Below are 53,217 nucleotides of genomic sequence, written 5' to 3' on the forward strand. Positions count from 1 at the left end.
GGCCACAGCGGCGAGGTACCTCCCGTACCCATCCCGAACACGGAAGATAAGCTCGCCAGCGTTTCGGGGAGTACTGGAGTGGGAGACCCTCTGGGAAATCCGATTCGCCGCCACCACTCATATCGGCGACCGACAGTGGTTTAACGACGGTTCGATTCCGTCGGTCGGCATTACAGCGGCCACAGCGGCGAGGTACCTCCCGTACCCATCCCGAACACGGAAGATAAGCTCGCCTGCGTTTCGGGGAGTACTGGAGTGGGAGACCCTCTGGGAAATCCGATTCGCCGCTCCCTTTCATACACTTCAGTTACCGAGAGTCGAAACGCCGACCACGGTAGCTGTTATCCTTCCCACCGAGAGCGGTCAGCAGACTCGCTGTCGGTCGAAACAGACGTTGCCTACGATCGACCACGTACGATATCGCCAAGAGTCGAGTGTCCGCAGAGCAATCGCTTCGCTCCGACTGGACACCAGCGAGACCGGTGCTACTCGCCCTCGAGCGGCTCCCCTCGCCGGTCGATTCGCGTCGCCGGGAGGCCCGCTCGCTCGGCGTGTTCGCGAACGGCGTCCGTGCCTTCGGCTCGATAGTGACAGAAGGTGCCCGTGATCTTTCCGTTCTCGTTCGTCAGTACTTCGGAGTCGACCCACCGGATTCCGACCCCCTCGTCGCGGAGTTCCTCGAGAGTCTCTCCCGACTGCTCGCCGGCGGCCTCGAGTTCGGATTCCGTGATTGGGTCGTCGAGCGCGCGGAGGATCAGGAAGTCCTCTAAGTCGCTGTCTGTCATGTTCCATGTTATCTCTCAACGTCATCTCTGATAAGCATTCGTTCGATCCGGACGGTCGTGTTTAGTTAAGGCTAAAGGATGAGGCGGGGTGATTTTCAGCTGGTTCATGGCGAAAATCGCCCGCCTCAGTGGTTGTAGCGACTGGATCGAATTAGGGTTTGTGGAGCGAGAGCGGACACCGCGTCGTCTGATGGAACTGGGTATTCGACTCCATCTTGCGGGGTTATCGCTTTCGAATACCATCTCTGAACTTGAGAAGTTCGGTGTCGAACGGTCGCGGAAAGCTGTCCACGACTGGGTGCAGAAAGCCGATCTACAGCCCGCCAGCGACGCGAGTCCGGATCACGTTGCGGTCGACGAGACAGTGATCCGAATCAACGGTCAACAGTTCTGGCTGTACGCTGCTGTCGATCCCGAGACGAACGATTTCTTGCATATGTAGCTCTTTACAACGACTACAACGGCATTGACTCAACGGTTTCTGCGAGAGCTTCGTGAGAAACATGACGTCGCTGACGCCGTGTTTCTCGTCGATCAAGCACACCATCTAGCGGCTGCATTGCAACGAGCCGGGCTCCGATTTCAAACCGAACGTCACGGAAGTCGGAACGCTGTCGAACGTGTCTTTAGGGAGATAAAACGACGCACATCCTCATTCAGCAATAGCTTTAGCCACGTCGATCCAGCCACCGCTGAAACATGGCTGCAAGCCTTCGCAGTCTGGTGGAATTCGCTTAATTAAACACGATGATCCGGACGGACCGACTATGCGACCGTTCGGACCTCGACCCCGCAATCGATCCAAACGTTCTTGCCTTCGAGCGTGACACGTTACCAAAGGACGACTCTATCGATGAAACTCACCGTCAAACCGCTCGCCTCGAACCAGCGGGAACGCTCCGTCGCCGTCCTCGAGCGAGACGTGATGGCCTCGCTCAGTGTCGAATCCGGAGAGTACGTCGCCCTCGAGGGGCCAACAGGGGAATCGACCATTGTCGAGGTGCTGTCGCGGCCGTCCGAGGAGCGGGCGGAGCGAACGATCCGTCTCGATCGGGAGGTCTCGGAGCGACTCGACGTCGATACTGGAGAACGTGTCCGTGTCGAACCGGCCGAGGTCAGGTCGGCCGAACGGGTCTCGATAGCGTTACCCGACGACGTTTCCTCCGCCGAGGCGCTCGAGTTCGCTCAGCGAGATGCCCTCGTCGGCCGCGTCGTTTCGGACGGGGAGACGGTACGAATTGACGCCGAAGCCTCCCGATCCGTTCCGATCGAAGTCGTCGACGTCGATCCGGCCGATCCCGCCGTCGTCGAGGAGTGGACGTCGATCGTCATCGCTCCCGAACCGGCGGCGGTCGACGAGGAGGACTGCGATGCGACGGATCCCGTGGTGACCTACGACGACGTCGGCGGCCTCGCGGACGAACTCGAGCAGGTGCGGGAGGTCGTCGAGTTGCCGATGCGGTATCCCGGCGTGTTCGATCGACTCGGCATCGACCCGCCGAAGGGAGTCCTTCTGTACGGACCGCCGGGGACCGGGAAGACGCTCATCGCCCGCGCGATGGCCAACGAGGTCGGCGCCCACTTTCAGACGCTTCGGGGTCCGGAGATCGTCTCGAAGTACCACGGCGAGAGCGAGGAACGGCTCCGAGAGGTGTTCGAGGAGGCCGAGGAGAACGCCCCGGCGATCGTCTTCATCGACGAGATCGACGCCATCGCGCCGAAACGGGAGGACGTGGGCGACGTCGAGCGCCGGATCGTCGCCCAGTTGCTCTCCCTGCTCGACGGCGGTGACGACAGAGGCCAGGTCGTCGTCGTCGGGACGACGAACCGCGTCGACTCCGTCGATCCCGCCCTCCGCCGCCCGGGCCGGTTCGACCGCGAGGTCGAGATCGGCGTGCCGGACGCCGACGAGCGAGCCGAAATCCTCGGGATCCACGCGGCCGACGTCTCCATCAATGACTCGATCGATCTCGAGCGCTACGCCGAGCGCACCCACGGCTTCGTTGGGGCGGATCTTGAGAACTTGATCAGGGAGAGCGCAATGTGTGCGCTGCGTCGGCTGCGAGCCGACTCCTCGAGCGATTCCATCGAACTGCCGACCGACCGACTGGACGCCGTCGAGATCGATGAGTCGGATCTCGAAGCGGCGGTACGCGAGATCGAACCGTCGGCGATGCGAGAGGTGTTCGTCGAGGTGCCGGACGCGACCTGGGAGGACGTCGGCGGGCTCGAAGAGGTAACCCGAACCCTCCGGGAGACGGTCCAGTGGCCCCTCGAGTACGCCGACGCTTTCGACCGCGTCTCGCTACGCCCGGCGACCGGCGTCCTGCTGTACGGCCCGCCAGGGACCGGGAAAACGCTGCTCGCACGGGCCGTCGCGAACGAGGCTCAGTCGAACTTCATCTCGATCAAGGGGCCCGAACTCGTCGACAAGTACGTCGGCGAGTCGGAACGCGGGATTCGGAATGTTTTCAGTAAGGCCCGCGAGAACGCGCCGACGGTGCTCGTGTTCGACGAGATCGACGCCATCGCCGGCACCCGAAGCGATTCCAGCGAGACGGCGGTCGGCGAACGCGTCGTCAGCCAGCTCCTGACCGAACTCGACGGGCTCGAAGAACTCGAGGACGTCGTCGTCCTCGCGACGACGAACCGACCGGATCGGATCGACGACGCGCTCTTGCGGGCGGGGCGGTTCGAACAACACGTTCGCGTCGGAGAGCCCGACGAGGCGGCCAGGCGGGAGATCTTCGAGATCCACCTTCGGGATCGCCCGCTCGCGGCGGACGTCGACCTCGGGACACTCGCCGAGCGGACCGAGGGTGCTGTCGGCTCCGATATCGAGGGTATCTGCCGGACTGCGGCGATGAACGCCGTTCGCGACTACGTCGAGACGTCCGCCAACGGTGAGCGCGATGACCCGATCGACAGGAAAGTCGGAGCGACGCCCTCCCTCGAGAGCCTCGAGCTAACGGCCGATCACTTCGAACGAGCCCTCCAGACGGCCGACGAGGAGACGCCCGAGGCGTTCGCTCGAGGGGTGGACGGGTTCGACGCGTTCGTCAACGACGGTTGAGCGGGTCTGAACCGAGCGCCGGAGGCGACCACCGATGCTAAGTGTGTGCACGGCTAGTGGTTGTGTATGTCACACAACCTCCCTCACGTCAGGCTCGGCGAGGACGCCGCGGAGCGCGGTGACGGCGACGGCGACGAGGGACCCGTCCGCACCGTCGAGTACCTCAACTACGAGATCCTGAGCGAACAGGGATGGGATATGGACGACGAGAACCTCTTCGAGAAGGCAGCGGAGGCCGATCTGGGGGATGACGACTACGGACGGGTCGAGATCACCGGCCGACGGTACATCCTCGACGCCGCTGAAGATCAGGGGTTCGAGTGGCCCTACGAGTGTCGCGCCGCCTCGTGTGCGAACTGCGCCGGCATCGTCTACGAGGGCGACGTCGAGATGGACATGGATCTCATCCTCACCGACGAGGAGGTCGAAGAGCGAGGGATCGTTCTCACCTGCCAGGCGCTTCCGGCCAGCGACGAGGTAAAACTCGTCTACAACGCGATGTATCTCGACTACCTACAGGATCGAGTTATTGGGGTCCGAGAAGTTTGACGTTCTCCGACGCCGAAGGCCGGAACGATCGCCGACGGGTCAGGATTCGAGTTTCTCGATGGCCTCCTCGAGCCGCTTCGTGGGCGACTGCTCGGTGACGATCTGGTCCTGGCGGTAGGCGTCTATCGGGTCGGTGTCGACGTCGACGTCGGCCTCGGCAAGCGCGTCGAGTGCCGTCGCGAGCACGACCGTCTGGTACTCGAGTTGCGACTCGAGTTCGTTGACCTGTTCGAGCGTTCGCTCGGAGAGGTCGGTGAGCGACGCCGAGTACTCCGAGAGGTTCGCTTCGGCCTGATCGAGCCGTCGCTCGCCGAGGCTGATCGTCGCGAAGTTCTCGAGTTCGTCGACATCCTCGGACATCTGCGTGAGTTCGGACTCGACCGTCTCGAGTCGGTTGTCGACGACGCGCTCGATATACTGATCCATCGTCGTCGCCTCGGATTCCGCCTCCGAGCTCGAGTCGGACGACTCGGACGCGGTCTCTTCGACCGGTTCGTCCGCGGCGACCGCCCCGTTCTCGTTCGTACACGTGAGTACGTGACTCTTGTACGGACCTGGTGCCGGGTACTCCTCTCCACAGTGTGCACACTCTGGCATACGGGCACAATCAACATGGTAATGTAAATAGCTTTAGCTACCGCTTCGAACTCGAGGCGAAGCGACGAACGTCGACCGGAAACGGGGTCCCCTCGTTACGCTGACTCGTCGGACTGCTCCCTGGTCTGAAGGATGAACGTCCGTTCTGGCGGCGGCGCAGCGTACAGTTCCACGTCGCTGACGAGGCGGTAGTACTTGCGATTCCCGCGTCGGTAGTGGTCGACGAGTCCCGCCTCCTCGAGCACCCCGAGGTGGTGGACGGCCGACTTCCCGTTCATTCCGACGGATTCGGCGAGTTCGGAGACGTACTTCGGCTCCCGAGAGAGTTCTCGAATGATCTTTAGTCGTCGAGCGTTTCCCAGCGCCTCGAGCAGCGTCATGAACTACCGTACACGCAGCCGATAGTTGAGTGTTCCGTCACCTCCCGGACGCCGTCACGCACATTTATGTATTGACGGCGTGGTACACGTCACCATGACGAACAACGTCGAGTTCCCCGACGACGACGATCCCGAGCGGAGGGTCATCACGGACGGCTTCTTCGAACAGGAGATCTACCTCTCGCGAACCGAGACGGCGAGCTTTCTCCGCGAGATCGCCGACGCGCTCGAGAACGACGCGTCGCTGACGATCTCGGGCAGCAGCTGGGAGATCCCCTTCGAGTACCGAGAGCCGATCGAGGTCGAGATCGAGTTCTCCGGCCAGCGAACCTCGGAGCTCGAGATCGAACTCGAGTTCGAGGAAGCCCACGGCGGGAGCGATCTCAGCGTCGAGTGAGTGTGCTCGGACCCCGGTACTACTTCGGCGTCTACCACTGGCGGCGACGGTTCCGATCGCTCGCGCTCGCGGCGGTCGCGATCGCAGTTGCGGCCGTCGTCGGGAGCCGAACGCGGTCCCGAAGCCGGCGGGCGGCTGCGTCGCTCGTCGCCTCAGTTGCGGCCGTTCGCGGGTTCCGGACGCTGCGTCAGCTGGTGGGTCCGACGCCGTGGTCGCTCGAGCGAGCGAAGTACGATGCCCTCGCGAGCCGACTCCCGCTCGACCGAGCGGATCGGGTTCTCGACGTCGGCTGCGGCACGGGCCGGTCCCTTGTGGGGATCGCACCGCACGTTCCGGACGGAACGGACGTCGTCGGTCTCGACGTCTTCGACGACCGCGTCATCCTCGGGAACGGACCGCGACTGGCGCGGCGCAACGCCGACCGCGCCGGGATCGACGTCGAGCCGGTGGCCGGCGACGCGGCGACGCTCCCGCTTCGAGACAGCTCGGTCGATGTCGCGACCGCCTGCCGGGTGTTGCACGATCTTCCGGCCTCGAGTGCCGAGGACGCACTCTCGGAGCTCCGACGGGTCTGTACGGCCGACGCGACGGTCGGCGTTCTCGAACTTCCGCTCGTACCCGACGACGTCGCGGGCGATCCCGACCCGGAGGCGTACTGGGTCGATCGTGTCCTCGAGGCCGGGTTCGAGATCGAGACCCTCGAGCGTCTCGAGCTGGCGGGTCGGACGGAGCCGTACATCGTTATCGTGGCTCGGCCGAACACCGGTCGCTGATCGGTCGGCGGGCCAAAAAAGAACGTCGTCGGTCGCTCACTCCGACAGCGAGAAGACGGCCAGTCGAGTGTCGCGGCCGCCGGCACCGCGACGGAGCCAACCGCTGCCGCCGACCTGGATCGCGACGTACTGCTTTCCGGCGTCGGAATCGTACCAGCTCATCGGACTGCCGGCGATCGACGCCTCGCCGAGGTCGTACTCCCAGAGGCGGTCGCCGCTCTCGCCGTCGTAGGCGATGAAGTCGCCGTTCTGGGTGCCGGTGAAGACGACACCGGTCTCGGTCGTCACCATGCCGCCCCAGATGTAGGCGTCGCTCTCGATCCAGTCGCGCCAGACGCGTTCGCCGGTTTCGGGGTTGATCGCGACGATGGCGCTGATCTTCTCGTTGTACTCCTCGGGAACGGCTTCAGTCTGGTCTTCCAGGATTCCGCCCCAGTACTTCTTGCCCTCCTCGTACTCCTCGAAGCGCCACCAGGCCTCCTGGGGCGAGTTGTTCATCTTCATGTACGCGAGCCCGGTCTCGGGGTTGTAGGCTGGCGGTTGCCAGTCGTTGCCCCCCATCGCGCCGGGCATGAACGGCATCCGGCGACCCTCGTCGATGTGCGGGATCATCCGGTACATGTTCAGCTGCTGGACGCCGGGTTCGCTGCGCTCGATGAGCTCGCCCGTCCCGGTGTCCATCGTGTAGACCCAGCCCGTCTTACCCGCGGAGACGACGACGTCTTTGGTCGTGTTGCGGTGTTCGATTTCCATATCCCGGATGAGGATCCGGGGCGCCGCGGAGTCGTAGTCCCAGACGTCGTGGGCAACCTCCTGATGGGTCCACAGCCGTTCACCGGTGTCCATGTCGAGCGCGAGCGTCCCGCAGCTGTTTCGGTTCGGTCCTGGACGGACGGAGCCGTCGAAGTCCGGCCCGGGGTTGCCGATCGGCAGGTAGAGTCGTCGCTCCTCGACGTCGATCGTCGCGTTCATCCAGTTCGTCGCACAGGACTGGTTGATGCTGTCGCCAACCCACTCGGTCTCGGGGGAGGTCCAGGTGTGCCAGACCTCCTCGCCGGTTTCGGCGTCGAGTGCCGTGTGGAACCCGCGAACGCCGTACTCGCCGCCGGCGCTGCCGGTGAAGATCATCCCGTCGAACGCGACCGGCGCCCAGGTTGCGGAGTACCCCTCCTCGTGGTCGGCGGTCGAGGTGTACCACTCCTCCTCGCCGGTGTAGCGATCGAGGGCGACGACGCCCGAGTCGAGCGTCGTCATGAACACCTTGTCGCCGTAGGCGGCGACGCCGCGGTTGTTGTCGTCACAGCAGAGCACGACGTCCGAGGGGACGGCGTACGTATAGCTCCAGAGGATGTCACCCTCCCGAGCGTCGATGGCCTTGACGTGGTTCGGGCCGTTCGACTGATACATGATCGGCGGATCGCCCGGTACGATCAGCGGCGTCCCCTCCATGCTCGAGCCGGCGCCGACGTCGAGCATGTACTCGACCTCGAGGTCGGCGACGTTGTCGGGCGTGATGACGTCGGCCGTCGTGCGACGGTGTTGTTCGTAGTTCCCGCCGTAGGTGAGCCAGGCCTCCGGGTTATCGCCGGACTCCTGAATCATCTCGTTGGTGACGTCGAACTCCTCGATCCGATCGACGTCGTGCTGGTGTGTTACCGATTTTTCGGGGGATCCGAGCACGCGGAACCCCTGGTCAGTCTCCCTAACAACCGTATCCTTTGCGGCCTGTACGGCCCTGTCTTCTTCGAGTGACATTGATGATTACCTCGCTTCGGATGGCGCACGCATCTCTTCCGTGATCCAGAACATGTTCTTGCAGATCTCCTCCTGATTGACGATCATGATCGCCGCACCGGCGGTGATCGCGGCGGTCAGCTGCGAGTCGGTCAGCCCCTCCTCGCGGGTGATATCGAGCGCCGCCTGCGCCAGCAGGTGGAACCCGCCGAGCAGCGCTTTGATATCCCAGTAGCCGTCGTCGAGAATCTCCTCGGTGACGAGAACTCGGTTCTGCCAGAGGTGGACGTCGAGCGCATTGATCCACAGCAACGTCCCGCCGGCCGCCCGCTGGTGAAGCGGCGGGACGTGTTCGACGCCGAACTCTACCTCGGCGGGGATCTCCTTCGTCGGTACCCACCGGGCGAGCCGATCGTTGTTGTTCGTGACGTCCATGACGAGCGCGATCCGCTCTTGCTCGTCGAACCCGAGCGCCTCGAGTTCGGCCGTCAGCTCGTCGGTGGCGATCAGCTCGTGGGCCGTCCCCTCGATGTGTTCCGGCGTGAACCGCGGCAGGTTCGCCTCGAGACTCTCGAAGAAGTCGACGTCGACGAGATGTTCGTAGATCTCCCAGCCGGGTTCGGCGAGCTCGCGATAGAGCACCTCCGCTTCGGTTTCACCCTCCGGGATTCCCTGTTCCCGGACCTCCGGCAGGCGCTCGAGCTGTCTCGAGAGCTCCTCGAGTTGCGTCTCGAGCAACTCGGCGTCCAGCTTCCCCGAGAGATCGCTCCGAATCGATTCGCCCATCGAGGCGAACTCGGGATCGTCCGTCCGCTCTACCTCGTCGCGCAGCCGCTCGATCGTCAGCTGATCGCCGTCGCGGACCTCATCGACGTCGAGCGTCCGGGCTAGCTGTCGTTGTGCTTCGTCCGTAATCTGTGCCGTCGTCATGTGTCACGCTCCCCGTCGTCCGTTATGCGTCCCGTGGTTTCATTCACCATGCGTTGTGTGTGGCCAACGTACACGATCTTAGACCTTATTATAATAAATCTATAATTAAAACTCGAAATTATGCGCTCTGGAGCGTCTCTGTCGGCTCTCCGATAACAACGAGGCTATCGATTCGCATAGCGTCGGGTCCTGTCGCGGGAGAGTCGTCGGCACCATGATAGAAATCAGTTATTACTACGTCTCGAATCGTGTCAACGGACTGCCTACTACAGCGAAACGGAGTACAATGTCGGCCGGTCGGTAGCGGTTCGGTACTCGAGTACTTAAACCTTAATCCAAATGATTTATACAGTCTTTCGTTGACAACCACTACTGGTGAGAGTGTGAATTACACACAAAGTACACGACGTGGGGTCCTCGCCCTCGGTGGCGCGGTCGCCCTCTCGGGGTGTGCCGGTCGACTCGGCGGGAGCGGAGACGGCGATCCGTCCGCGGAGGACGGGGTCGCGGTAGAGTCCGTCTCGCTACTGCTCAACTGGAACATGGGCGGACTTCACACGCCCTACGTTGCCGCCCGCGAGAACGGGTTCTACGAGGAGGAGGGGTTTACCGACGTCGAGTTCAAGAGCGGCGATGGCTCCGACTTCGCAGCGAACCAGGCCGGACTCGGCAACACCGAGTTCGCGATCTCGAGCGGCGACCAGATACTGGCGGTCAACAGCAACGAGCTGTCGCCGCGGGCGGTCGGCATCGTCATGCAGCGAAACCCGAACGTCGTCTTCGCCGACCGCGAGGGGTTCGGGGAGCTCACCGATCCGGAACAGCTCGAGGGCGTCACGGTCGGCAGCGGTCCGGGAATGGTCCGGACGATGACCGAGGCATACCTCGCTCATCACGACCTCCTCGACACCGTCGAGTACGTCGACGCCGGCTTCGACACCGTCCAGCAACTGCTGGCCGGCGAGATCGACGTCGCGGGCGGCGTCTTCAGCGACGTCGTCGACGCCAGACACCAGGACCGGGAGATCGACGTCCTCGAGATCGAAGACGCCGTCCCCTCCTACGGCCACCTGATCACGACCGACGACTCCTTCGCCGAGGAGAACCCCGACACGGTCGAGGCGTTCCTCCGGGCGACCGCGCGGGGCGCCGTCTGGGCGGCTCAGAATCCGGACGAGGCGATCGACCACCTCGTCGACGTCCAGCCCGAACTCGAGGAGACCCGGGAGAATCAGGCCGACAAGTGGGAGGAGATGTACACCGGGTACATGCTCTCGGAGACGGTCGAGACGGAGGGCTGGGGAGCGAGTGCTCCGGAGCCGTGGGAGGAAACCTACGACGTGCTCGCCGACGGCGACGCCCTCGAGAACGAGGTCGACCCGGCCGACGTCTGGACGAACGACTACCTCGACAGCGAGGACGAGTACGTCGCGGAGTTCGCCGACCGGATCGATGAGTAACCGGCCCGCAGCACTCGAGAGTCGAGACCGACGCCCCGCATGATCGACGAGCAGGCCGACCGACGCGGCGGGCGACGGCTCGAGCGGGTCCCGAGCAGTCGCGACGTCCTCGAGGGCTCCCGAACGGTCGTCCACGGGCTCGTGACGCGGCTGCTCCCGCCGACGATCGTGTTCGTCCTGTTGCTCTTAGCGTGGCACGGCGCCGTCGTCTACTACGACGTGCCGACGATCGTGTTGCCGTCGCCGGCCGAGGTCGGGGCGACGCTCGGCGAGACGTATCCGACGCTGCTCGGCGACGCCGCCGTCACGGCGGCAACGGCTGGAATCGGACTCGTCGCCGGCACCGTCGTCGGTGCTGGCCTCGCCTTCGCGATGATCGGCTCCCGTCGAGCGGCGAGCACGATCCTCCCGTACGTCGTCGCGCTCCGCATCGCGCCGGTGATCGCGATCGCCCCGCTACTCTTTCTGTGGTTCGGCCGCGGCGTTCCCGCTCGAGCGCTGGTCGTCACCACGCTGACGGTGTTCCCAATCACGATCGCGACCCTCGACGGACTTCGCGGCACCCCGGAGTCGTACCTCGAGCTGCTGCGGACGGTCGATGCGTCGCCGACGGCAGTGTTCGTCCACATCCGGATCCCGGCGGCCGCGCCGAGCGTCTTCGCCGGGCTCAAGATCGCCGCGACGCTGTCGGTCATCGGCGCGGTCGTCGCCGAGTTCGTCACGCTCAACGCCGGGCTCGGCTACCGGGTGTTCGAGACGGCGGCGTACCTCCGGACGGCGGAGACCTACGCCGCGCTGGTCGTCCTCTCCGTGGTCGGGATCGGCTTCTATCTCGTTCCCGTCGTCCTCGAGCGCGCGTTCTGGCACTGATCGCGACACCATCTCCCGGTTCTCGACGGGCGTCAGTCGAGGGTCTCGAGCCCGAGCCGTTCGTGGACGCGTCGCTGGACGAGGACGACGATCCCGTACAGCGCCAGTCCCACGAGCAACAGGACGACAAGCGCCGCGAGCATGACGTCGGGACGGACGTTCTCCGAACCCATCAGGATCAGAAAGCCCAGCCCGTTGTCGGCGACGACCCACTCGGCGACGACCGCGCCGACGACCGCGAGGGTCACCGACTGTTTCAGGCCGGCGAAGATGTCGGGGATCGCGTAGGGAACGTCGACGTACAGGATCCGCTCGATCGGCCCGGCGTCGACCGACCGCAGCAGGTCGTGGTGGGCCGTCGGGGTGCGATCGAGCCCCGCCGCGGTGTTCAACACCAGCGGGAAGAAGGTGATGAGCGCGACGAAGACGATCGCCGTCGTCATCCCCGTGCCGAGGTAGATGAGCAACAGCGGGGCGATCGCGAGCTTCGGCAACACCCGGACCGTCACGAGGTAGGGATAGACCGCCCGGCGAAACCACGGGACGTACGCGACGAAGGCGGCGAGGGCGATTCCCGCCCCGATCCCGATCGCGCCGCCGTAGACGACCTTCTCGAGGGTGAACAGCGCGTTCACGAGGTACAGCTCCGGATTGCCGGCCAGTCGCGCGACGACGGCGTCGGGAGCGGGAAGGAGAAACGGCGGGATGTCGCCGAGTGCCGTCAGCGCCCACCAGAGCGCGACGCCCGCACAAAGTGCGCTCACGGGGTAGACGGCACCGCTACCGGCGACGCTGATCCGTTCAGTCATAGCTCTCGTGCAGCGTCCGGCGGACGGCCGCGACCTGTTCCTGGAACGCCCCCGAGCCGAGCGACTCCGTATCCCGAGGACCGGGCAGGTCGATGTCGAACGTCGCCTCGATTCGCCCCGGCCGGTCGCACATTACGACGCACCGATCCCCGAGAAACACCGCCTCGGGGACGCTGTGAGTGACGAAGACGATCGTCTTCCGCTCGCGACGCCAGAGCGACCGGATCTCGACGCCGAGCTCGTCGCGGGTGATCTCGTCGAGTTCGCCGAACGGCTCGTCCATCAACAGCACGTCCGCCCCGAGGTGGATCGCTCGAGCGATGGCGACGCGCTGTTTCATCCCGCCCGAGAGCGCGGCTGGCCGGGCGTCCTCGAACCCGTCGAGCCCCATCGTCTCGAGCAACGCCCGCGCGCCCTCGCGATCCGGTGGTTTGTCGGCCATCTTTCGGAGAAAGACGACGTTCTCGAGGGCGCTCTTCCAGGGGAGCAGCGTGTGTTGCTGGAAGACGAACCCGACGTCGCCCGCCTCCTGTGCGACCGACGGCGATCGGCCGTCGATGGTCACGCGTCCCGTCGTCGGCTCCTGGAGTCCGCCGATCGCGCGCAGCACCGTCGTCTTTCCGCAGCCCGAGGGGCCGACGACGGTGACGAACTCCCCGTCGTCGATCCCGAGGTCGACGTCGGCAACCGCGGTGAACTCGTCGAACGCGACGCCGACGCTCTCGAGGTCGATCACGTTCCCTCCGCAAGCAGCTCCCCCTGCTCGAGCGCCGTTCGGAGTCGATCCCAGGTTCGCTCGCGCTGCCAGCCCCAGCCGCGTTCACGTGTGTCGTCGCTGTGCCCGAACTCCCGGACCGCTCGCTCGAACGTCTCTCGGACGCGCTCGGGCTCGTCGTCGCCGCGGTCGGCGATTCGCGCCGCCGCCGGGTCGGGATCGCGGGTTGCCTCCCGCCAGCCGCCGGCCGTCCCCGCGAGGAGGGCCTCGAGCGACGACCGACGCCGCTCCAGCGCCTGTTCTCGGGCGACGATCGTCGGCCCGTAGACCGGGAAGTGGTCGGTGAGCAACAGCGTGTCGACGGTCTCGCCGCGTTCCTCGAGCTCCCGCGGGTCGGTGATGGAGCCGGTGACGACGTCCGCCTCCCCCGTCAGCAGCGCCGTCCGTTCCTCGCCGGTCGTCTCCTCGATCTCGAGATCTCCCTCGAGGGCCGTCTGGGAGACGAACAGACGACCGAGCACTCCCGTCTCGGAACGGGCGGGCATGCCGATCCGTTGTCCTCGAAGCTGGTCGACGCCGCGAAGCTCCGTGCCGAAGACGTCACGGGTGGAGTACAGCACCGTCATTGCGCGCTGGTAGAGAACCGCGATCGGCACGATCGGCACGCCGGCCGCCCTGGCCCGGAGGACGGTCGCGGCGCCGGCGACCGCGACGTCCGCCTCGCCGGCGTCGATCCGATCGACCGCGCGTCGGGATCCCTCGTGGTGTTCGAACCCGACGTCGACCCCGTACTCGTCGTACCAGCCCGACTCGGCGGCCGCGTACAGCGGAACGTGAAGCCCGTTCGGCCGCCAGTTCAGTGCGACGGTCAGCTTCGGCTCGTCGACCGCCTTCGGCTCCCGGTTCGTCGCGTCCTCCCGAAAGATCTCGTCCGCCCGCTCGAGCAGCGTCGCCGCGTGTCGCTCGTACACCCGACGGCGGCTCGAGGCGAGGTCGTTGGCCGGTTGCCAGGCCGACGGCGGCCGTCCCTGGTTGACGCTTGCGACCGTGGAGCGCTCGATCAGCCCGTCAGTCTCGAGCCGGGTGACCGCGTCGCTGATCGGCGATCGGCTCAGCTCGGTCCCGACCCGAAGCTGGATCGTCGTCGCGGGGTCGTCCTCGCGGTCGGCCCGCAACAGCAGGTACGCCAGGACCCGTGCGGGCGTCCGTCCGAGCCCGATGGCGAGGTCGTCGACGATCGGCCGATCCTCGTCGTCGAGCACCCAGAACGTTCGCGAACGCATTCGTCATAACGGATTATGTGAGACCGCATAAGGGTACCCCCCGCCGTTCGCTCGATACCAGAGACAGTCCTCGAAAAAGCTGGGCGTCGCTACCGGTGGTTCGCCGCGCGGTGGTCGACTCGCGTCGGCTTGACCTTGCCGTGTTGCTCGAGCTCGTGGGCGTTGAGTCGCCGCTGGAGGTCGGCGCTCGAGGTGACGGCGAAGTACGTTTCACACACTGAACACTTATCGACGAGTAGATCGTTCGAACTCATAGTAGTAGTCTTCGGAGTCGAGTACGCAGTTTTCGGAACGTTCGACAGTCGTGCAAGGGACTCAGGAAGAATGACGGCCCTCATTGCGTGGGCCGGTCCCTTTTGACCGGTCTCGAGTGCATCCGGTACCGCGGTATGTGGCACCCTGAGGGCTGAGAACGGTCGAACCGGTGGCTGCTAGCGAACCGCTTTCGCCACCGGCCACGGCTACTGGGCCGTCCGAGGATTCATTACTGTGGTAGACAATAGCTACCTATGGATCCGTACACCGATGACCTCCGACTGCCGCGGGCGCGCCTCGAGCCGGACACGCGGGCGACCGTTCGCTGTCGGAACTGCCAGGCAACGTTTTCCCGGCGGGACGTTGACCTCCCGACGAAGGGAACGCTTCGGTGCCCCGAGTGTCACTCCGGCCCGATCGACGACCTCGACTGAGGTGGAACGCCGTCCATCGGTGCCGACGACGCTACTGGCTGCCCGTGGATAAGCCACGCGAGGTCGGTAGCCCGCCTGACAACGCTATCGAGTCCGTCACTGGGCAGTACCTCGAGAATTCTGGGTACGGTCTCGTCGAGGGCAGATAGTTCGAATCCGTCGCGAACGTTTTTGCCGTACAGCGTGGTACCCTCTCACAGTACTCAATGCGCCTCTCTCCCATAGATATCGGATCCGTTCGACAGCCGGAGTACACGGGCGAGAACCGCTGTCTGCCGTGTACGGCCGTCAACGTGGTGATCGCGCTCGTCCTGGCGGCGACGCTGGGGATCGTTACGACCGGCCTACTTGGGGTGGTCGCGCTCGGTGGCTTCCTCGCGGCGATCTACCTCCGTGGCTATCTCGTCCCGGGAACGCCGGCACTCACCGAGCGCTACCTCCCGGCGTCGATCCTTCGGCTGTTCGGGAAGGAACCGATCGCGACCCGCTCGCTCGAGGGAACCTCGCCGGAGGAACCCTGGACGCAACTCGCTGCTGCCGGGGTCGCCGACCCATCGCCCGACGGGACGCTCTCGCTGACCGATCGGTTCCGAGAGGCGTTCCGCGTCGAAGTCGGTCGCCGCGAGTCGGCGCCGGGAGCCGACGACGTCGAGGCCCTCGCAGCGGTCTCCGAGGCCGTCGAACGCGGGCCGCGGGCGTACTCGATCGACGGCAACCGGCTCCTCCGCTGGGAGTCCGACGCCGCGCTCGTCGCCGATACCGCGTCCGCGTCGGTCCTCCGTGAGACGGTCGAGGGCTGGTCGGATCTCGAGTGCGACGACCGCCTGGCGCTTCTCGAGCGGATTCGACTCCTGCTCGAGCGCTGTCCGAGCTGTGACGGTCCAATCGATCGAAACGACGAGCGGATCGACCCGTGCTGCCAACCCCCACACGTCGCCGTCTGGACAGTCTGTCGGGACTGTGACGCCGTCCTCGCGGACGTGACCGCACCCGAAGCGGACGCCGAGGCGTGGGCGGGACTGCTCGGAGTCGACACGAACGAACCGACTCGAACCGACGCGCCGGAGGCGGTCGAAGGCTAGTCGAGATCTCGACGATTCGGTCGGCATACCAGCCCGACGCTCGGGTCTTCTCCATGGGTTCAGTTTCTGCATAGGTTCATTCAACCCACGCCACTTGTATTTTGTAGAGACTGTTAAATTAAACAGAAAGTATATACTGAATTACTTCATGGTGAACGTGTATGGATCGGCGCACGTTCCTCACGGGGGTCGGGACCGCTGCGGGAGGGGCAGTCGCGTTCGACCGTGGTGTGCGCCGCGTTCGCGCGCCGGAGACGATAACCGTCGCCGTCTACCAGACCGACGGGCTCACGGCGGGATTCGAGGAGAGCGGCCAGCGACGGGACACAGGCCAGCGTCTCGCCGAAGCGGGGGTGCGGGACATTCTCGAACCGCAGTTTGCGAACTCGTTCGAACTGATCGACGAGGAACTGACCGTTCCGGAGGAGGTGACGACGCTGCCGTCGACGCTGTCGACGTTCGGCGACGAGATGCCGGCCGCGAGGCGGTCGCTCGTGAACTGGGCCAAGTACAGCCGAGCGCGATCGTCCGTCGACAGCCACATCCTCCTCTCGCACCACCCGGAGATCAGTTCGGGCAACGGTATCGCGTCCCCCGCGATTCTTCCGACGTGCTGTGAACCGATCGACCGCTACGGGATCACCTGGATGGCTGCCGAGGGAACGAACCGCGTCGAGGCGGCCGTCGCGGAGACGATCGCCCACGAGATCGGCCACACGATCGGACTGCAACACTCCCACGGCGCGAACATCGGTGACGCCATCTCGGTCATGCTGACGAGCTCGTACGCACGACGCGTCGGTCGAAACCTCTTCGGAGACCGCGTTCAGCCGGCTGATCGCCGGGTTTCCGAACTGAACGACGATATCACCGATCGCCATCTGCGAGTGTAATCGGGTTCGGTCGACGACTCCCCGCTCAGAAATCGACGTCGAGCGCAGAGATACTCGAGCGGTTGCTCGAGTACGACGACTTCATCGAACCCGTCGGCCGAGATGCGTGCTGCACAGAACCCGGCCCTACTTCCGCCGAGCACTACGGCTCGGTCACCGATCGCGGTGGGGGGATCGGAGCTGTATCGTTCTACGTTCTGTAGTGTCAGCCTGTTCGGTCACTTTACTACCGCTGATCGCGTCCCTGATAGCTATCGCTGGTAGACGAGTTACGCGGTCGAATCCCGATACATACTCTCACAACCGTGCACAGAGATAGATGCGGTCTCTTCGTACCTACTCGGCGGCAGGCAGTTCGAACATCACTGATCCGATCACGGAAAGACACATCCAAGCAACCGCCCCGCCGACGGTCGCAATCAGTGCAAGCATCCCGGCTAGAATGGCAACTGCCGGACCGATAGCCGAGATGACGAAATGGTAGCTGTTGAACAACCCTTTCCCTCCAAGCTATCGGTTAACAGAAGCTCGAAAACGATGTCGGTGACTGAAGCGGGACCTCCCTCGGACCGCTCGAGCGCGTCGATCGGGTTCGAAAAGCGGTTTTCAGACACGGACGGAAGTCGCCGCAGAGCGATCCGGTCTCCCCTCGGGCTAGCAACAATCGATGTCGATCGGTACGTCGACCTCGATCACCCGCGACGAGTGGCAACCGCGAGCAGTTCTCCGAGTTGCTCGAGCGTGGGATTCATTACGGCCGAACCGGCTTCCGCTCGATTGACGACGACGAGACGCTCGTTCCTAGGGTACAGTACGACGTTGCTGTTCGGATCTTACAACTCCGGGACGGTGGTCACTCCTCTCAGGCGATCGCCGGCCGAGTCGATCCGGGTGGGTCAAACGCTCATGAATAACTCAGTACAGCGGAAGAAGCGGCTGGGATACCATTAAGCGATCTCACGGTGAATGTTGTCATATGTCGTACCAGCTACGGTGTGATCGATGTACACTCGATCAAGAATTTGTCGATTGGGCCGACGCGAACCGGGCTGCCAGCACCCACGAGGCCGACAATCCAACCCACTGGGTGACCATCCTAGAAGGCCAGCCCGCGTGACCAGCGGGGCGATGACTCATCCGGCAGCCCATTGGATAGGCGACGTCGACACGGCGCTCGAAGCCTCCGCAGTCTGGCCGCCTACGCTATCGCTACCGTCCACGGAATCTCGCTCGTGAGCCGTTTCGAAGCGGTACGGTGCCCGGCACTGGCTCGAGTGCTCTGCGAAGAGGAGACCGAGTTGCCGTCGGCGAGCTAGAGCCCGCGCTACATTGACTGGACATAACCAAAGCGGTACAACAAGCCGGAATCAGTTGCCGAGTGCGAGGACACCCTTTTCTCTGGCAGTCGCATCGTTCTAGCCTCGATTACTTCGGCGATCATCCGACGTTAGCGACTCGGGCTCGACTCGTTTTCCGTCGGTGGCGATGCAAATGCTGCCATCCAGGCCGCTCCGATATTGAGACCGATAGCTCCCGAAGTGATCGTCGCTCGCACCAGGGCTCCCGATGCGTCGATCCCATCCGTCAGTGGCCGGTGAACGGCGAGCGGCTCGTACGTAGCCAATCGGTCCGTCTCGGCCGCGTCGTTATTCGATTCGTCGCCGAGGTCAGCGAATAGATTTTCGATCCTGTCGCCAGGATTCTCGTCGGGGAGACTTTCGCCCTCGATGTAGACCTTCACCTCTTTTGCCCCGTCCGACACTGTAACGTGGATTCCATCCCCCTCCTCTGAGGCCGACTCAGCCGTTTCGGATCCGTCGCTGAGATGTGAATACCGGTCTTCCTTGCTCATTCTACGGACACCTGCCGTGTGGCGGATTCGGTTTCCATGCGTTCGATCACGCTATCCGCGAGTGCTCGATAAACCTCTGGCAGTTGCTCTTGATACGGACGGAGGCCGTGCTCGTCGTGGTCTGCGAATCGGAAAATATCGAGCTGCGCGTTCCACGCTTGCTCCAGTACGTTATAATCCGGCACCGTCACGGGTAATAGCTCGATGTCCGACTCCTGGAGCGAGGTGCGCACCTCTCGATTCAGCGTCGACCCGGATACCTTGTTCGGGAGTACGCCTACTACGTTCAACGTGAACTCCGGTTGCGCACGCTGAAGCTGCCTTTCGAGTGCCTCGACCGTCTCGATAACGCCCTCGGCCGATCGCTCGCCCTTCCGGGTCATCTCCACCGGAATCAGCACGTTCCCGCTCGCGATAAGCGCGTTATCAACCAGTAGATTCAGCGTCGCAGGTGGGTCAATAAGAATAAAGTCGTACTCGCTTTCGACCGGCTCGAGCGCGGATCGGAGCAGAAATTCTGCCATCGAAATCTGTTCGGCCCGCACCGTACTTTCCAACGATGCGAGCGACTCGTGTGCCGGAACGAGGTCGAATAGCTCGTCTTCGATACGGACATCTGTGACGCTGATCTCCTCGTCGAGAAGCGCGTCCACGATGGTCGCCTCGCGGTCCGCTTTTTTCCGTTTCGTATACCCTGCGTGGTCGGTGAGGCTCGCCGGTTGTGGGTCAAAGTCGACTACTAATACTTCGTACTCGTCCCGACCGAGTGCCGCGGCGAGATTCAAGGCTGTCGTCGTTTTACCGACGCCGCCGCTTTCAGACCAGATGGTTAGCGTTGCCATAGTGATTCTGACTCTGCTATTTAAAGCGAGAGAAATGGCCTTGAGTATTTTTATGAAGATCTGATATGCTTCTCGGGAGGTAACACCCGCACGAAACCGACCTTCACAACTCAATCGGGGACTGGATACGTTGGCTACCTGAAGGTTCTTTGGACCCGCCAACGTCCATGAGAGCTCCGCTCTCGTGCGCCGTCCTCAGAACGCTTCGCGTTCTGATGGGGCACAGCTGTCGCGGGTCGCGGTTGATGAAACCGCTGTCAGGATCGACAGTGGCCGACCTTGGATGTACGCTGCAGTAAACCTCGACGCGAAACTCATTCTCGATGTCGTACTATTTGGACGGTGAGACACCGATCCAGCAGCTGCGTTTCTACAGGGATTCACCGAGAAACACGATCTCTCCGACGCAGAGTTTCTCGTCGATGGTGCTGGCTATCTGACTGCCCTCTCGCGGTTAGGATTGAGTGGCCATCTCGACTACGCTGATCGAAACCACATCGAAAACTGGTTTCATACCCTCAAAATCCGAGTCGACCGCTTCCATACCTCGTGGATAATTGCCCGTCGATTTCGCCGATCGCCAGACGGCGGTCGATCTACCCCCTCGAGTTTCGTTGGCCTCGATGAGATCGAAATCGCCAGACGGTGTCGGGTTCGATGCGTCCGGTGAGTCGAATTGCCCACGACCATACGGTTTACCTCACGCTAGTTCACGGTGAAAATCAGCAGAAGGCGTCGGGGTGGGAGTGCTCCGACAGGGATTCGAACCCTGGTCATTGCCGTGAGAGGGCAATATGATTGGCCGGACTACACTATCGGAGCGTCCGTCGGCTTTCGCCTGCACTCTTTCGTAACGCCGTGTACCGTTTAAGGGTTCCGTTTCGATCCGCCTCTGTCGAACCCTGACACGGGGTTCGGTGGCGGTTGCGACCCTTACTCGTCGAACGGCGATTTCGCCGCCTCGGGCTCGAACCCCTCGAGACTGATGATGTTCTCGCGGCCGACGCGGAGCTTGCTAATGTCGCCCTCGCGTTCCATCTCGGAGAGGAGCATGCTGACCTTGGACTTCGACCAGCCGGTTTCCTCGACGATGTTGACCTGTTTCATCCGACCGCCGTTCTCTCTGATGAGTTTGACCACCCGATCCTCGTCGGTCAGGAGTTCCTCCTCGGTGAGCGGTCCCGGCTCGGTCTGCTCCTCCGGCTCCGCGGCCGCCGCGCCGGCCCCCGACGGCTCCGCTCGAGGGCCGGTCGGCCCGTCGACTTCGCCAGGGGAGTCGTCCGGTGGTGTTTCGTCCTGCCTGGTTCGATACCACGCGCCGGCGATAACGGCACCGAGGACGACCACGGTGGTGCCGAGCATCACCGGCCACGAGAGCAGGGTTCCGTCGCCCGAGCCGCCGGTCGTCCCCGCGGTGCCGTCGCTCCCGATGTCGTCGGCGTCCTGGAGCACGATGTAGGGGTGACCGTCGAGGAACTCCTGCTCGCCGGTCCAGGTCATCGAACTGGCGTTCTCCATCGTGGTGGCGGTGTACTCGCCCTCGGGATCGGCGTCGGTGAGCACGAGGTCGTCGCCGGGTTCGACCACGAGCGACTGATCGGAGCCCAGATACATGTTCTGGAACACGTCGCCGACGACGATGCGGTCGTCCTCGACGTCGGCGAACCCCTCCCAGACGAACGACATCTCGATGACGCCCATCGCGCCGGGTCGGTACTCGGTCGACGCCGAGCGGTTGAACGCGGTCGCCTCCATCTCGCGGTCGGTCGTCTCCTCGCCGGTGTCGGTCAGCGCCTCGGCCTGATCCGTGAACCGCTCGTAGAGCCCGGTCTCGTCCTCCTCGAACTCCTCGGCGAACGCGCCGAAGGTCGCCTCCTCGTCGTCGTCTCCGAGGCGCTGCTCGTGGCGGAACGTCCAGGTCGCGCTCCCGTTCTCGTGGACGGTGATCTCGAACGTCGTGCTGTCGAAGTTCTGGGAGTCGAAGTCGTCGACCGCGTGTTGGGCCGGAACCGCGCTCTCACGGTCCGCGAGCGATTGCTGGCTGCCGTCGACGGCGCCGGCCATCGCTATCGGGAGGGTGAAGCCAGCGAGCACGACAGTAATGACGAGGATACCGACCCCGACGGGGACCGACCGAGTCATTCGTCACCTACTACGTGCCGGAGCTAAAAATGCTTGTGAATATCGCGTTCGGTCGCTGATCGCCGCTCGAGCACCCACACTGAGGTCGACACGCACAAGCCCCCCGCTCCTGTACGGCCCGTATGGTCACGAACCTCGCGCAGGGCGTCCAGGCTTTCACCAGCAATGTCTACCTCGTCACCGGCGAGCGAACGGTGCTCGTCGATCCCGGCGCGAACTTCGACGTCGTCGACCGCCTCGAGTCGCAGGTCGACGACCTCGACGCAGTCGTGCTCACCCACACCCACCCCGACCACGTCGGCAACCTCGAGGCGGTCAAATCGGCGTTCGACGTCGAGGTATGGGGGTACGATCCGTCGATCGACGGGGTCGATCACGGGATCGCCGACGAGGAGACGGTCCAGTTGGGCGACCACGAGTACGTTGCGCTCCACACACCCGGCCACAAGGACGACCACCTCTGTTTCTACTCGGCCGACGCGGGGATCCTCATTGCGGGCGACCTCGTCTTCCAGAACGGCAGCTTCGGGCGCACCGACCTCGAGGAGGGCGACCGGGAGACGCTGATCGAGAGCATCGATCGTGTCCTCGATCGGATCTCCCCGGAGCTCGTGGAGCTCCACACGGGCCACGGCCCGAGCGTGACGACGAACCCCTACGATCACGTCGAACTCTCCTCGCAGATGGCTCGCCAGGCCTAACCCTGGGCGGCGGCCTCGAGTAGCGCGTCGTAGGCGTCGGCGTAGGCTGCGGCGACCCGTTCCGGGTTCTCGCGCTCCTCGCCCGCAAGCGGCGGCAGCCGAACCCGCTCGAGGGGATCGAGGTAGTCGAGAACCGTCGGCACTCGCTTCTCGAGGCTGCCGTCTTTCGGGCTCGTGCTGGCGACCTCGCAGGCCCGGCAGTACCGATCGCCGGGGTAGATCCGGGCCCGCCCCGGCTCGACGACCGCGACCGCGGCGATCGCCGCGGGATCGAGATCGTTCAGCGGCCGGGCGATGTCGCCGTAGGATTCGACGACGGCGACGTCAGTCGCCTCGAGTTCCGCCGCCAGCGACTCGAAGGCGGGCACGTATCGGTCGGCCGTGACGTCGTTGAGTTTCTCGACCGATTCGACGGGGATCGCCTCCTCGAGGGGCAGCGCCGAGGCGACCCGTTCGGGGACGTCGACGGTGGCGTTTCGGACGTACGTCGGCTCGTCGGCTTCGCTCGGAGCGCCGATCCGGTCGACGACGAACTCCCGGTCGGTCTGCCCGAGCAGCCCGGTGCCGGGACCGGGGCTCGGACGCCACAGCCGGTGGACGGGGTTGAGCCGTTCCGGTTCGCGGCCGCGGGCCTCCGCGGTTGCGAGTCGCGCGGCGTCCTTGCCGTACAGCCGACCGTTGGCGAGCGCGCGCCGACAGTCGTCGTGGTCGAACCAGTAGTCGTTGCCGGCGCGGGGTTTGGCGCCGACCGCGCCGGTGCGCTCGAGCAGGCCCGTCGAGAACGTCGTCTTGCCGGCGTCGACGCGGTCGCTGCCGACCACGAGGAGGATCATTCCTCTTTCAGGCCGTAGAACCCGGGCTCCTCCTCGTCGCGCGGCTCGGCGACGACGAGCTCGTCGGCGTTGGTCATCACCCACGGGATCGCCCAGTCCAGCAGGATGTCCTCGGTCTCGCGGTCGATGTTCGCGTCGGGCTCGAGCCCCTGGAGCAGGCGCGCGATCTCGTAGACGGTGTACATCTGATCCTCCTCGAACAGCTCTGCGGGCGTGTAGAAGTCACAGGGCGGGAGCTCGTCGAACTCGTCTTTCGGAACTGGCATGGGCGTTGCTATCGGCGCGGCGCCACAAGACCGCACCGGTCTCGACGTCGGCAACGGCTCGAGCGCGCTCGCTTCCTCGACGGTCGTCTCGCGGCCCGCGGCGCTATCGCCGTCGCTGAGCGGACGAGTGCGATAAAAATACGTGGGTTGCCAGGTCGTCGCTTACTCGAAGTGGTCGAGGCACTTCTCGTACTCTTCTGCGGCCTTGTCCCAGTTGACGACGTCGAAGAAGCCGTCGATGAACTCGCCGCGGTCCGGGCCGTAGTCGTAGTAGTACGAGTGCTCCCAGACGTCGCAGGCGAGAATGGGGTGGGCGCCCCACAGCGCGTGGAGGTCGTGGCGGTCGACCTTCAGGTTGCGAAGCTGCTTGGCGACCGGGTCGTAGACGAGCAGTGCCCAGCCACCGGCGCCGCTCGCGGCGGCCTCGAACTCGCCCTTCCAGGCGTCGTAGGAGCCGAAGTCCTCCTCGATGCGGTCGGCGAGGTCGCCCTCGGGTTCGCCGCCGCCGTCGGGGGACATGTTCTCCCAGAACAGCGTGTGGAGGTAGTGGCCGCTGCCGTTGTGGGTGACGTTCTCCATCGCGGCACCGGACGAGCCGAAGTCGCCGCTCTCGCGGTTCTCCTCGAGGGTTTCCTCGGCGCTGTTCAGGCCGTCGACGTACCCCTGGTGGTGCGTGTCATGATGCCAGGTGACGACCTGTTCGGAGATCGCCGGTTCGAGTGCGTCGTAGTCGTACGGAAGTTCTGGAAGTTCGTGATCAGTCATAAGGACACCTCTATGATCCGTATCGGTAGCTCGCCTGTTAAGCTTTGAGGATGGGAATGCTATCACTTCACAGGGAGAAGAGTCGGTGGCAAACGCCACGACTCCGGGGTCGACCGCTACTGACCGCAGAAAAATGGCCCGTCCGGCTACAGCTCCTTGTGTTTGGCATGCTCGAGCCACTCCTCGAGGGAGGGCTGATTCCAGTAGCGGACGGTGTCGCTGCGCCGGTCGTGTTCGAGCAGACTGGTGTCGGCGAGCTTGGGAAGATGGGAGTGGCGAAGCTCCGTTCGGACGGTTTTCCGGTGTTCGTCGAACTCCCGATCGACGTCGCCGGCTTCGGTCTCGAGTCGAACCACCGCGTCGACGAGCTCGTCGACGGCGGCGACGCCGTCGGCGCGCTCGAAGAGACAGTACAGCACGTACCGTCGTCGCCGGTTCGAGAGAAGATCGAAGATCAGATCCAAAGACGGGGGCTCCGCGCTCGCGATCGATCTCGAGCCCTGTTCTCGCTTACGCATTCACGAACCACCTACCGTGAGTTACCATTCGAAACCACCGTGCTCGTCTACTACAGCCGATACATTAGATGTTCCGTCTATGTATGCTATCGATTCGTCTAATTTAATGTAGACTGCTAAACAGAAAAACCCGGTCGCGAACGTCGGTAACGAGTCGGCCGACGGAGCGCTACTCGTAGAGCCAGCCGGCGTCGTGCTGATCGTAGTCGATCAGTTCGTCGTCCTCGAAGTGCAGCGAGATCTCTCGCTCGTTGGCGCCCTCGTCCTCGTGGTCGGCCGCGTGGACGACGTTCCGGCCGAGGTCGAGCGCGTAGTCGCCCCGAATCGTTCCGGGGGCGGCCTCGAGCGGGTCGGTCTCGCCGATCATCTGGCGGACCTGTCGGGTCGCGTCCTGGCCCTCCCAGACCATCGGAACGACCGGACCGGAGGTGACGAAGTCGACGAGGTCGTCGTAGAACGGCTTGTCCTCGTGTTCGCCGTAGTGCTCCTCGGCCCGCTCGCGGGGCATGTTCTCGATCTTGATACCGACGAGCTTCAGCCCGCGGTCCTCGAGTCGGGAGACGACCTCGCCGACCAGCCCGCGCGCGAACGCGTCGGGCTTGATCATCACGAACGTGCGCTCGGCCTCACTCATCAGGCCTCACTCTCCTCGAGTTCCTCGGTCTCGTCGACCGACTCGTCGCCCGCGGGGACGTCCTCGTCCTCGTCGTCGACGTCGGTCTCGGCCTCGAGATCCTCGTCCTCGCCGGCCTCGACGGTTTCGTCCTCGTCGGCTTCCTCGGCGGCAGGCGTGTCGGTCTCGGCGGGACCTTTGCCGGCGCGACCGGCCTCGGTCCACTCGAGGTCACGCGGCTCGCGACCGAGCTTGTAGTTCTTCTCCGCCTTCGCGCTGGCGAAGTGAAGCACGGTACCGTCGTTCTGGACGTACATGATGCCCGTTCCGGGCTCGATATCCTCGCCCGTGTAGTCACAGGTACGTTTCTCGACCATTATTGTCCTCCGATGGAGTCCGCCTCGCGGGCGGTCTCGCGAAGCTGGAGTACGTCTCCTTCGCGGACCGGCCCGAGGCAGTTTCGGGTGATGATTCGACCCTGGTTTTCGCCCTCCTGAATGCGGCACTTGACCTGCATGGCTTCGCCGTGCATGCCGGTCTTGCCGACGACCTCGATGACCTCGGCGGGCGTGGATCCGCTTTCGTTCTCTTCAGCGCTCATCTCAGGTCACCTCAGTCGAGGTCCTCGACCTTGTTGGCGATCTCTTCGACGTCGTCGGACGCCTCGCCGGCGTCGACGATCGCCGCGGCGGCGCTCCCGACCTCGAGGCCGGCGGCGTGGCCGACGTCGTCCTGGGTCTCGACGAAGACGACGGAGATACCCTTCTCGTCTGCGAGTTCGGGCAGGTGCATGACAATCTCCTCGGGGGAGACGTCCTCGGCGACGTAGACGAGGTCCGCGTTGCCGCGCTCGATCGCTTTGGTGGTCTCGTTGGTTCCTTTCTTTACGCGTCCGGTGTCTCGTGCGACCTCGAGGGCCTCGAGGGCGTCCTCTGCGAGGTCGGCTGGGATGTCTGTGGTTACGTAGACTGACATTGGTTGTTCACCTCTCCTACGCGCGGGCTCGCGCTCCCCTGCCGTCCGGGCTGGGTCCCGGGCCGACGTCCGGTCGGCGGAAGTCCTGTGAGGCTAGGAGCATCATCAACCCCGCGTAGGGTGTACTACGCAGTAGCGTTGCCCCCCTTAAAAGCGTGTCCAAACGACCGGACGAGTGGGATCGGTCCGCACGGCCGGTATCGGCGGTTTCGGATCGAAACTCGAGGCGGGCCGATCGACCGTGACCGGCTGTGACGATTGACCGCGGGGGACGCGACCGCCAGACCGTGACCTCTTACACCCGAGGCGACGACGCGAGGGTATGGCCGCTGACGACGACCTCGTCGACCTCGCCCGATCGCTCCGCGCGGAGGCGGTGCGGACGAACGAACGACGAGCGCTGGTACTGGCCGGCGACCGGGAACGCGGGTACGAGCGCCTCGAGGCGATCCTCGACCGACTTTCGGTAGCGATCACCCGGACCACGCTCGTCGGACCCGAGGATCGGCTGCGTTGCGAACAGCTCTCCCAGACCCACGTTGGCGAGCTGCTCGGCACGACGCGGGACGTCGTCGTCCTCGACGCCCACGACCAGCTCCAGCCCGACGCTCTCGGGAAGCTCGTCGGAACGGTCGACGGCGGCGGGCTCCTCATCCTGCTGACGCCGTCGCTCGAGTCCTGGCCCGACCGCCGGGACGCGTTCGACGACTCCCTCGCCGTCCCGCCGTTCTCGCTGTCGGACGTCACCGGTCGGTTCAGACGCCGCCTCGTCGAGACGCTTCGAGCGCACCGGGGAATCGGAATCGTTGATCTCGAGACGAGCTGGACCGTCGACGAGGGGCTGACCCGTCCCCCGCCGAGTCTGAACGCGGACGCGGAACTGGAGCCGCCCGCGGACCACCGCTTCCCGCTACCGGCCTACGAGGCCTGTCTGACTAGCGACCAGATCGAGGCCGTCGCCGCGTTCGAATCGCTGCTCGACGCTCCGGCGGCGGTCGTGCTCGAGGCCGACCGCGGCCGCGGGAAGTCGAGCGCGGCGGGGTTGGCGGCCGGCGCGTTCGCCGCCGACGGCGAAGACGTGCTCGTGACCGCCCCAAACGTCCGGAACGCGCGGGAGGTGTTCGATCGCGCCCGGGAGCTCTGTGAGAGCCTCGAGGAAGTCGAGACGGCCGAACAACGCCGACTCGAAACGGCGGCGGGCGGACGCGTCCGTTACCTCGAGCCGACCGCGGCGCTCGAGGACTGCGAGGCCGCCGACGTCGTGATCGTCGACGAGGCCGCCGCGTTCCCGGTCGCGACCCTCGAGTCGCTGCTTGCGGCCGATCGGATCGCGTTCGCGACGACGATCCACGGCTACGAGGGGGCGGGGAGAGGGTTCTCCGTCCGGTTCCGGGATCGCCTCGCCGAGAGCGAACACACCGTCACCGAGCGCACGTTGGCGGAACCGATCCGATACGCTGCCGGCGATCCGGTCGAAGTCTGGGCGTTTCGCGCCCTGTTGCTCGACGCCCGTCCCCCGGTCGGCTCACTCGTCGCGGACGCCGCGCCGGAGACCGTCCGCTATCGGCGACTCGAGCCCGAGGAGCTGCTGGCCGACGAGGGGCTGCTGCGGGAGGCGTTCGGGCTGCTCGTGCTCGCTCACTACCGCACCGAGCCCACCGACCTCGCGCGCCTGCTCGACGCGCCGAACCTCGAGGCTCGCGCGCTGGTCCACGACGGCCACGTCGTCAGCGTCGCCCTGCTGGCCCGCGAGGGGAACCTTCCGGCCGAGCAGCGAGCGATGATGTACGAGGGTGGCCGAATTCGCGGCAACATGCTCCCCGACGTGCTCACGAGCCAGCTACGGGACGAGTGTGCGGGCGAGCCCGCCGGAGTACGGGTCGTGCGGATCGCGACCCACCACGCCGCGCGCTCGCGGGGGCTGGGCTCGCGGCTGCTCGCGGAGATCCGCGAGGAATTCGGTAGCGAAGCCGACTGGCTCGGCACCGGGTTCGGCGCGACGCCCGGCCTCCTCGAGTTCTGGCGGGCGAACGGCTACGCGGCGGTCCACATCTCGACGACGCGCAACGACACCAGCGGGGAGTACTCGGCGCTGTTACTCTCGCCGACGGGCGAGACTGGCGAGACGTTGTGCGACCGCCACGCCGCGCGCTTCGCCCGACGGTTCGCCGCTCTCTGTTCGGACGCCCTCGCCGACCTTGAGCCAGACGTCGCGCGGGCGGTCCTGCGAAGTGTCCCCGTCGACGCCGCCCCACCCCTCGAGTTGAGCGCTCACGAGTGGCGCGTCGTCGCGGGCGCCGCCTACGGGCCGGGTCTGTTCGACGTCGATCCCGGACCGTTTCGCGAACTCGTCGTTCGCTACCTCATAGAGCGGCCGTCGACGGTCGAACTGACGACCCGACAGGAGCGGCTGCTGGTTCTCCGCGTACTGCAGGCCCGGGACCTGGAGACGGTCGCCGATCGGCTCGACTACCACTCTACCGGGCAGTGTATGCGGGCCCTCGGCGAGGCGTTCTGCCCGCTGGTCGACTGCTACGGAACCGAGGCGGCGCTCGAGGTCCGGGAGCGATTCCGGGACTCCTGACGCAACTGGCGGCGCTACGACAGTACCCGTCGCAGGATCGCGTTCGGAACGATATCGAAGGCCCACGCGACGAGTCGCCACCGACGGATGACGTAGACGTGGCTTCGCTCCTTGCGGATCGCTCGAGCGATCCCTTCGGCCGCGGTCTCGGGCGAACACATCCAGAACGAGCCGTAGGCCAGCTCGGTGTCGACGAACCCCGGCTCGACGGTCGTCACCGTCACGTCCGTCTCGCTTCCGCACGCCCGCGTCCGCAGCCCCTCGAGGTAGGTCGTGACGAACGCCTTCGAGGCGTTGTACGCCGGCACGGCGCCGTTGCCGAAGTGGGCCGCGACCGACGAAATGCCGACGAGGTGGCCGTCGATCCCCTGCTCCTCGAACTGCGAGATCGCCGCGGTCGCGATCGCCGCGAATCCGCGAACGTTGACGTCGATCGTCTTCCGCTCGGGCTCCCACTCGAGGTCGGGGTTCAGGTCGGCGGTGCCGGCGCTGATGACGACGAGATCGACCGAGTCCATCGCGTCGGCGAGCGCGTCGAACCGCTCGCGGGCGGTCTCGGCGTCGGCGACGTCCATCGTCGCGACGTACGATCGTGTCGGGAGCTCTTCGCCGATCTCCCGGAGTCGGTCGGTGCGTCTGGCTGCCAGCCCGACCTCGTAGCCGTCGGCGGCGAGGTTTCGAGCGAGCGCCTCGCCGATCCCCGACGATGCGCCGACGACGATCGCTCCGCGCGTTCGTCCCATACAGGCCGGTTCGTCCCGCCGTCCCTAACCGTTCCGGAGGCGGTACGTCTTTGCCGTCGCCGCGTCTTCGCCTCCCTATGGTCGACGTCATCGCCGCCCTCGCGATCGCCCTGCTCGTCGGCGGCGTCGCCGGCACGGTCGTCCCGCTCGTCCCCGGCGGCCTGCTCTCCGTCTCGGGTGTCCTGTTGTACTGGTGGGGGTCGGGGTTTACCGAACCCGGTCCGATCTCCCTGCTCGTCCTGCTTTCCCTCGGCGCGCTCACCCTGTTCGTCGAGTTCTTCGCGGGCTCGATCGCCGCCCGCGCCGGCGGCGCCTCCTGGACGACGACGGGTGCCGCCGCGGTCGTCGGGATCGCGCTCATGCTCCTGACGGGCCCGATCGGGCTGCTCGTCGGCCTGTTTGGAACCGTGTTCGTCCTCGAGTTCGTCCGCGGCGGCGACGTCGACCACAGCACTCGATCAGCGTTCTACGCGACGGTCGGTATCCTCGCGTCGACGGCCGCTCAAGTCCTGCTGACGGCGTCGATTCTGCTCGGCTTCCTCGTCGCAGTGTTCGTGTTCTGACCGACCGCAAACGCCGAGTCGCTTGCCGCCGTCCCGTGCGTATGGACTGCGCTGAAAACGGCTGCGACCGCCCGGCCTGTGTCGAACTCCACATCCCGTGGGACGAAAACAGGGTCGTCTGTGCTCCCCACGCACGCGTTCTCGGGCGTCAGGACGGCGTCGTCGCGGATCCCCTTCCCGACAGCGCTGACGACCTGCTCGAGGAGGGGAACGACTGATCGGCTGCGCTGCCGGAGATCGGTTGAGAAGCCCGCGAGTTCGCTCGGGGGGAGTGGGCGACGTAACCGTTCCTCTGTTCGAAAAAACCGCCAGATCGACTAACGGAACTATCTAATGGATTTTATAATTTCTCTCCGGCCGCGTGTTTGGTTTAACCTCTTTGGACCACATAGTATGGTGTATGAGGGACACCACACGAGCGACTCGACGCAAGATCCTCAAGATTGCCGGTGCCGTTGGTGCGACGGCGTTTGTCGCGGGCTGCAACGACAACGGAAACGACGAACCGGATGAGGAAGAGCCGGACGACGAGGAACCAGCGAACGATGAGGAGCCGGCAAACGACGAGGAAGAACCCGAAGACGACGAGAACGGGGAAGCGATCGAACCCGGCACGCGGATCGAGTTCGACGGCCAGACCTCGGGCTGGGTCGGTATCGAACCCGAGGCGATCGCCGACGAGGAGAACCCGACGCTCACCCTCGAAGAGGGCGAGGAGTACGAAATAGGCTGGGAGGAAGGCGACGGCCAGCAGCACAACATCGAGATCCGCGACGAGGACGACGAGGTCGTCGACGACCTCGAGACCGAACTCGCCGAGGAGGGCGGCGACGATCAGTTCCTCGAGTTCGAAGCCAGCGACGAGATGGCGACGTACGTCTGCCAGCCCCACGAGGGGACGATGATCGGCGACATCGAGATCGAGGGTAACGGCGAGGACGAAGAAGACGAAGACGAGGACGAGGAGGAAGCGGAGGAGAACGGCGAGGACGAGATGGACGACGAGAACGGNGCTCGGGGACGCCCAGGACCTCGAGGAAGTGACCGACGACGAGGCCGAGGAGGAAGCGGAGGAGAACGGCGAGGACGAGATGGACGACGAGAACGGTGAAGGGGAGGAAGAGAACGACGCAGACGGGGACGAGAACGACGACGAAGACGAGTAATGCCGATCGACGGCCGTCTCCGTCCCGGTTCGCGGCCTCGCCGTTCGACTCGAGGGACGATCGAATCGGGCGACGGGTTCGGTGTCCGGTAGTCGCGACGACTTAGGGGTGGGCGTAGTAGGCGAGCGTGCCGTCCGTCCCGTCCGTGCCATCGATCCGAGCGAAGCCGACGCGCTCGAACTGCACCATCTCGTCGGGCTCGAGGGCGGCGACCTCGGGTTCGGCCCGGCCGCTGACGTCGCCGGTCATCGTCCGCATCCGGACGGGGACGCTCTCGGCCGCCGGCACCCAGTGGACGACGTCGACCTCGCCTTTGCGAACGACGTCGATGTCTTCGCCGGTGTACTGGAGCGTATCGCGGGTGTACTGGAAACAGCCCAGCCCCTTGAGCCAGATCCGCTCCTCGCGCTGGGGGAGGTCGTCGGGCTCGAGCAGGACGGCGTCGCCGGCGGGGATCTCACGGACGCCGCGGTCCTCGTGGTTCGGATGCAGCGGCGGGTTCGCCTCGTCGGGCGGGCTCCCACCCAACGGGACCTCGCTCCCGTCGCGGACGAGGAACCGACGGTCGGTCTCCTCGTCGATCAGGTCGCGGTTGTTCGCGTAGATCGAACTCATCGCGAGGTCGACGTCGCTGGTCGACGTGCCGAGGCCGACCATCGCGTCGACGATGGCTTCGCCGCGGATCCCCCGCCGACGAAGACTCTTCAGCGTCGGCGCGCGCGGATCGTCCCAGCCGTCGAGTCCTCCCTCGTCGATCAGTTCTGCGATCGTCGACGTGCTCATCTTCACGTCGTAGGCGTCGATCTGGACGTGGCCCCAGTGGATGACCTCGGGGTACTCCCAGCCGAAGTAGTCGTACAGAAAGCCCTGCCGTTTCGCCGAGTCCTGCAGGTCGATCCCACGGATGATGTGGGTGACGTCGACGACGTGGTCGTCAATCGCCGACTGGAAGTCGAGCATCGGCCAGCAGCGGTACTCCTCGGCTTCCTCGCGCGGGTGTGGCGTGTCGATCATCCGGAAACCGACCCAGTCCCGCAGCGCGGGATTCTTGTGCTCGATGTCGGTCTTTACGCGGAGGACCATCTCGCCGCTGTCGTAGACGCCAGCGATCATGTCCTCGAACTCCTCGAGAACGGTTTCGACGTCCTTCTCGCGGTGGGGACAGGCCTCACCGCTGTTTTTCAGCTCGGAGAACTCCTCGCCCGAACACGAGCAGGTGTAGGCCCCGCCCATATCGATCAGCTTCCGGGCGTGGTCGTAGTAGATGTCGAGGCGGTCGCTGGCTTTGAACGTCGCGTCGGGCTCGAACCCGAGGTAGTCGAGATCCTCGAGGATCGCGTCGTAGGCCTCGAGGTCGGGCCGCTTGGTCTCGGGGTCGGTGTCGTCGAAGCGGACGCAGAACCAGCCGTCGTAGCGTTCCTTGTAGGTGCCGATGACAGCTGGCATCCGGGCGTGTCCGACGTGCCACGGGCCGTTGGGGTTCGGTGCACACCGCATCCGAACCTCGTCGTACTCCTCCGCGCGGGGGAGGTCGGGCAGGTCGTGGTCGTCGCCCTCGTCCTCGGCCTCGATCTCGGCGAGCTCCTCGGGGGCCAACTCCTCGAGCCGTTCGCGCTTCTCGGCGTATGCGAGGTCGTTAACGCGACCGACGACGCCGCCGACGACGCCCGGAATCTGGTCTCCGTGTTCGCGAAACGCCGGGTTGTCGCCCATCAGCGGCCCCATGATCGCGCCGACGTCGGCGTCGCTCTCGTGTTTTACCGCGTTCAACAGCGCGTGTTTCTCCGCCTCCCGCTCGATCCGTTCGCGCAAGTCGTCGTCCATTACCGTGGGGTATTCGCCGCCCGCTCAAAACCGCAGCGGTGTCGGCCCGTCCGCCCACGTTCCGAGCAGGAGCGTCGTCTCGCCGATTCCGCGTCAGGCCGGCGCGGGCGGCTGCTGTGCCGCGTCGATCCAGAACCGTTCGATCGCCTCCGCCATCGAGGTGAACTCCGGCATGGCGTCGGGCTTCGTGAGGTAGGCGTTCGCAGCGCTGGCGTAGCTCGCGGTAATATCCTCCTCGGCGCTCGAACTCGAGAGCACGAGCACCGGCGGCGGGTAGTCGAGTTCCTCCTCGAGTACCTCGAGAACGGCAAGCCCGTCCTTTCGCGGGAGGTTCAGATCGAGCAACACCAGGTCGGGACAGGGTTCGGCGTCCTCGGGCTGACGGAAGTACATCGCTGCGTCCTTTCCGTCGCTGATGACCCGGAACGAGATATCGCTCTCGGTCGCGCGAAACGCCTCCTGTGTGAGGCGAACGTCACCCGGGTTGTCCTCGATCAGGAGCACGTCTACCGGCTCGTCGGGTGTGTGGTCGTTCATACACACTCCTACGGGGGTCACGTGCGTAAGACTCGTCCCTACACACTTGGTGATCGACGCCCCCCTCGAGGGATGGAACAGAACGCGCCGTTCAACGGCCGTACGCGCTGATCCTGTCATCGAGTAGAACGCGAGGCGCCCTCGGGACCCCTCGGTCGGAGGGAACCCGTTCGCCGCTCCGTCTTCCGGACCCGTCCGTCTCGCCGCCCGGTAGTGACAATTATGTACCCGCGTCTGGTGGGTTCGTTATGGGTGGACCGAAGCATGTGGGGGAAATACTTTTAGCGGAGGATAACCCGGGTGACGTGCGTCTCACGAGGGAGATGTTCGAGAACACAGATCTCCGGGGAAACTACCACGTCGTCACCGACGGCGTCGAGGCGATCGAGTTCCTCGAGCGACGCGGCGAGTACGAGTCCGCTCCCCGTCCCGATCTCGTCCTTCTCGACTGGCACTTCCCGAAAAAAAGCGGGAAGGAGGTGCTACGAACCATCAAGGGCGACGAGGAACTCCACGAGATCCCGGTCGTCGTACTGACGGGGACACAGCCGGAGCTAGAGAAGCTGCAGTCGGAACCGCCGCAGGCGGACGCGTACGTTCTGAAGCCTCTCGAGGCCGAGCAGTGTCGCAGTCTCGCCGAGGAGTTCTGCCTCGACTGAGACGGCTGCCGTCCGATTTCCCGGAGCGACCGGAGGACGGCTCGCGGTCTTCGGAACCGACGGCAGGAGTTCGCACGAGAACCGTCTCCAGCCGGATCGACTCTCGAACGCTCCCGGCGGTACTTGCGTTATCTCTTCGAAAATCGGGGTCGAAAACGACCCGATCAGTAGCCGCGTTCGATCAGGTAGTCCGCGATGTCACAGAGCAGTTCGCGGGCCTCGTTGTCCGGCAGCACCTCGAGTCGATCCTTCCCCTGCTCGACGAGTTCACGGGCGCGATTGTTCGCGTAGGTGATCGAGCCGACGCGCTCGAGTTCGGCGACGGCGTCGTCGATCTCGCTCTCGGTGACGCGTTCGACGTCCTCGGTGTCGACCAGGTCCTCGATTTCGACTCCCTGGTCGCGGGCGTGGACGGTAATCAGCGTCTGTTTCTCTTCGACGAGGTCGCTTCCTCGCTGTTTGCCTAACTCCTCGCTTGGCACGGTCAGATCGAGCACGTCGTCGTGGATCTGGAAGGCACGCCCGACGTCGAGTCCGTAGCCGTACAGCGCGTCGATCGTCTCCTGGTCCGCTCCCTGCAAGATTGCCGGGAGACACGCCGACGCGGCGTAGAGGACGGCGGTCTTCTGTTCGACCATCTCGAGATACTCCTCGGGGGAGACGTCCTCGCGTTGCTCGAAGTCGACGTCGAGCGCCTGGCCCTCGCAGATCTTCGTGCAGGTCGTCGCCAGCACGTCGAGGGCGTCGACCGCTCTGTCCGACGCCGCACCGGTCTCGAGCATGATCTCGAACGCCTTCGAGTAGAGCGTATCGCCGGCGAGAATCGCCGTCTCGAGGTCGTACTCGCGGTGGACCGACGGAACCCCACGACGGAGGTCGTCGTCGTCCATGATGTCGTCGTGGATCAGCGTAAACGACTGGATGACCTCGACGCTGACAGCGGCGGCCATCGCGTCGATCGTCTCCGGTGTCTGCGGCTGGGTGTCCTCGCCGTCCGCGGCCGGTGAGTCCGACCGTTCGTCGAGGGTTGGAAACTCCCGGTAGTCCGTCGAGAGCGGCTCGACGTCGGCGAGTGCTTCCGCAGTTGTTAACAACACCGTCGGTCGGAGCCGCTTGCCGCCTGCGTCCAGCAGGTACCGTGAGGCCTCGTAGAGCCGTTCCGGCCGCTGGATCGGAAGCGCTTCGGGGATCGCGTCGTTGACCAGTTTGCGGCGCTGGTTGACGGCCTCGAGCACCGCTTCCTCGCGTGCCTCGGGAATCGTCATATCAGTCGACAAGCTGGATGAGGTTGCCGTTGCGGGTCACGTGCAGGTCGCGTCCCATCCTGTACCCCTCGCTCTCGCAGAGGTCGACGTAGCTGGAGAACCCTTTCAGGTCCTGGTGGGCGGGGATGATGTGCTGGGGCTGGAGCGCGTCGAGCATCTCGTAGTGGCCCTCCTGGTTGAGGTGGCCCGAGACGTGGATGTCGTCGTAGACGCGGGCGCCCTGCATACCCAGCAGCTTCTCGGCCTGGTAGCGCTGGCCCTCGTTGGTCGGCTCCGGAATCACGCGAGCGGAGAAGACGACCTTGTCGCCGTCGTCCAGCTCGTATGGCGTCTCGCCGCGAGCCATCCGGGTGAGCATCGCTCGGGGCTCGCCCTGGTGGCCCGTTACGACCGGCAGGAAGTTCTCCTTGCCCTCGTTCATGATCCGCTTGAACGTGCGATCGACGGACTTGCGGTGGCCGAACATGCCGAGATCGTCCGGGAAGTCGACGAAGTCCAGTCGCTCGGCCGTACCCGAATACTTCTCCATCGAGCGACCCAGCAGCACGGGCTGGCGGCCGATGTCCTTCGCGAACTCGACGAGGCTCGTGACCCGGGAGATGTGACTCGAGAACGTCGTCGCGACGATCCCGCCGTCGTAGTCCTCCATGCTGTAGAGGACGTCTCGGAGGTGTTCGCGGGCGACGTTCTCGCTCGGGGTCCGGCCCTTCTTGCTCGCGTTCGTACAGTCCTCGATGTAACACAGCACGCCGTTGCCCTCGCGACCGATCTCGCGGAACCGCTCCATGTCNTTGCTCGCGTTCGTACAGTCCTCGATGTAACACAGCACGCCGTTGCCCTCGCGACCGATCTCGCGGAACCGCTCCATGTCGATCGGGTCGCCGATGACCGGCGTGTGGTCCATGCGCTTGTCGAGCCCGTAGACGACCGCACCCTCGGGGGTGTGGAGCACGGGGTTGATCGCGTCGATGATCGAGTGGGTGACGTTGACGAACTCGAGGTCGACCTGGTCGGAGTCGCCGATCGACATCGTCTCGCCGGCGTCCATCTTCACGAGGTCGTTCTCGACGCCGAACTTCTGTTCGCCCTCGATCTGCTGTTTGACCAGTTCGATCGTAAACGGCGTCGCGACGATCGGTGCGTCGTACCGGTGGGCCAGCTTCGAGATGGCGCCGATGTGATCCAGGTGGCCGTGGGTCGGGACGATCGCCTGGACGTCGCCCTCGAGGTCGCTCATGATCCGATCGTCCGGAATCGCGCCCATGTCGATCAGATCCAGACTGTGCATCCGCTCGGTCTCGACGTTGTCGTGGATGAGAACCTGCGAGAGGTTCAGCCCCATGTCGAAGATGACGACGTCGTCGCCGGCGCGAACGGCAGTCATCTGCCGTCCGACTTCCTCGTAACCGCCAATCGTTGCAATTTCGATTTCCATAGTTGCTAGCACTGAAAGCCGCGTGTGGACTCTCACTGAAACGGTCCGCGGACTCCCGGTTGTGCGGCCCCGGCGTCTTACAGCGCGTCGGCCATCCCGCTATGCGTTCGTGGCAGGGTATTCCGCCAGTCGGCCTCCGGAAACGCCGTGAGGCCCGAACGCACTTGCCCGCGGGTACGTTGGCCCTACCTACACGCTCGGGTGTTAAAAACGCAGTGGGTTGGGTCACGGCGAGCGCGCCGAGCCGTCGATCGGCTCTCGAACCGCCCGATCGTTCGCTTTCGGCCGCAGATGATTGATGTGTATCGAACGTAGCGGCGACGGCTTCGCAATCGGTTCCGAAACACCAACGTTTCTTAGCGCTCGCGGAAAACCATCGTCCGATGACGAAGGATCTCGAGCGCGACCTGGGGCTGTCTGCCGTAATCGCGATCAGCATGGGCGCGATGATCGGCAGCGGGATCTTCATCCTGCCCGGGATCGCGATGGCCGAAGCCGGCCCCGCCGTGATCCTCGCGTTCGTGGTCGCGGCGATCCTGGTCGTTCCCGCCGCACTCAGTATCGCCGAGCTGGGGACGGCGATGCCGGAAGCTGGCGGGGACTACGTCTTCATCGAGCGAGGGATGGGGCCGGCGATGGGGACGATCGCCGGGCTCGGGACCTGGCTCATGCTGATGTTGAAGGGGGCGCTCGCGCTCGTCGGCGGCATGTTCTACCTCGAGGCCGTGATGGCGCTGCCGAGCGTCGAGGCGGTGGCGGTGACGTTCGCAGTCGTTCTCATCGTTATCAACCTGATCGGGGTCAAACAGACCGGCGGACTACAACTGATCATGGTCGTCGTCATGCTGGTGATCCTGTCGGTGTTCGTCGCCGGATCGATCATCCAAGTCGACGGCGCGAACTACGATCCGTTCTTCACCGAGGGGATGGGTGGCGTGTTCACCGCGACCGCGACCGTGCTCGTCTCCTACGCCGGCGTCACGAAGGTCGCGGCCGTCGCCGAGGAGATCGAGGACCCGGGCCGGAACCTTCCGCTTGGACTCCTCGTCTCGCTGGTCGCGACCTCAATCCTCTATGCCCTGTTGGTGTTCGTCCTCGTCGGCGTCATCGAGGGCGAAGCACTGGCCGGGGAGGAGGCGCCGATGGCCGAGGCGGTCGACCTGCTGTTTGGCGAACTGTTCCTGTACGCGATCGTTCTGGCCGCACTGCTGGCCCTGGTCAGTACCGCCAACGCGGGTATCCTGACGGCCTCGCGGTATCCGCTCGCGTTGAGTCGCGATGATCTCTTTCTGGATATCTTCGAGTATATCCACCCGCGATTCGCGACTCCGGCAGTCGCGATCCTCTCCACCGGCGCGATCATGATTCTCGCGATCCTCACGCTCGACGTCGAACAGATCGCCAAATCCGCCGGCGCCTTCCAGATCCTCGTCTACATCCTGGTCTGTGGTGCCCTCATCGCATTTCGCGAACGCGATCTGGAGTGGTACGACCCCGAGTTCTCCACGCCCGGCTACCCGTGGGTCCAGCTGTTCGGCATCGCTTCGGGCGTGTTCATCATCTCCCGGATGGAGCTGCTCCCGATCGTCGGCTCGGTCGGGATCGTCATCGGCGGGTTCGTCTGGTACAAGCTGTACGCCCAGGAACGTGTCGAGCGCGAGGGAATCGCGAAGGGCCTCGCGCGCCGCGAAGCGGGACGACAGTTCGTCCGCGACACGGAAGCCCAGCTCGAGCGATCCGACCAGTACGAAGTCCTCATCCCGATCCGGCGGGACGTAACCCGCGAGCAGGAGGACGCCCTGATCCAGATGGCCGCACCGATCGTTCGCCGCCGTGGCGGGCGGATCCGCGTCGTCCGGTTCGACGAGGTACCCGACCAGGTTCCCCTCGACACCGCAGCCGACGAGCTCACCACCGAGGACGTCGAGTTCGAGACCCGGACCGACCACCTGGTGCGGTACCTCGAGGTGCCCGTCGAGGTCGGCGAGATCGTCAGCCACGACAGCCGCCACGCGGTCGTCAACTTCGCGGAACGGACCGGGGCGGACCTCGTGTTGGCTCGCCAGCGGCCGACGAGTCGGCTCGAGACCCTGTTCGGCCGGGACGCGGACTGGATCATGGAACACGCCCCCTGTGACGTCGTCTTCGTCCAGCACGAACAGCGCGGTGAGATCGACGAGATCGCGGTCGTCACCGATCGCAGCCCCTTCAACGACCCGCTCAAGGTCGAGCTCGCGGACGCGATGGCCGATACGCTGGGGGCGTCGGTCAGGTTCCTCTTTGCGGTCTCCGAGGACGCACCGGAGGAACTGCTCGAGACGGTCGAGGAATACCACGACGACCTCGACGATCTCTGTACCGTCCCCGTCGACTCGACGATCGTTCGCACCGACGACGAGGTCGAGGGGCTCTCCGAAGCGCTCGAATCGGCCGATCTGGTGATGCTGAGTACCGTCACCCACCGTCGGCTGCCGGACCTGTTCGTCGAACGACGGTCGGATCGACTCGCCGCGGCGATCGAACAGCCCGTACTGTTGGTCCACTCGAAGAAGACGCGCCGGGGGTCGTTCCTGCGACCGATTCTGAATCGGGTGCTGTTCGACTGACAGCTGCAGTTTCGCCTGCCGCCGGAGCCCCGTGTTAGGCTTCGATCTCTACATCCTCGACCCGTTCGGGCTCGAGCGGGCGGGCCTCGCTCCTGTAGGTCGCGTAGACCGCGTCGGCCCACTCGCGGGCCTCGGGGAGGTCCGTATCGACGAGCACCGTCACGCCGCCGCTGTCGGGGTCGTAGCCGCTGACGGCGACCCGGTCGTCGAGCCTGCTGATCCCGTAGGACGGCAGCTCGTCGTGAACCAGCGCGGTCAGGTTCTCGGTCTCGAGGAGCCTGGCACACCGTTCGGGATACGTCGACAGCATGTACGCGGCGACGTCGGGTGAGTCGATCAGCTCCGTGTCCATCCCGTCGAGGACGCGTCGACCGAACACGTCCGTACAGGGATCGTAGAGCCCGACGTCGAATCCGACGAACCTGAACCGGTCGGTCTCGTGAAGCAGCGATCGGAACCGGTTTACCGGCCGATACGGCGTGTCGTGTTCGGCAACGGTCACAGTCGTCCGTCCCGGCTGCTCGAGGGCGAGCTCGAGGATCGCGTCCGGCAGCTCGGTCCAGACGCCCCGCAGCGTTCGCTCGGTTTCGATCAGGGCGAGCAGCGTCTCCATCCCGCTGGCGACGGCCGCCCCAAGCGCGGTCGCCCGGTATCGATATCCGTCGCGACGAACCCAGCCGCGGTCGTCGAAGCCCCGGAGCGTTCGTCGAGTCGTCGACGGCGACGCCCCGGTTAGCTCGCGGAGTTCGCCGCGGGTCCGCGGACGAGCCGCCATCGCGGCCAGCGCCGGAACGCGGTGTTCCGATCGAACGAGGTAGGCGACGTCGTCGATCGCCTCTCGCGGCGCCGCTGGTGTGCTACCAATAGACATAGTGAGCGTACAGCCCCGCTCTCGATAATCGTTTCCTCACCGCGGAGCGACCGTTCGGCGACGACGAACGTCACCGACGCGCTATTCGATCGTCGTCCCCGCCCCCTCGCCCTCGAGGAACCCCTCGAGCCCTTCGAGCCCGAAGATCGACGCGTCGGCCTCGAGTGCGAGCAGCGCCCGCACCTTCGCGGCCATTCCGCCGGTGACGTCAGTCGCCTCGCTCTCGCCGAGGACGTCGGCGACGGTCCCGTAGGATTCGATGCGGTCGATGACCGAATTGTCGTCGTCGAGTACGCCCGGAACCGTCGAGCAGAGCCCGATCCGGTCGGCCTCGAGGGCGCGCGCGAGTTCGGCGACGAGTTCGTCGCCGCTGACGATCGTCGCCCCCTCGCCCGCGTGAGCGATCACGTCGCCGTGGAGGACGGGGACGAACCCCTCCTCGAGCAGCGTTCGGACCTGTCCCGTCGGCAGGTGGAGTTCGCCGTCGGCGTCGCGATGACCTACCGAAAAGGGGTGGATCGGGACCGCGGGGACGTCGCGCTCGAGCAGCCGCGAGCGCACGAACGCGTTCAGCGTCGTCATCGCTCCGTGGATGTCCTGTATTGCGGCCGGATCGTGCGTTCCCGCGGTCGTGCTGACCCCGTGCTCGCTGGCGTTGTGATGGCCGAAGCTCCCGCCCCCGTGGACGACGACGAGCCCCTCGGCGAGCGATTCCGAGGGAGACTCGAGCGCATCGGCGACGGCGTCGGCCGCCCGGCTGAGCGCCTCGCCGTCCAGGGTCTCCGCGCGGTCCTTGTCGGTGACGACGCTGCCGCCGAGTTTCAGGACGATCATTCGAGTCGCTCCACCCCCGTCTCGGCGAGTTCGGCGCGGAAGGTTTCCTCACAACCGGGCGTGTACGAGAGGGCGGTCTCGGTCTCGTCGGTCGGATCGAGTGCGACGATACAGCCGCCGCCGCCGGCCCCCGTTAGCTTCGCGCCGTAGGCGCCGGCGTCTCTCGCCCCCCAGACCATCGAGTCCAGCGAGCGCGAGGACACCCCCAGCGCCGACAGCAGCCCGTGGTTGAAGTTCATCAGGCGACCGACCTCCTCGAGATCGCCCGCCTCGAGGGCCTCCTCGCCGTTGCGAACGACGTCGCCGATCGCCGCGACGGTGTCCTCGGCGAAGGGGTACTCCTCGCGGAGCGCTCTGACTCCCGCGACGAGCTGCCCCGTATCGCCCGCGCCGCCGTCGAACCCGATCACGAGCGGGAGGTCGGGGGCCTCGATCGAGCCGCAGTCGTCGCCCTCGACGCGGACCGCCCCACCCGTCGCCGAGCAGAAGGTGTCCGCGCGGGAGGCCTGGCCGTCCTGAACCTCGTACTCGGTCCGAAAGGCGCGCTCGGCGATCTCGGTTGGCTCGAGTTCGACTCCCAGTTCGCGGGTTGCAGCGTCGATAGCGGCGACGACCACTGCTGCGGAGGAGCCGAGTCCCGCACCCAGCGGGATGTCGCTCTCGATAGTGACGTCGAAGCCGACCGTCTTCTCGCCGGTGACGTCCCGCACCTGTTCGATCGCGCCGTCGACGTAGCCCATCGCCGCCGTCACCAGCGACTCGGAGACGTCGACGTCGGGCTGTTCGTCCGCGCTCCCGCCGTACTCGACGGTAAAGCCGTCCAAACTGAGGTCCTCGGCGTGAACGCGCAGCTTTCCGTCGTCGCGTCGCCGGACGCCGACGCGCGCCCGTCGTTCGATCGCACACGGCACCGCGGGCTCGCCGTAGACGACCGCGTGCTCCCCGAAGAGATAGACCTTGCCGGGGGCGCTCGAGCGTGTCATACCCGGCCGTTCGAACGACGGCGGTTAATAGTTGACTGTGTCCGGATGCGGCGCTCATCGTGCCGGATCGCTCCGCTCGCGCCGGTCGACCCTATAGAACGGCGAACGAAACCAGCCGGTAGACGAGCCCGACCGCGAAAAGCACCATCAGGCCGATCGTCGACAGCAACACCGGCAACGGCATTTTCTTCTCTTCGAACTCGAAGACGTGCTCGAGCATACAGTTCGTTTCACAGGGAAGAACCCTAACGCTATCGCTCCGAAGCGACGATTGACGATCGTGAGAAAATCGAATCCGTCGGCTACACCATGCTCTCGAAGTCCTCGAGCGCGTAGGACGGCTCGGCGCCGCGGCGGTCGAGAACCTCGTTGGCGAGCAGCCAGTAGACCACGGAGAGGGCCTTGCGACCCTTGTTGTTGGTCGGGACGACCAGGTCGACGTTGCTGACCTGGTTGTTCGAGTCACACATCGCGATGACCGGGATACCCACGGTGATCGCCTCCTTGACGGCCTGGGCGTCGCCGATCGGGTCCGTGACGACCACGACGTCGGGTTCGATGTAGCCGTCGTACTTCGGATTCGTGAGCGTGCCGGGGATGAAGCGGCCGGTGCGGGCGCGAGCGCCCACGGCCTCGGCGAACTTCTCGGCCGGGAACCGACCGTACTGGCGGCTCGAGGTGACCAGGATCTGCTCCGGGTCGTAGTTCGAGAGGAAGTTCGCGGCCGTGCGGATGCGGCCGTCGGTCTTCGAGACGTCGAGCACGTAGAGGCCGTCGGTCCGGACGCGGTGGATGAACCGCTCCATGTCCTTGGTCTTCTGCTGGGTCCCGATGTGGACGCCGGCGCCGAGGTAGTCCTCGACGGGGATCAGCAGGTCGGCCTCCTCGTCGCTCATGACGTCGTCGTCGAGCGAGGGTCCTGCGTCTTCTTCGGCCTCGGCCTCCTCGGCCTCGGCGGGCTGTTCGTCAGCAGGCTCGACGTCCTCGTCGGGATCGGCGGCGGGGCCGGGCCCTTCGGCCGGCTCCTCGTCGATCTCTTCGTCGGCGGCGTCGAGCCCTTCCTGGGTTGCGTTTTCGTCTGTCATGTCGCGTCGTCTGCGATTCTGATGAGCTCGTTGAGCTTGGCGGTTCGCTCGCCGCCGACGGCGCCCGTCTTGATAAAGGGCGCGTCGGTTGCGACGGCGAGGTGTGCGATCGTCGCGTCCTCGGTCTCGCCCGAACGGTGGGAGACGACCGAGTCATAGCCGTGCTCGGTCGCGAGTTCGATCGCGTCGAAGGCGTCGGTCAGCGTCCCGATCTGGTTCGGCTTGATAAGGATGCTGTTTGCCGCGTCGCGATCAATTCCCTCCCGCAGTCGGTCGGTGTTCGTGACGAACAGGTCGTCGCCACAGACCAGCGTCTGCTCGCCGACCTCGTCGGTGAGGTCGGCGAAGGCGTCGTAGTCGTTCTCGTCGAGGGGATCCTCGACGTAGACCAGGTCGTACTCGCGGACCAGATCGGCGATGTACTCGATCTGCTCGTCGGTGTCGCGGCTGACGCCCGCCGACTCGTACTCGTAGGTTTCCGAGTCGGCGTCGTACATCTCCGCGGCCGCGACGTCGAGTCCGAAGCCGATCGTGAACCCGACCTCGTCTTCGACCCGTGAGACGGCCTCCTCGACGATCTCGAACGCCTCCTCGTCGTCGATTGATGGCGCCCACGCGCCCTCGTCGCCCTTTCCCGAGGGGTAGTCGCGCTCCTCGAGGATATCGGCGACCTCGCCGTGGACGGCGGCGTTGGCGAAGACGGCGTCCTCGACGCTCGGCGCGCCGACGGGTGCAGCGAGGAACTCCTGGATGTCGGTCGCGTCGGCGGCGTGTTCGCCCCCGCCCACGACGTTGCCAAGCGGCGTCGGGAAGTTCTCGCCCCGGAAGGTGCCGCCGAGATGCTGGAACAGCGGCGCGCCCAGCACGTCGGCGCCGGCCTTCGCGGCGGCCATCGAGATCGCGACCGCGCTGTTGGCGCCGATCTTCGAGAAGTCGTCGGTGCCGTCGGCGGCCCGCAGTGCGGCGTCGATCTCGCGTTGGTTGCCCGCGTAGGTCTCGTTGACGAGTCGCGGTACGGCGTGTTCGCGGGCCGCGGCGATCGCCTCGCCGGCCGGCAGTTCGATCGCCTCGAACTCGCCGGTACTCGCCCCGCTCGGTGCCGCGGCGCGGCCGAAGCCACCGCTCTCGGTGACGACGTCGGCCTCGACCGTGGCGTTGCCACGCGAGTCGAGGATCCGGCGGAGCCGGACGTCGGTGACGAGCGTCATCGCTTCGGCCCCCGGTTGACGGTAAAGGGGAGCACGTCGGCGTCGTACTCCTCGGCGGCGATCAGGATCGGCTCGCTCCGATCCGTCTCGATCAGCACCGGCGCACCGTAGGAGATCTGTAGCGCTCGCGCGCCCAGAATGCGTGCCTTCTCGTATCGGTTGTGGCGTTCCTGTTGCATTGTTACTGGTATGGTGAGACCACGTCGACGAGGTCGGTGTGGCTGACGAGCATCCGCCGACAGCAGTAGCGGTCGACGCCGAGATCGTCGAGCACCTCCTGTGGGTCCTCGTCGCCCTGGTTGGCTCGCTCGTCGAACTCCTCCCAGTGTTCGCCGACGACGTTTCCACAGGTGAAACACCGGACCGGTACCATCATATGTGAATCACCTCAGCGGTAGGACTTCTGGTAGCGAGCCCGAGCGCCCGGGCCGCCCCACTTCTTCGGTTCGGACTGGCGAACGTCGTTGACCAGCAGCGAGCGGTCGAACTCCATGTAGGCGTCGCGGAGCTCGGCGTCGTTGGTGTGCTGGACGATCCCGCGAGCGATGGCGGTGCGGACGGCGTCAGCCTGTCCGCTGATGCCGCCACCCTCGACGTGGATCTCGATGTCCATCTCGTCGCGGAGTTCGTCGCCGGCGATGCGGAACGGCTCGAGCATCTTGAGTCGCGACATCTCCGGTTCGACCAGTTCGACCGGTTTCGAGTTGATACGGACGCGGCCCTCGCCCTCGCGAACGGTTGCGCGGGCGACGGCGGTCTTCTTCTTTCCACTCGTGTTCGTTACCATGTGACGTTAGCACCTAACTGTTCGCTGACCTCGTGCAGGTGCACGAAGCGGATGTTCGAGAGCCGATCGAGCGACGTGTCCTCGAGGACCTCTGCCTCGTCGTCCTCGTAGGGGTTGCCGACGTAGACCCGAACGTTGTCGAGCGCCTCCCGGCCGCGGGGCTTCTTGTACGGCAGCATGCCGCGAACGGAGCGCTTGAGGATCGTGTCGGGTCGCTTCGGGTAGTACGGACCGCTGTCGGAGCCAAGCTCCAGACGCTTGCGGTAGGTTCCGAAGACGTCCTCGGCGTCGCCGGTGATAACGGCGTCCTCTGCGTTGACGATCGCGACGCGCTCTCCGTCGAGGGCACGCTGTGCGACCTGGCTTGCGACGCGGCCGAGAATGCAGTCTCGAGCGTCGACGACGACGTCTGCTTCGAACTCTGCCATGCTCATCGAATCACCCGGACGTTGGCTCCCTCGGGGTTGTTCTCGAGCACCTGCTCGAGCGGGACGGTGTCGCCGACCTGTTCGATCTTCGTCTCTGCGGAGGACGAAAAGTCGACGGCGGCGACGGTGACGTTTTTCTGTAGTGCGCCGGATCCCAGCACCTTGCCGGGAACGACGACGGTCTCTTCCTCGCGTGCGTATCGCTCGATACGGCCCAGATTGACCTCGGCGTGAGTACGCCGGGGCTTCTCGAGTCGATCCGCAACGTCTTGCCAGACGTCGGCGTCCCGTTCCCGGGACGTCGACTTCAGCTCGGCGATGAGATCGTTGAGCCTCGGATTGGTTTTGCTACTCATTGGTTTCCTCCAAATACTGCGGGCACGCGACGAGACGGGAAACTGTCTCGTCGGTGCAGTTGATTGCTGAGAAGTGGATGCAGGGAGCAGGATTTGAACCGTCGGGAGACGCTGTCGCGACTCCCGTAGCTCAAACCCGTGCGTTCCATTTTTGCGGCTCTTCCGTTCGGTCGAGCCGAAAAATGCAGGGAGCAGGATTTGAACCTGCGGACTCCTACGAGACAGCGCCCTGAACGCTGCGCCGTTGGCCTGACTTGGCTATCCCTGCTCGCACTTCCGTCTACCCGTCGCCCCTTCAAACCCCTTTCGATTCGAGCTGCCGACGTCCCGCCAGTCTCGCTGGAGACGGCGCTGGCGAGGAACGCGTCGGCGACGTGGGTTTGGGGGCGTCGGATCATATTATAGCTGTACTGCCTCTTCGAGTTCGGTCGCGCGCGCCTCGATCGAGTCGACGGCTCGCGTGACCAGTTCTTCGACGCTGAAGGAGCCGTCCGTCTCCACGTGGAAGACGAAGGCGTTCGGGACGTCCTCCAGATGGACCTCCTTGCCGGGATGGCGGGTCGAGAGGTCGTGGTCGAACTCGCTTGTCGGCACGAGTTCACCGTTCTCCTCGACGACTCCCCGGACGATCTGGGATTCGGGCTCCTGGAACTCCGGCAGGTCGTCGACGACCTCCACGCGCTGGAGGTGTCGGTAGCCGACCGCGACCCCGCCCTGGTGTTTCGCGTGGTTCTTCCCGCGCTCGAGTCGGGCCTCGGCCTCGGCCTCGAGGCGCTGGCCCTCTTTGAGCTCGATGATCGGGACGTTCTCGTCGGCGGCTTCGACGAGCGAGTCGCTCGAGACGAGATCGCCCGAGTAGGCGGTGGCCGGTCCTTCGACGTCGATCGAGAGCGTCACGGTGTCGTCCTCGACGAACTCGCCTTCCGGCGGGGTCGTCAGCGGAACGAGCCCGAGTCGCAGGGCGAGCTGTTCGTCGAACATCACCGACGAGTTCTCGACGAACCGGACGGTGTCGATCGCCATCGTCGGGACGTCGGCGACCATCGCGCGACGGATCCCGTTGGCGAACGCGGGGGTGATCCCGCGGACGAGGAATCGACCCTCTCGATTCCCGCGTTCGACGAACTCGACGTCGTACTCCTCACTCATGGGTTAGTAGCCGCCCTTGCCTTTGGGTGCGCGCGATCCGTCGTGCGGGATCGGCGTGACGTCCTCGATGCGCCCGATCTCGATGCCCGAGCGGGCCAGCGCGCGGATCGTCGCCTGCGCGCCGGGACCGGGGGACTTCTGGAGGTTGCCGCCGGGACCGCGCACGCGAACGTGCAGGCCCGTGATGCCGGCAGCCTTGACCTCCTCGGCGATCGACTCGGCCATTTGCATCGCCGCGTACGGCGAGGCCTCGTCGCGGTTCTGCTTGACCGCGGTCCCGCCGGAGGACTTGGCGATCGTCTCCGACCCGGTGAGGTCGGTGACGGTCATGATCGTGTTGTTGAACGATGCGTGCACGTGGGCTACGCCCCACTTCTCGTCGTCCTGGCTCATGTTATTGCTCCTCCGCGCGTTCCGGGTGCAGGTCGTCCGACAGCGGGCTGTTCTCCTCGAAGCCGACGAGATCCTCCTCGTCGATGTCGACGACGTAAGAGGGGACCCGGTGGCGCTGGCCGTCGACCACGATGTGGCCGTGGACGATGAACTGACGGGCCTGCTGGGTCGTGTTCGCGAACCCCTTCCGGTAGACGACCGTCTGGAGACGGCGCTCGAGGACGTCCTCGATCTCGAGGGAGAGAACGTCGCCGAGCTCGTCGGCCTCGTTGAGGATGCCGACGCGCTTGAGCCGTCCGAGGAACTCCTCGGAGCGGCGCATGACGGTCTCGTCGTCCTGTGCCTGACCGAGCAGGTCACGAGCCTCGCGTCGGTAGGAACGAAGCTCGGACTGCGCTCGCCAGAGTTCCTCCTTGTTCGAGAGCCCGTAGCGCTCGACCAGCGAGTGTTCGTCGGCGATGCGCTCGCCCTGGTAGGGATGATTCGGCGTCTCGTACTGCTTGGTGTCGGTTCCGAGCGGCATTATTCGTCATCCTCCTCGGCGGCTTCCTCTTCCTGTTCCTCGCGGATCTCCTCGACGTTGACGCCGATGGTGCCCTCCGTACGACCGGTGGACTTCGTTCGCTGGCCGCGGACCTTCTGGCCGCGCTTGTGGCGAACGCCCCTGTAGGAGTCGATCATCTTCATCCGGTTGATGTCGTGCTGTCGGGTCAACTGGAGATCGTTGCCGATCTCGTGGGTTGTTTCGCCGGTGTAGAAGTCGTTCTGGCGGTTGTTGAGCCAGTCCGGGACTTCGTCGGCGTAGTTCTCTACGACTGTCACGACCTCGTCGATGACGTCTTCGTCGAGTCGGCCGAACGTTGCCGTTCGGTCGACGCCCGCTTTCTCGGCGATGAGTCGGGCGGTCCGACGACCGATCCCGTTCATCTCCGAGAGCGAGCGTTCGACGGACTTCGTCCCGTCGAGGTCGGTTTGACCGATGCGGACGAAGTACTGAAGGTCTTCGTCCTCTTGCTCTTGAGGTTCTTCCTCGCTCATGTGTGGTGAATCTGTGTCTGGTGTGCGCGCGTTTCAGAGCCGACCGACTGGACGTCGATCGGGTAAGCCGACGTCGTGGCGGGGATTTGAACCCCGGAGGCTTGACGCCACATGGTTAGCAACCATGCGCCTTGGGCCGCTTGGCTACCACGACACGGTGTGTTGTATCGTCGCCCGTACGGACTCGGGGACGGCGTCCCCTGCACGTATTGCACTCACACCTATCGCCGATGGGTACTTAAGCGCAACGAATCCCCTCGACTGCGGGCGCCAGACGTTGACAAAACGGAAGGACCGGCGCTTATTACCGACGCCTTCGTACCGCCGTCAACGCGTGTCACGAAGAACCGTCCTCGTTCGCCTCGTCGCCGCGGCCGCCGCGATCGTCGCAATCGGGCTGGCCGCGGCGACCGTTCGCTCACCACTCGAGACCGGTGGCTCCGGTGGGACGGGAACTGGCGACGGGGACGGAACGGGAACCGGACAGCCGCCCGAACCCGACCCCCAGACCGGCAGCGAGATCCCGCCGTTTCTCGAGTACCTCCTCTACGCCGTCGTTGCCCTGCTGGCGATCGTCCTGGTCTGGTACCTGCTGGCCCACCGCCGGGACGCCGTTCGACTGCTCGCGATCGCCCTCGTCGTCGCGCTCGTCGCCCTCGGGCTGGCGTACGCGCTGGCGTCCCTCGGTACGGTCCCGCTCGGCGGCGAGGAGCCGGCCGGCGACGAACCCGAGGAGCCAGGTATCGGCGAGGAGGGGGGTGAGCCCGGGGAGGGTGACGGCGAGCGATCGGTGCCCACGGGCCCGTTGCTCGGCGTTCTGGCCGTTCTCGCCGCCGTCTTCGTCGGCGGGCTCCTGCTGACTCGGAACGCGACCGAACCGACGTCTCCGCCCTCTGAAGCGACACCCGAAGATAAGGGACGAGCGCCGACCGAGGCCGAGGCCGCCGCCGTCGGCTCCGCCGCGGGTCGCGCGGCCGACCGAATCGACGAGGGGACCGCCGCCGACAACGAGGTGTACCGCGCCTGGCGGGAGATGACCGCGCCCCTTGAGGTCGAGCGCCCCGACTCGAGCACGCCTCGGGAGTTCGCCGACGCCGCGATCGAAGCCGGACTCGAGCGCGACCACGTCGAGGAACTCACCCGGCTGTTCGAGGACGTCAGGTACGGCGACAGCGAGACGACGGCGGCGATGGAGCGACGGGCCGTGTCGGTCCTCCGGAAGATCGAGTCCGAGTACGCCGACGGAGGCGACGGAACGTGAACCGCCGAGCCGTCGCGCTGGCGTTCGGCCTGGCGGCGTTCGTCGCCGCGCTTGCCGTCCTCGCCGGCGTCCTCGAGTTCGGACTCGCACAGCCGGTGATCGTCGTCGTCGGTCTCGCCGCGATCGGGATCGGCCTTCGGGCGCTGTTTGCCCGCGAGCCGCCCCGAAACGTCGGCACGCCCGACCCCGAGCGCCCGACTGACGTTCCCGTCCCGGGCGAAACCCTCCGGGAGTCGCTCGGGGCCTTCCGGTCGGTCGAGACGAGCTATGCGGTGACGAGCCGCAGAACCGTCGAGGGGCTTCGAGCTGCGGCGATCGCGGTCTGCTCGCGGTTCGGTGGGGACGGCGAGGAGCAGGCCCGAGAGCGCGTCGAGTCCGGGGAGTGGACCGACGACGCCGTCGCCGCCGCCTTCCTCTCGCCCTCGCTCGAGCGACCGTCGGGATCGGTTCGAGACAGAATCGCCGCCGTTGCCGGTCCCGGGTCGCGGTTCGACGACGGCGTTCGACGCGCGGTCGCCGCCATCGCGAGGGTCGGCGACGGCGAGAGCGACGGCTCGCTTCCCCGGTACGACCCCGGCGAGGGACGACCCGTTCGCGATCGGGGAACACGGACCGCCACGGACCCGATCGACGGCACCCAACGGCGCCGCGAGCGCGCGACGAACTACTGGCACGGAATCGGCGTTGTCGCGCTGCTGGCCGTCGGCGTCGGGGTCGTTTCCGAGGCCCCCGCGGTCGTCCTGGCCGGCGTCGTCGGCGTCGGCTACGCCGGCTTCTCCCGGGCGTTCGAGCCGCCCGAACTCGAGCTCTCGGTCGATCGCGAGCTGAGCGACGACGAGCCCGCACCCGGCGACGAGATCGACGTGACGGTGACGATCACCAACGAGCGCGACGGGTTCGTCCCTGACCTCCGGATCGTCGACGGCGTCCCCGCAGGGATGGCCGTCGTCGAGGGCTCGAGTCGGCTCGGAACCGCGCTCCGGCCCGGCGAGTCGGTTCGCCTCGAGTACTCGGTCGCGGTCGGGCGCGGCAGTCACGAGTTCGATCCCGTGCTCGCGGTCGTCGGCGACCTCTCGCGTTCGACCGAACGCGAGTACTTGGTCAGCGCGGAGACGACGGTCGTCTGCGAGCCCGAACTGCAACCGGTCGCAGCACCGGTTCCACTGCGTCCCGCCGGGGCCACCGTCTCGGGTCGACTTCGAACGGAAGAGGCGGGCGCCGGGACGACCTTCCACTCGGTCCGGCAGTACCGGAGGGGCGACCCCCTCGCTCGGGTCGACTGGAACCGCCGCGCCAGAACCGGCGAGCTGGCGACGCTGCAGTTCCACGAGGAGCGCTCGGCCCGCGTCGTCGTCCTGGTCGACGCCCGACGGGACGCCTACCTGGCGCCCGACTCCGAGACCACCCACGCCGTCGATCGGTCGGTCGCCGCGGCGGGCCGGATCGCCACCTCGCTGCTGGCCGAGGGTGACACTGTCGGCCTGGCGGGTCTCGGAGCGATCGACCGGAATCGGGATGAGGAGCCCTGCTGGCTCGCGCCCGCCGCGGGTCGCCACCACGAGGTCCGGCTAGCGGAGCTCCTCGCGAGCCACCCGCAGTTCTCGACGATCCCGCCGACGAACGAGGGGCGGTGGCTCTGGCAGCTTCGGGGGCTCAGGCGACGACTCGCGACCGGGACGCAGATCGTCTTCCTGACGCCGCTTTGTGACGGCGTCTCGGAAGACATCGCGCGCCGGCTCGACTCCCGGGGGTATCCGGTCACGATCGTCAGCCCGGATCCGACCGCCGACGGCACCGCCAGCGAGCGACTGGCCCGCGTCGCCAGGACGGTCCGAAAGTTCGACCTCCGGCGGGCGGGGATCCCCGTGGTCGACTGGCCCGCCGACGAGTCGATCGACACCGTCTTCGCCCGGCGAGCCGCGAGCGCGGGTGATCGCCGGTGAGCGAGATCACCCGCCGACCGGCCGTTCGCTCGAGCGTCACCGCCGGCGCCGTCGTCCTCGTTGTCGTCCTCGCCGCGGGGAGCCAGTCGGCGAGCGCCCTCGGGTTCGGCGCGGTTGGCGGGCTCGTCTTCACCGTCGGGCTGGTAACCGGCCGTCACCGCGCCGTCGACGTTGGCGCGCTCGCGCTCTTCCTCGGGGTGGTCGCCGGCGGGCTCGAGGCGACCGCGGTCGAGGCGACGATCGTCGCCACGGTCGCGACCGTCGTCGCCTGGGACCTCGCTCACGGGGCGATCGCGCTCGGCGATCAGCTCGGTCGCGAAGCCGAGACGCGCCGACTCGAGGCGGTTCGGGCGTTCTCGAGTCTTCTCGTGGGGTTGCTATCGGGGACTGTCGGTTACGCAGTGTACGTCTTCGGAGGAAGCGGACAGCCGGTCGCGGCCGTCGTCCTGTTGCTCGTCGCAGCGGTACTGATCGTCGTCGGATTCGGCGGCGGACGGGCGGGATCGAGCCGTCGACGGCGAGCCCGTTACTGAACAAGCGGAGCCGTAGAGCGTGTCGGCCAAAATAATTTTGTGTACTGACAGAAACGACCGGTATGGAGCGACGTGCGTTCCTCGCGACGGCGGCGACCGGGGGGTTCGTCGCCGCCGCGGGCTGTCTCGAGCGGTTTCCGGGTGTGGGTCTCGACGCCTCTCTAGAGACGACCGATCCGGAGCTTCGGCCACAGGACCCGCCCGACGTGACCGTCGACGGCGACAGCGTTACCGTTCGCGGAACGATCGAGTACGGGTCGAGCAGCTGTGGCGGGGTCGAGCTCGCACACGCTGACTACGAGGACTCCCAGGCTCGACTCGACGTCCTCGTCGTCGCGGCCGACGATTCGGGCTGGACGTCGGCGTGTTCGGATGATCTTGTAGAGGAAGGCTACCGCGTCGAGGCGACCGTCAGCGAGAGGCTGCGGCGGGTCGCCGCG

The 53,217-nt window shown here is 65.6% G+C and carries 62 protein-coding genes, 3 tRNA genes, 2 rRNA genes and 3 pseudogenes (1 of these 70 only partly in view); 26 read left to right on the forward strand and 44 right to left on the reverse strand.

What is annotated here, in order from left to right; all coding sequences use genetic code 11:
• Both rrf (C491_RS15185) and rrf (C491_RS15190) read left to right on the forward strand, forming a co-directional pair.
• Window positions 1–116 (forward strand): 5S ribosomal RNA (gene rrf / locus C491_RS15185); the annotation flags it as partial.
• 55 nt (window positions 117–171) lie between these two features.
• Window positions 172–293: ribosomal RNA gene (rrf, locus tag C491_RS15190) — 5S ribosomal RNA — on the forward strand.
• Window positions 294–485: 192 nt separating this feature from the next.
• Here rrf (C491_RS15190) and C491_RS15195 read toward each other — a convergent pair.
• Entirely contained in the window at window positions 486–785 is a 300-nt protein-coding gene (locus C491_RS15195) for a DUF4242 domain-containing protein (protein ID WP_005557857.1), read from the reverse strand.
• 106 nt (window positions 786–891) lie between these two features.
• On the opposite strand from C491_RS15195, the pseudogene C491_RS15200 reads away from it, so the two are divergent.
• The 3 genes and pseudogenes from C491_RS15200 (at window position 892) to fer (ending at window position 4,407) form a co-directional block, all read left to right on the forward strand.
• Window positions 892–1,527 (forward strand): annotated as a pseudogene (locus tag C491_RS15200) (IS6 family transposase).
• Window positions 1,528–1,638: 111 nt separating this feature from the next.
• The gene (locus C491_RS15205) at window positions 1,639–3,858 is read left to right on the forward strand and encodes a CDC48 family AAA ATPase (RefSeq protein WP_005557859.1); all 2,220 of its coding nucleotides are present in this window, start codon (window positions 1,639–1,641) and stop codon (window positions 3,856–3,858) included.
• Between the two features lie 66 nt (window positions 3,859–3,924).
• Window positions 3,925–4,407 carry a ferredoxin Fer gene (gene fer / locus C491_RS15210; protein ID WP_005557861.1) on the forward strand — a complete coding sequence of 161 codons (483 nt, stop codon included), beginning with the start codon at window positions 3,925–3,927 and terminating at the stop codon, window positions 4,405–4,407.
• A gap of 39 nt (window positions 4,408–4,446) precedes the next feature.
• Here the strand turns inward: fer and C491_RS15215 are convergent, their stop codons facing one another.
• A complete protein-coding gene (locus C491_RS15215; protein ID WP_005557864.1) occupies window positions 4,447–5,004 on the reverse strand; it encodes a hypothetical protein in 558 nt (185 codons plus the stop codon).
• A 95-nt stretch (window positions 5,005–5,099) separates the two neighbouring features.
• Window positions 5,100–5,384 (reverse strand): ArsR/SmtB family transcription factor, encoded by a 285-nt coding sequence (locus C491_RS15220; RefSeq protein ID WP_005557867.1) that lies wholly within the window; start codon window positions 5,382–5,384, stop codon window positions 5,100–5,102.
• A 94-nt stretch (window positions 5,385–5,478) separates the two neighbouring features.
• Here C491_RS15220 and C491_RS15225 point away from each other — a divergent pair, with 94 nt between their 5' ends.
• Window positions 5,479–5,781 carry an amphi-Trp domain-containing protein gene (locus C491_RS15225; protein ID WP_005557869.1) on the forward strand — a complete coding sequence of 101 codons (303 nt, stop codon included), beginning with the start codon at window positions 5,479–5,481 and terminating at the stop codon, window positions 5,779–5,781.
• A 2-nt stretch (window positions 5,782–5,783) separates the two neighbouring features.
• Window positions 5,784–6,554 (forward strand): class I SAM-dependent methyltransferase, encoded by a 771-nt coding sequence (locus C491_RS15230; protein WP_005557871.1) that lies wholly within the window; start codon window positions 5,784–5,786, stop codon window positions 6,552–6,554.
• A 36-nt stretch (window positions 6,555–6,590) separates the two neighbouring features.
• On the opposite strand, the gene C491_RS15235 is transcribed toward C491_RS15230, so the two are convergent.
• Both C491_RS15235 and C491_RS15240 read right to left on the reverse strand, forming a co-directional pair.
• Window positions 6,591–8,309, reverse strand: coding sequence for a pyrroloquinoline quinone-dependent dehydrogenase (locus tag C491_RS15235; protein ID WP_005557873.1), 1,719 nt, complete (start codon window positions 8,307–8,309; stop codon window positions 6,591–6,593).
• A gap of 6 nt (window positions 8,310–8,315) precedes the next feature.
• Complete coding sequence (locus tag C491_RS15240; protein WP_005557875.1) at window positions 8,316–9,218, reverse strand: hypothetical protein; 903 nt, start codon at window positions 9,216–9,218, stop codon at window positions 8,316–8,318.
• A 383-nt stretch (window positions 9,219–9,601) separates the two neighbouring features.
• Between C491_RS15240 and C491_RS15245 the strand changes: the two genes are divergently transcribed.
• The gene (locus C491_RS15245; RefSeq protein ID WP_005557877.1) at window positions 9,602–10,678 is read left to right on the forward strand and encodes an ABC transporter substrate-binding protein; all 1,077 of its coding nucleotides are present in this window, start codon (window positions 9,602–9,604) and stop codon (window positions 10,676–10,678) included.
• Between the two features lie 39 nt (window positions 10,679–10,717).
• Window positions 10,718–11,548 (forward strand): ABC transporter permease, encoded by an 831-nt coding sequence (locus C491_RS15250; RefSeq protein ID WP_005557879.1) that lies wholly within the window; start codon window positions 10,718–10,720, stop codon window positions 11,546–11,548.
• A 32-nt stretch (window positions 11,549–11,580) separates the two neighbouring features.
• Here the strand turns inward: C491_RS15250 and C491_RS15255 are convergent, their stop codons facing one another.
• The 4 genes from C491_RS15255 to C491_RS23330 form a co-directional block, all read right to left on the reverse strand.
• Entirely contained in the window at window positions 11,581–12,357 is a 777-nt protein-coding gene (locus tag C491_RS15255) for an ABC transporter permease (protein WP_005557881.1), read from the reverse strand.
• The gene (locus C491_RS15260) at window positions 12,350–13,093 is read right to left on the reverse strand and encodes an ABC transporter ATP-binding protein (protein ID WP_005557883.1); all 744 of its coding nucleotides are present in this window, start codon (window positions 13,091–13,093) and stop codon (window positions 12,350–12,352) included. Before C491_RS15260 ends, C491_RS15255 begins: the two co-directional genes overlap by 8 nt.
• Entirely contained in the window at window positions 13,090–14,355 is a 1,266-nt protein-coding gene (locus C491_RS15265; RefSeq protein WP_005557885.1) for an ABC transporter substrate-binding protein, read from the reverse strand. The genes C491_RS15260 and C491_RS15265 overlap by 4 nt, the downstream gene beginning before the upstream one ends.
• An 89-nt stretch (window positions 14,356–14,444) precedes the next feature.
• The gene (locus C491_RS23330; protein WP_005557887.1) at window positions 14,445–14,609 is read right to left on the reverse strand and encodes a hypothetical protein; all 165 of its coding nucleotides are present in this window, start codon (window positions 14,607–14,609) and stop codon (window positions 14,445–14,447) included.
• A gap of 255 nt (window positions 14,610–14,864) precedes the next feature.
• Here C491_RS23330 and C491_RS15270 point away from each other — a divergent pair, with 255 nt between their 5' ends.
• From C491_RS15270 to C491_RS15280, 3 genes are all read left to right on the forward strand, one after another.
• Window positions 14,865–15,044 (forward strand): hypothetical protein, encoded by a 180-nt coding sequence (locus C491_RS15270; protein WP_005557889.1) that lies wholly within the window; start codon window positions 14,865–14,867, stop codon window positions 15,042–15,044.
• A gap of 206 nt (window positions 15,045–15,250) precedes the next feature.
• Window positions 15,251–16,126: a hypothetical protein gene (locus C491_RS15275; protein WP_005557890.1), complete on the forward strand. Its 876-nt coding sequence runs from the start codon at window positions 15,251–15,253 to the stop codon at window positions 16,124–16,126.
• Window positions 16,127–16,287: 161 nt separating this feature from the next.
• Window positions 16,288–17,019 carry a zinc-dependent metalloprotease family protein gene (locus C491_RS15280; RefSeq protein WP_083909367.1) on the forward strand — a complete coding sequence of 244 codons (732 nt, stop codon included), beginning with the start codon at window positions 16,288–16,290 and terminating at the stop codon, window positions 17,017–17,019.
• Between the two features lie 336 nt (window positions 17,020–17,355).
• Here C491_RS15280 and C491_RS24010 read toward each other — a convergent pair whose 3' ends face one another.
• The 3 genes from C491_RS24010 to C491_RS15290 all read right to left on the reverse strand — a co-directional run bounded on the left by C491_RS24010 (window position 17,356) and on the right by C491_RS15290 (window position 19,713).
• Window positions 17,356–17,514: a DUF5058 family protein gene (locus tag C491_RS24010; RefSeq protein WP_275040015.1), complete on the reverse strand. Its 159-nt coding sequence runs from the start codon at window positions 17,512–17,514 to the stop codon at window positions 17,356–17,358.
• Between the two features lie 952 nt (window positions 17,515–18,466).
• Complete coding sequence (locus C491_RS15285) at window positions 18,467–18,871, reverse strand: hypothetical protein (protein WP_005557894.1); 405 nt, start codon at window positions 18,869–18,871, stop codon at window positions 18,467–18,469.
• Window positions 18,868–19,713 (reverse strand): ParA family protein, encoded by an 846-nt coding sequence (locus tag C491_RS15290; protein ID WP_005557896.1) that lies wholly within the window; start codon window positions 19,711–19,713, stop codon window positions 18,868–18,870. The genes C491_RS15285 and C491_RS15290 overlap by 4 nt, the downstream gene beginning before the upstream one ends.
• A 220-nt stretch (window positions 19,714–19,933) precedes the next feature.
• On the opposite strand from C491_RS15290, the pseudogene C491_RS22030 reads away from it, so the two are divergent.
• Window positions 19,934–20,278 (forward strand): annotated as a pseudogene (locus C491_RS22030) (DDE-type integrase/transposase/recombinase); the annotation flags it as partial.
• 182 nt (window positions 20,279–20,460) lie between these two features.
• On the opposite strand, the gene C491_RS15295 reads toward C491_RS22030, so the two are convergent.
• Both C491_RS15295 and C491_RS15300 read right to left on the reverse strand, forming a co-directional pair.
• Window positions 20,461–20,535, reverse strand: a tRNA-Glu gene (locus tag C491_RS15295).
• 111 nt (window positions 20,536–20,646) lie between these two features.
• Window positions 20,647–21,855 carry a helix-turn-helix transcriptional regulator gene (locus C491_RS15300; protein WP_005557898.1) on the reverse strand — a complete coding sequence of 403 codons (1,209 nt, stop codon included), beginning with the start codon at window positions 21,853–21,855 and terminating at the stop codon, window positions 20,647–20,649.
• 122 nt (window positions 21,856–21,977) lie between these two features.
• On the opposite strand from C491_RS15300, the gene C491_RS15305 reads away from it, so the two are divergent.
• Window positions 21,978–22,556 (forward strand): MBL fold metallo-hydrolase, encoded by a 579-nt coding sequence (locus C491_RS15305; RefSeq protein WP_005557901.1) that lies wholly within the window; start codon window positions 21,978–21,980, stop codon window positions 22,554–22,556.
• On the opposite strand, the gene C491_RS15310 is transcribed toward C491_RS15305, so the two are convergent.
• Window positions 22,553–23,389, reverse strand: a complete 837-nt coding sequence (locus C491_RS15310; protein ID WP_005557903.1) for a hypothetical protein — start codon at window positions 23,387–23,389, stop codon at window positions 22,553–22,555. The two genes, C491_RS15305 and C491_RS15310, sit on opposite strands and share 4 nt — an antisense overlap.
• Window positions 23,386–23,655, reverse strand: coding sequence for a DUF5827 family protein (locus C491_RS15315; protein WP_005557905.1), 270 nt, complete (start codon window positions 23,653–23,655; stop codon window positions 23,386–23,388). Before C491_RS15315 ends, C491_RS15310 begins: the two co-directional genes overlap by 4 nt.
• Between C491_RS15315 and C491_RS22960 the strand changes: the two genes are divergently transcribed.
• On the forward strand, window positions 23,654–23,791 hold the full coding sequence (locus C491_RS22960; RefSeq protein WP_160167160.1) for a hypothetical protein: 138 nt from the start codon (window positions 23,654–23,656) through the stop codon (window positions 23,789–23,791). The two genes, C491_RS15315 and C491_RS22960, sit on opposite strands and share 2 nt — an antisense overlap.
• Before the next feature lie 26 nt (window positions 23,792–23,817).
• On the opposite strand, the gene sod is transcribed toward C491_RS22960, so the two are convergent.
• From sod to rpl7ae, 6 genes are all read right to left on the reverse strand, one after another.
• A complete protein-coding gene (gene sod / locus C491_RS15320; RefSeq protein WP_005557908.1) occupies window positions 23,818–24,420 on the reverse strand; it encodes a superoxide dismutase in 603 nt (200 codons plus the stop codon).
• Window positions 24,421–24,566: 146 nt separating this feature from the next.
• Complete coding sequence (locus C491_RS15325; RefSeq protein WP_049892129.1) at window positions 24,567–24,938, reverse strand: DUF7344 domain-containing protein; 372 nt, start codon at window positions 24,936–24,938, stop codon at window positions 24,567–24,569.
• Between the two features lie 169 nt (window positions 24,939–25,107).
• Window positions 25,108–25,572: a nucleoside-diphosphate kinase gene (gene ndk / locus C491_RS15330; RefSeq protein ID WP_005557913.1), complete on the reverse strand. Its 465-nt coding sequence runs from the start codon at window positions 25,570–25,572 to the stop codon at window positions 25,108–25,110.
• Entirely contained in the window at window positions 25,572–25,928 is a 357-nt protein-coding gene (locus tag C491_RS15335; RefSeq protein ID WP_005557915.1) for a 50S ribosomal protein L24e, read from the reverse strand. Before C491_RS15335 ends, ndk begins: the two co-directional genes overlap by 1 nt.
• Window positions 25,928–26,152: a 30S ribosomal protein S28e gene (locus C491_RS15340; protein ID WP_005557920.1), complete on the reverse strand. Its 225-nt coding sequence runs from the start codon at window positions 26,150–26,152 to the stop codon at window positions 25,928–25,930. The genes C491_RS15335 and C491_RS15340 overlap by 1 nt, the downstream gene beginning before the upstream one ends.
• Window positions 26,153–26,163: 11 nt before the next feature.
• Window positions 26,164–26,526 (reverse strand): 50S ribosomal protein L7Ae, encoded by a 363-nt coding sequence (rpl7ae, locus tag C491_RS15345; protein WP_005557922.1) that lies wholly within the window; start codon window positions 26,524–26,526, stop codon window positions 26,164–26,166.
• Window positions 26,527–26,848: 322 nt separating this feature from the next.
• Here rpl7ae and tmcA point away from each other — a divergent pair, with 322 nt between their 5' ends.
• Entirely contained in the window at window positions 26,849–29,110 is a 2,262-nt protein-coding gene (gene tmcA, locus C491_RS15350) for a tRNA(Met) cytidine acetyltransferase TmcA (RefSeq protein ID WP_005557924.1), read from the forward strand.
• Between the two features lie 14 nt (window positions 29,111–29,124).
• Here the strand turns inward: tmcA and C491_RS15355 are convergent, their stop codons facing one another.
• A complete protein-coding gene (locus C491_RS15355) occupies window positions 29,125–29,853 on the reverse strand; it encodes an SDR family NAD(P)-dependent oxidoreductase (RefSeq protein ID WP_005557926.1) in 729 nt (242 codons plus the stop codon).
• Between the two features lie 77 nt (window positions 29,854–29,930).
• Here C491_RS15355 and C491_RS15360 point away from each other — a divergent pair, with 77 nt between their 5' ends.
• The 4 genes and pseudogenes from C491_RS15360 to C491_RS24400 all read left to right on the forward strand — a co-directional run bounded on the left by C491_RS15360 (window position 29,931) and on the right by C491_RS24400 (window position 31,582).
• Window positions 29,931–30,416 carry a DUF456 domain-containing protein gene (locus tag C491_RS15360; RefSeq protein ID WP_005557927.1) on the forward strand — a complete coding sequence of 162 codons (486 nt, stop codon included), beginning with the start codon at window positions 29,931–29,933 and terminating at the stop codon, window positions 30,414–30,416.
• A 41-nt stretch (window positions 30,417–30,457) separates the two neighbouring features.
• Window positions 30,458–30,634, forward strand: a complete 177-nt coding sequence (locus C491_RS23335) for a hypothetical protein (protein WP_005557928.1) — start codon at window positions 30,458–30,460, stop codon at window positions 30,632–30,634.
• A 182-nt stretch (window positions 30,635–30,816) separates the two neighbouring features.
• A pseudogene (locus tag C491_RS24395) lies at window positions 30,817–31,278 on the forward strand (twin-arginine translocation signal domain-containing protein); the annotation flags it as partial.
• 178 nt (window positions 31,279–31,456) lie between these two features.
• Window positions 31,457–31,582, forward strand: coding sequence for a hypothetical protein (locus tag C491_RS24400; RefSeq protein ID WP_449289270.1), 126 nt, complete (start codon window positions 31,457–31,459; stop codon window positions 31,580–31,582).
• Between the two features lie 102 nt (window positions 31,583–31,684).
• On the opposite strand, the gene C491_RS15370 is transcribed toward C491_RS24400, so the two are convergent.
• Both C491_RS15370 and C491_RS15375 read right to left on the reverse strand, forming a co-directional pair.
• Window positions 31,685–33,406 carry a glutamate--tRNA ligase gene (locus C491_RS15370; protein ID WP_005557930.1) on the reverse strand — a complete coding sequence of 574 codons (1,722 nt, stop codon included), beginning with the start codon at window positions 33,404–33,406 and terminating at the stop codon, window positions 31,685–31,687.
• A gap of 93 nt (window positions 33,407–33,499) precedes the next feature.
• On the reverse strand, window positions 33,500–33,943 hold the full coding sequence (locus C491_RS15375; protein WP_005557931.1) for a response regulator: 444 nt from the start codon (window positions 33,941–33,943) through the stop codon (window positions 33,500–33,502).
• Window positions 33,944–34,191: 248 nt separating this feature from the next.
• On the opposite strand from C491_RS15375, the gene C491_RS15380 reads away from it, so the two are divergent.
• Window positions 34,192–34,602 carry a response regulator gene (locus C491_RS15380; RefSeq protein ID WP_083909369.1) on the forward strand — a complete coding sequence of 137 codons (411 nt, stop codon included), beginning with the start codon at window positions 34,192–34,194 and terminating at the stop codon, window positions 34,600–34,602.
• Between the two features lie 164 nt (window positions 34,603–34,766).
• On the opposite strand, the gene idsA3 is transcribed toward C491_RS15380, so the two are convergent.
• Entirely contained in the window at window positions 34,767–35,867 is a 1,101-nt protein-coding gene (idsA3, locus tag C491_RS15385) for a geranylfarnesyl diphosphate synthase (RefSeq protein ID WP_005557933.1), read from the reverse strand.
• Between the two features lies 1 nt (window position 35,868).
• Window positions 35,869–37,302, reverse strand: a complete 1,434-nt coding sequence (locus C491_RS15390; protein WP_005557934.1) for a ribonuclease J — start codon at window positions 37,300–37,302, stop codon at window positions 35,869–35,871.
• 383 nt (window positions 37,303–37,685) lie between these two features.
• Here C491_RS15390 and C491_RS15395 point away from each other — a divergent pair, with 383 nt between their 5' ends.
• Window positions 37,686–39,908 carry an amino acid permease gene (locus C491_RS15395; RefSeq protein ID WP_005557935.1) on the forward strand — a complete coding sequence of 741 codons (2,223 nt, stop codon included), beginning with the start codon at window positions 37,686–37,688 and terminating at the stop codon, window positions 39,906–39,908.
• Window positions 39,909–39,942: 34 nt separating this feature from the next.
• Here the strand turns inward: C491_RS15395 and C491_RS15400 are convergent, their stop codons facing one another.
• From C491_RS15400 to C491_RS15475, 17 genes are all read right to left on the reverse strand, one after another.
• A complete protein-coding gene (locus C491_RS15400) occupies window positions 39,943–40,779 on the reverse strand; it encodes a helix-turn-helix transcriptional regulator (protein WP_005557936.1) in 837 nt (278 codons plus the stop codon).
• An 81-nt stretch (window positions 40,780–40,860) separates the two neighbouring features.
• Window positions 40,861–41,613 carry an isopentenyl phosphate kinase gene (locus C491_RS15405; protein ID WP_005557937.1) on the reverse strand — a complete coding sequence of 251 codons (753 nt, stop codon included), beginning with the start codon at window positions 41,611–41,613 and terminating at the stop codon, window positions 40,861–40,863.
• Entirely contained in the window at window positions 41,610–42,596 is a 987-nt protein-coding gene (gene mvk, locus C491_RS15410) for a mevalonate kinase (protein ID WP_005557938.1), read from the reverse strand. The genes C491_RS15405 and mvk overlap by 4 nt, the downstream gene beginning before the upstream one ends.
• 91 nt (window positions 42,597–42,687) lie before the next feature.
• Window positions 42,688–42,816, reverse strand: coding sequence for a hypothetical protein (locus tag C491_RS24015; protein WP_275040016.1), 129 nt, complete (start codon window positions 42,814–42,816; stop codon window positions 42,688–42,690).
• Window positions 42,817–42,898: 82 nt separating this feature from the next.
• The gene (gene rpsB, locus C491_RS15415; protein ID WP_005557940.1) at window positions 42,899–43,681 is read right to left on the reverse strand and encodes a 30S ribosomal protein S2; all 783 of its coding nucleotides are present in this window, start codon (window positions 43,679–43,681) and stop codon (window positions 42,899–42,901) included.
• Entirely contained in the window at window positions 43,678–44,889 is a 1,212-nt protein-coding gene (gene eno / locus C491_RS15420; RefSeq protein WP_005557942.1) for a phosphopyruvate hydratase, read from the reverse strand. Before eno ends, rpsB begins: the two co-directional genes overlap by 4 nt.
• Window positions 44,886–45,068: a DNA-directed RNA polymerase subunit K gene (locus C491_RS15425; RefSeq protein ID WP_005557944.1), complete on the reverse strand. Its 183-nt coding sequence runs from the start codon at window positions 45,066–45,068 to the stop codon at window positions 44,886–44,888. The genes eno and C491_RS15425 overlap by 4 nt, the downstream gene beginning before the upstream one ends.
• Window positions 45,069–45,070: 2 nt before the next feature.
• The gene (locus C491_RS15430; protein ID WP_005557945.1) at window positions 45,071–45,265 is read right to left on the reverse strand and encodes a DNA-directed RNA polymerase subunit N; all 195 of its coding nucleotides are present in this window, start codon (window positions 45,263–45,265) and stop codon (window positions 45,071–45,073) included.
• 12 nt (window positions 45,266–45,277) lie between these two features.
• Window positions 45,278–45,676 carry a 30S ribosomal protein S9 gene (locus tag C491_RS15435; RefSeq protein WP_005557947.1) on the reverse strand — a complete coding sequence of 133 codons (399 nt, stop codon included), beginning with the start codon at window positions 45,674–45,676 and terminating at the stop codon, window positions 45,278–45,280.
• Window positions 45,670–46,110, reverse strand: coding sequence for a 50S ribosomal protein L13 (locus C491_RS15440; protein ID WP_005557949.1), 441 nt, complete (start codon window positions 46,108–46,110; stop codon window positions 45,670–45,672). The genes C491_RS15435 and C491_RS15440 overlap by 7 nt, the downstream gene beginning before the upstream one ends.
• Window positions 46,107–46,460, reverse strand: coding sequence for a 50S ribosomal protein L18e (locus tag C491_RS15445; protein WP_005557951.1), 354 nt, complete (start codon window positions 46,458–46,460; stop codon window positions 46,107–46,109). The genes C491_RS15440 and C491_RS15445 overlap by 4 nt, the downstream gene beginning before the upstream one ends.
• Window positions 46,461–46,643: 183 nt before the next feature.
• Window positions 46,644–46,728: transfer RNA gene (locus C491_RS15450), tRNA-Leu, on the reverse strand.
• Window positions 46,729–46,859: 131 nt separating this feature from the next.
• Complete coding sequence (locus C491_RS15455; protein WP_005557953.1) at window positions 46,860–47,609, reverse strand: DNA-directed RNA polymerase subunit D; 750 nt, start codon at window positions 47,607–47,609, stop codon at window positions 46,860–46,862.
• A 3-nt stretch (window positions 47,610–47,612) separates the two neighbouring features.
• Window positions 47,613–48,002 (reverse strand): 30S ribosomal protein S11, encoded by a 390-nt coding sequence (locus C491_RS15460; protein ID WP_005557955.1) that lies wholly within the window; start codon window positions 48,000–48,002, stop codon window positions 47,613–47,615.
• Between the two features lies 1 nt (window position 48,003).
• Entirely contained in the window at window positions 48,004–48,525 is a 522-nt protein-coding gene (locus C491_RS15465; protein ID WP_005557957.1) for a 30S ribosomal protein S4, read from the reverse strand.
• Window positions 48,525–49,040, reverse strand: a complete 516-nt coding sequence (locus C491_RS15470; RefSeq protein ID WP_005557961.1) for a 30S ribosomal protein S13 — start codon at window positions 49,038–49,040, stop codon at window positions 48,525–48,527. Before C491_RS15470 ends, C491_RS15465 begins: the two co-directional genes overlap by 1 nt.
• Window positions 49,041–49,111: 71 nt before the next feature.
• Window positions 49,112–49,194 (reverse strand) — tRNA-Ser (locus C491_RS15475).
• A 180-nt stretch (window positions 49,195–49,374) separates the two neighbouring features.
• On the opposite strand from C491_RS15475, the gene C491_RS15480 reads away from it, so the two are divergent.
• From C491_RS15480 to C491_RS15495, 4 genes are all read left to right on the forward strand, one after another.
• Window positions 49,375–50,301, forward strand: coding sequence for a DUF4129 domain-containing protein (locus C491_RS15480; RefSeq protein ID WP_005557963.1), 927 nt, complete (start codon window positions 49,375–49,377; stop codon window positions 50,299–50,301).
• Window positions 50,298–52,244 (forward strand): DUF58 domain-containing protein, encoded by a 1,947-nt coding sequence (locus C491_RS15485; protein ID WP_005557965.1) that lies wholly within the window; start codon window positions 50,298–50,300, stop codon window positions 52,242–52,244. Before C491_RS15480 ends, C491_RS15485 begins: the two co-directional genes overlap by 4 nt.
• Complete coding sequence (locus tag C491_RS15490) at window positions 52,241–52,777, forward strand: DUF7519 family protein (protein ID WP_005557967.1); 537 nt, start codon at window positions 52,241–52,243, stop codon at window positions 52,775–52,777. Before C491_RS15485 ends, C491_RS15490 begins: the two co-directional genes overlap by 4 nt.
• A 62-nt stretch (window positions 52,778–52,839) precedes the next feature.
• Window positions 52,840–53,217: the 5' portion of a hypothetical protein gene (locus C491_RS15495; protein ID WP_005557971.1), read on the forward strand. The gene runs 57 nt beyond the window's last position; 378 of the gene's 435 nt are visible here — the first part of the coding sequence; it begins with the start codon at window positions 52,840–52,842; the stop codon falls past the right edge of the window.

Origin of the sequence: Natronococcus amylolyticus DSM 10524 (assembly GCF_000337675.1) — an archaeon.
GTDB lineage: Archaea > Halobacteriota > Halobacteria > Halobacteriales > Natrialbaceae > Natronococcus > Natronococcus amylolyticus.

Excerpts from the sequence above, each read along its gene's own strand:
- C491_RS15195 (WP_005557857.1), bottom strand. The coding sequence starts at position 785 with ATGACAGACAGCGACTTAGAGGACTTCCTGATCCTCCGCGCGCTCGAC.
- C491_RS15205 (WP_005557859.1), top strand. The coding sequence starts at position 1,639 with ATGAAACTCACCGTCAAACCGCTCGCCTCGAACCAGCGGGAACGCTCC.
- fer (WP_005557861.1), top strand. The coding sequence starts at position 3,925 with ATGTCACACAACCTCCCTCACGTCAGGCTCGGCGAGGACGCCGCGGAG.
- C491_RS15215 (WP_005557864.1), bottom strand. The coding sequence starts at position 5,004 with ATGCCAGAGTGTGCACACTGTGGAGAGGAGTACCCGGCACCAGGTCCG.
- C491_RS15220 (WP_005557867.1), bottom strand. The coding sequence starts at position 5,384 with ATGACGCTGCTCGAGGCGCTGGGAAACGCTCGACGACTAAAGATCATT.
- C491_RS15225 (WP_005557869.1), top strand. The coding sequence starts at position 5,479 with ATGACGAACAACGTCGAGTTCCCCGACGACGACGATCCCGAGCGGAGG.
- C491_RS15235 (WP_005557873.1), bottom strand. The coding sequence starts at position 8,309 with ATGTCACTCGAAGAAGACAGGGCCGTACAGGCCGCAAAGGATACGGTT.
- C491_RS15240 (WP_005557875.1), bottom strand. The coding sequence starts at position 9,218 with ATGACGACGGCACAGATTACGGACGAAGCACAACGACAGCTAGCCCGG.
- C491_RS15250 (WP_005557879.1), top strand. The coding sequence starts at position 10,718 with ATGATCGACGAGCAGGCCGACCGACGCGGCGGGCGACGGCTCGAGCGG.
- C491_RS15255 (WP_005557881.1), bottom strand. The coding sequence starts at position 12,357 with ATGACTGAACGGATCAGCGTCGCCGGTAGCGGTGCCGTCTACCCCGTG.
- C491_RS15265 (WP_005557885.1), bottom strand. The coding sequence starts at position 14,355 with ATGCGTTCGCGAACGTTCTGGGTGCTCGACGACGAGGATCGGCCGATC.
- C491_RS23330 (WP_005557887.1), bottom strand. The coding sequence starts at position 14,609 with ATGAGTTCGAACGATCTACTCGTCGATAAGTGTTCAGTGTGTGAAACG.
- C491_RS15270 (WP_005557889.1), top strand. The coding sequence starts at position 14,865 with ATGGATCCGTACACCGATGACCTCCGACTGCCGCGGGCGCGCCTCGAG.
- C491_RS15275 (WP_005557890.1), top strand. The coding sequence starts at position 15,251 with ATGCGCCTCTCTCCCATAGATATCGGATCCGTTCGACAGCCGGAGTAC.
- C491_RS15280 (WP_083909367.1), top strand. The coding sequence starts at position 16,288 with ATGGATCGGCGCACGTTCCTCACGGGGGTCGGGACCGCTGCGGGAGGG.
- C491_RS15285 (WP_005557894.1), bottom strand. The coding sequence starts at position 18,871 with ATGAGCAAGGAAGACCGGTATTCACATCTCAGCGACGGATCCGAAACG.
- C491_RS15290 (WP_005557896.1), bottom strand. The coding sequence starts at position 19,713 with ATGGCAACGCTAACCATCTGGTCTGAAAGCGGCGGCGTCGGTAAAACG.
- C491_RS15300 (WP_005557898.1), bottom strand. The coding sequence starts at position 21,855 with ATGACTCGGTCGGTCCCCGTCGGGGTCGGTATCCTCGTCATTACTGTC.
- C491_RS15305 (WP_005557901.1), top strand. The coding sequence starts at position 21,978 with ATGGTCACGAACCTCGCGCAGGGCGTCCAGGCTTTCACCAGCAATGTC.
- C491_RS15310 (WP_005557903.1), bottom strand. The coding sequence starts at position 23,389 with ATGATCCTCCTCGTGGTCGGCAGCGACCGCGTCGACGCCGGCAAGACG.
- C491_RS22960 (WP_160167160.1), top strand. The coding sequence starts at position 23,654 with ATGGGCGTTGCTATCGGCGCGGCGCCACAAGACCGCACCGGTCTCGAC.
- C491_RS15315 (WP_005557905.1), bottom strand. The coding sequence starts at position 23,655 with ATGCCAGTTCCGAAAGACGAGTTCGACGAGCTCCCGCCCTGTGACTTC.
- sod (WP_005557908.1), bottom strand. The coding sequence starts at position 24,420 with ATGACTGATCACGAACTTCCAGAACTTCCGTACGACTACGACGCACTC.
- C491_RS15325 (WP_049892129.1), bottom strand. The coding sequence starts at position 24,938 with ATGCGTAAGCGAGAACAGGGCTCGAGATCGATCGCGAGCGCGGAGCCC.
- ndk (WP_005557913.1), bottom strand. The coding sequence starts at position 25,572 with ATGAGTGAGGCCGAGCGCACGTTCGTGATGATCAAGCCCGACGCGTTC.
- C491_RS15335 (WP_005557915.1), bottom strand. The coding sequence starts at position 25,928 with ATGGTCGAGAAACGTACCTGTGACTACACGGGCGAGGATATCGAGCCC.
- C491_RS15340 (WP_005557920.1), bottom strand. The coding sequence starts at position 26,152 with ATGAGCGCTGAAGAGAACGAAAGCGGATCCACGCCCGCCGAGGTCATC.
- rpl7ae (WP_005557922.1), bottom strand. The coding sequence starts at position 26,526 with ATGTCAGTCTACGTAACCACAGACATCCCAGCCGACCTCGCAGAGGAC.
- tmcA (WP_005557924.1), top strand. The coding sequence starts at position 26,849 with ATGGCCGCTGACGACGACCTCGTCGACCTCGCCCGATCGCTCCGCGCG.
- C491_RS15355 (WP_005557926.1), bottom strand. The coding sequence starts at position 29,853 with ATGGGACGAACGCGCGGAGCGATCGTCGTCGGCGCATCGTCGGGGATC.
- C491_RS15360 (WP_005557927.1), top strand. The coding sequence starts at position 29,931 with ATGGTCGACGTCATCGCCGCCCTCGCGATCGCCCTGCTCGTCGGCGGC.
- C491_RS23335 (WP_005557928.1), top strand. The coding sequence starts at position 30,458 with ATGGACTGCGCTGAAAACGGCTGCGACCGCCCGGCCTGTGTCGAACTC.
- C491_RS15370 (WP_005557930.1), bottom strand. The coding sequence starts at position 33,406 with ATGGACGACGACTTGCGCGAACGGATCGAGCGGGAGGCGGAGAAACAC.
- C491_RS15375 (WP_005557931.1), bottom strand. The coding sequence starts at position 33,943 with ATGAACGACCACACACCCGACGAGCCGGTAGACGTGCTCCTGATCGAG.
- C491_RS15380 (WP_083909369.1), top strand. The coding sequence starts at position 34,192 with ATGGGTGGACCGAAGCATGTGGGGGAAATACTTTTAGCGGAGGATAAC.
- idsA3 (WP_005557933.1), bottom strand. The coding sequence starts at position 35,867 with ATGACGATTCCCGAGGCACGCGAGGAAGCGGTGCTCGAGGCCGTCAAC.
- C491_RS15395 (WP_005557935.1), top strand. The coding sequence starts at position 37,686 with ATGACGAAGGATCTCGAGCGCGACCTGGGGCTGTCTGCCGTAATCGCG.
- C491_RS15400 (WP_005557936.1), bottom strand. The coding sequence starts at position 40,779 with ATGTCTATTGGTAGCACACCAGCGGCGCCGCGAGAGGCGATCGACGAC.
- C491_RS15405 (WP_005557937.1), bottom strand. The coding sequence starts at position 41,613 with ATGATCGTCCTGAAACTCGGCGGCAGCGTCGTCACCGACAAGGACCGC.
- mvk (WP_005557938.1), bottom strand. The coding sequence starts at position 42,596 with ATGACACGCTCGAGCGCCCCCGGCAAGGTCTATCTCTTCGGGGAGCAC.
- C491_RS24015 (WP_275040016.1), bottom strand. The coding sequence starts at position 42,816 with ATGCTCGAGCACGTCTTCGAGTTCGAAGAGAAGAAAATGCCGTTGCCG.
- rpsB (WP_005557940.1), bottom strand. The coding sequence starts at position 43,681 with ATGACAGACGAAAACGCAACCCAGGAAGGGCTCGACGCCGCCGACGAA.
- eno (WP_005557942.1), bottom strand. The coding sequence starts at position 44,889 with ATGACGCTCGTCACCGACGTCCGGCTCCGCCGGATCCTCGACTCGCGT.
- C491_RS15425 (WP_005557944.1), bottom strand. The coding sequence starts at position 45,068 with ATGCAACAGGAACGCCACAACCGATACGAGAAGGCACGCATTCTGGGC.
- C491_RS15430 (WP_005557945.1), bottom strand. The coding sequence starts at position 45,265 with ATGATGGTACCGGTCCGGTGTTTCACCTGTGGAAACGTCGTCGGCGAA.
- C491_RS15435 (WP_005557947.1), bottom strand. The coding sequence starts at position 45,676 with ATGGTAACGAACACGAGTGGAAAGAAGAAGACCGCCGTCGCCCGCGCA.
- C491_RS15440 (WP_005557949.1), bottom strand. The coding sequence starts at position 46,110 with ATGAGCATGGCAGAGTTCGAAGCAGACGTCGTCGTCGACGCTCGAGAC.
- C491_RS15445 (WP_005557951.1), bottom strand. The coding sequence starts at position 46,460 with ATGAGTAGCAAAACCAATCCGAGGCTCAACGATCTCATCGCCGAGCTG.
- C491_RS15455 (WP_005557953.1), bottom strand. The coding sequence starts at position 47,609 with ATGAGTGAGGAGTACGACGTCGAGTTCGTCGAACGCGGGAATCGAGAG.
- C491_RS15460 (WP_005557955.1), bottom strand. The coding sequence starts at position 48,002 with ATGAGCCAGGACGACGAGAAGTGGGGCGTAGCCCACGTGCACGCATCG.
- C491_RS15465 (WP_005557957.1), bottom strand. The coding sequence starts at position 48,525 with ATGCCGCTCGGAACCGACACCAAGCAGTACGAGACGCCGAATCATCCC.
- C491_RS15470 (WP_005557961.1), bottom strand. The coding sequence starts at position 49,040 with ATGAGCGAGGAAGAACCTCAAGAGCAAGAGGACGAAGACCTTCAGTAC.